General features: G+C 35.8%; 57 protein-coding genes and 3 pseudogenes (1 of these 60 only partly in view). 49 read left to right on the plus strand and 11 right to left on the minus strand.

What is annotated here, in order from left to right; genetic code table 11:
- The 9 genes from LCY76_RS23035 to LCY76_RS23075 all read left to right on the plus strand — a co-directional run.
- On the plus strand, positions 1 to 351 hold the end of the coding sequence (locus tag LCY76_RS23035) for a hypothetical protein (RefSeq protein ID WP_248254831.1). Its footprint begins 588 nt before the window's first position; the window shows 351 of its 939 coding nt (coding positions 589-939); its start codon lies off the left edge, out of view; it ends in the stop codon at positions 349 to 351.
- Positions 352 to 360: 9 nt separating this feature from the next.
- Positions 361 to 1,491 carry an aminopeptidase gene (locus LCY76_RS23040; RefSeq protein ID WP_248254832.1) on the plus strand — a complete coding sequence of 377 codons (1,131 nt, stop codon included), beginning with the start codon at positions 361 to 363 and terminating at the stop codon, positions 1,489 to 1,491.
- Between the two features lie 119 nt (positions 1,492 to 1,610).
- The gene (locus LCY76_RS23045; RefSeq protein WP_248254833.1) at positions 1,611 to 2,591 is read left to right on the plus strand and encodes a hypothetical protein; all 981 of its coding nucleotides are present in this window, start codon (positions 1,611 to 1,613) and stop codon (positions 2,589 to 2,591) included.
- Positions 2,591 to 4,339 (plus strand): ABC transporter ATP-binding protein, encoded by a 1,749-nt coding sequence (locus LCY76_RS23050; protein WP_248254834.1) that lies wholly within the window; start codon positions 2,591 to 2,593, stop codon positions 4,337 to 4,339. Before LCY76_RS23045 ends, LCY76_RS23050 begins: the two co-directional genes overlap by 1 nt.
- Positions 4,332 to 4,511: a hypothetical protein gene (locus LCY76_RS23055; protein ID WP_248254835.1), complete on the plus strand. Its 180-nt coding sequence runs from the start codon at positions 4,332 to 4,334 to the stop codon at positions 4,509 to 4,511. Before LCY76_RS23050 ends, LCY76_RS23055 begins: the two co-directional genes overlap by 8 nt.
- A 20-nt stretch (positions 4,512 to 4,531) precedes the next feature.
- A complete protein-coding gene (locus LCY76_RS23060) occupies positions 4,532 to 6,253 on the plus strand; it encodes an ABC transporter ATP-binding protein (RefSeq protein ID WP_248254836.1) in 1,722 nt (573 codons plus the stop codon).
- Between the two features lies 1 nt (position 6,254).
- A complete protein-coding gene (locus LCY76_RS23065) occupies positions 6,255 to 7,883 on the plus strand; it encodes a carbamoyltransferase family protein (RefSeq protein ID WP_248254837.1) in 1,629 nt (542 codons plus the stop codon).
- Positions 7,880 to 9,814, plus strand: a complete 1,935-nt coding sequence (locus tag LCY76_RS23070; RefSeq protein ID WP_248254838.1) for a carbamoyltransferase C-terminal domain-containing protein — start codon at positions 7,880 to 7,882, stop codon at positions 9,812 to 9,814. The genes LCY76_RS23065 and LCY76_RS23070 overlap by 4 nt, the downstream gene beginning before the upstream one ends.
- Positions 9,811 to 11,388: a carbamoyltransferase N-terminal domain-containing protein gene (locus LCY76_RS23075; RefSeq protein WP_248254839.1), complete on the plus strand. Its 1,578-nt coding sequence runs from the start codon at positions 9,811 to 9,813 to the stop codon at positions 11,386 to 11,388. Before LCY76_RS23070 ends, LCY76_RS23075 begins: the two co-directional genes overlap by 4 nt.
- Before the next feature lie 40 nt (positions 11,389 to 11,428).
- Here LCY76_RS23075 and LCY76_RS23080 read toward each other — a convergent pair whose 3' ends face one another.
- The 5 genes from LCY76_RS23080 to LCY76_RS23100 all read right to left on the minus strand — a co-directional run bounded on the left by LCY76_RS23080 (position 11,429) and on the right by LCY76_RS23100 (position 16,276).
- Positions 11,429 to 12,235 carry a phytanoyl-CoA dioxygenase family protein gene (locus LCY76_RS23080; RefSeq protein ID WP_248254840.1) on the minus strand — a complete coding sequence of 269 codons (807 nt, stop codon included), beginning with the start codon at positions 12,233 to 12,235 and terminating at the stop codon, positions 11,429 to 11,431.
- On the minus strand, positions 12,232 to 13,047 hold the full coding sequence (locus LCY76_RS23085) for a phytanoyl-CoA dioxygenase family protein (protein ID WP_248254841.1): 816 nt from the start codon (positions 13,045 to 13,047) through the stop codon (positions 12,232 to 12,234). The genes LCY76_RS23080 and LCY76_RS23085 overlap by 4 nt, the downstream gene beginning before the upstream one ends.
- 5 nt (positions 13,048 to 13,052) lie before the next feature.
- Entirely contained in the window at positions 13,053 to 13,520 is a 468-nt protein-coding gene (locus LCY76_RS23090; RefSeq protein ID WP_248254842.1) for an adenylyltransferase/cytidyltransferase family protein, read from the minus strand.
- Between the two features lie 400 nt (positions 13,521 to 13,920).
- Positions 13,921 to 15,315, minus strand: a complete 1,395-nt coding sequence (locus LCY76_RS23095; RefSeq protein ID WP_248254843.1) for a glycosyltransferase family 9 protein — start codon at positions 15,313 to 15,315, stop codon at positions 13,921 to 13,923.
- Positions 15,290 to 16,276 carry a bifunctional heptose 7-phosphate kinase/heptose 1-phosphate adenyltransferase gene (locus tag LCY76_RS23100; RefSeq protein WP_248254844.1) on the minus strand — a complete coding sequence of 329 codons (987 nt, stop codon included), beginning with the start codon at positions 16,274 to 16,276 and terminating at the stop codon, positions 15,290 to 15,292. Before LCY76_RS23100 ends, LCY76_RS23095 begins: the two co-directional genes overlap by 26 nt.
- A 138-nt stretch (positions 16,277 to 16,414) precedes the next feature.
- Here LCY76_RS23100 and LCY76_RS23105 point away from each other — a divergent pair, with 138 nt between their 5' ends.
- The 4 genes and pseudogenes from LCY76_RS23105 (at position 16,415) to LCY76_RS23120 (ending at position 19,511) form a co-directional block, all read left to right on the plus strand.
- Positions 16,415 to 17,059: a D-sedoheptulose-7-phosphate isomerase gene (locus tag LCY76_RS23105; RefSeq protein WP_248254845.1), complete on the plus strand. Its 645-nt coding sequence runs from the start codon at positions 16,415 to 16,417 to the stop codon at positions 17,057 to 17,059.
- A 69-nt stretch (positions 17,060 to 17,128) separates the two neighbouring features.
- Positions 17,129 to 17,896 (plus strand): annotated as a pseudogene (locus LCY76_RS23110) (phytanoyl-CoA dioxygenase family protein).
- 9 nt (positions 17,897 to 17,905) lie between these two features.
- On the plus strand, positions 17,906 to 18,733 hold the full coding sequence (locus LCY76_RS23115; protein ID WP_248254846.1) for a phytanoyl-CoA dioxygenase family protein: 828 nt from the start codon (positions 17,906 to 17,908) through the stop codon (positions 18,731 to 18,733).
- Positions 18,734 to 18,758: 25 nt separating this feature from the next.
- A complete protein-coding gene (locus LCY76_RS23120; protein ID WP_248254847.1) occupies positions 18,759 to 19,511 on the plus strand; it encodes a phytanoyl-CoA dioxygenase family protein in 753 nt (250 codons plus the stop codon).
- 96 nt (positions 19,512 to 19,607) lie between these two features.
- On the opposite strand, the gene LCY76_RS23125 is transcribed toward LCY76_RS23120, so the two are convergent.
- Both LCY76_RS23125 and LCY76_RS23130 read right to left on the minus strand, forming a co-directional pair.
- Positions 19,608 to 20,663, minus strand: coding sequence for a hypothetical protein (locus LCY76_RS23125; RefSeq protein WP_248254848.1), 1,056 nt, complete (start codon positions 20,661 to 20,663; stop codon positions 19,608 to 19,610).
- Positions 20,664 to 20,667: 4 nt separating this feature from the next.
- Entirely contained in the window at positions 20,668 to 21,006 is a 339-nt protein-coding gene (locus LCY76_RS23130; protein ID WP_248254849.1) for a VOC family protein, read from the minus strand.
- 174 nt (positions 21,007 to 21,180) lie between these two features.
- On the opposite strand from LCY76_RS23130, the gene LCY76_RS23135 reads away from it, so the two are divergent.
- The 18 genes from LCY76_RS23135 (at position 21,181) to LCY76_RS23220 (ending at position 37,413) form a co-directional block, all read left to right on the plus strand.
- Complete coding sequence (locus LCY76_RS23135; protein WP_248254850.1) at positions 21,181 to 22,278, plus strand: aminoacyl--tRNA ligase-related protein; 1,098 nt, start codon at positions 21,181 to 21,183, stop codon at positions 22,276 to 22,278.
- A complete protein-coding gene (locus LCY76_RS23140) occupies positions 22,268 to 23,308 on the plus strand; it encodes a hypothetical protein (RefSeq protein WP_248254851.1) in 1,041 nt (346 codons plus the stop codon). Before LCY76_RS23135 ends, LCY76_RS23140 begins: the two co-directional genes overlap by 11 nt.
- A 63-nt stretch (positions 23,309 to 23,371) precedes the next feature.
- Positions 23,372 to 23,602, plus strand: a complete 231-nt coding sequence (locus LCY76_RS23145) for a phosphopantetheine-binding protein (protein ID WP_248254852.1) — start codon at positions 23,372 to 23,374, stop codon at positions 23,600 to 23,602.
- A 27-nt stretch (positions 23,603 to 23,629) separates the two neighbouring features.
- Positions 23,630 to 24,601 carry a hypothetical protein gene (locus tag LCY76_RS23150; protein ID WP_248254853.1) on the plus strand — a complete coding sequence of 324 codons (972 nt, stop codon included), beginning with the start codon at positions 23,630 to 23,632 and terminating at the stop codon, positions 24,599 to 24,601.
- Between the two features lie 3 nt (positions 24,602 to 24,604).
- Complete coding sequence (locus tag LCY76_RS23155; protein WP_248254854.1) at positions 24,605 to 25,705, plus strand: aminopeptidase; 1,101 nt, start codon at positions 24,605 to 24,607, stop codon at positions 25,703 to 25,705.
- Between the two features lie 28 nt (positions 25,706 to 25,733).
- Complete coding sequence (locus LCY76_RS23160) at positions 25,734 to 26,882, plus strand: glycosyltransferase (protein ID WP_248254855.1); 1,149 nt, start codon at positions 25,734 to 25,736, stop codon at positions 26,880 to 26,882.
- Between the two features lie 4 nt (positions 26,883 to 26,886).
- Positions 26,887 to 27,114 (plus strand): phosphopantetheine-binding protein, encoded by a 228-nt coding sequence (locus LCY76_RS23165; RefSeq protein ID WP_248254856.1) that lies wholly within the window; start codon positions 26,887 to 26,889, stop codon positions 27,112 to 27,114.
- A 14-nt stretch (positions 27,115 to 27,128) separates the two neighbouring features.
- Positions 27,129 to 27,950: a phytanoyl-CoA dioxygenase family protein gene (locus tag LCY76_RS23170; protein WP_248254857.1), complete on the plus strand. Its 822-nt coding sequence runs from the start codon at positions 27,129 to 27,131 to the stop codon at positions 27,948 to 27,950.
- Between the two features lie 14 nt (positions 27,951 to 27,964).
- The gene (locus LCY76_RS23175) at positions 27,965 to 29,116 is read left to right on the plus strand and encodes an acyl-CoA dehydrogenase family protein (RefSeq protein WP_248254858.1); all 1,152 of its coding nucleotides are present in this window, start codon (positions 27,965 to 27,967) and stop codon (positions 29,114 to 29,116) included.
- Positions 29,117 to 29,298: 182 nt separating this feature from the next.
- Complete coding sequence (locus LCY76_RS23180) at positions 29,299 to 30,759, plus strand: carbamoyltransferase family protein (protein WP_248254859.1); 1,461 nt, start codon at positions 29,299 to 29,301, stop codon at positions 30,757 to 30,759.
- Complete coding sequence (locus LCY76_RS23185; RefSeq protein WP_248254860.1) at positions 30,752 to 31,111, plus strand: VOC family protein; 360 nt, start codon at positions 30,752 to 30,754, stop codon at positions 31,109 to 31,111. Before LCY76_RS23180 ends, LCY76_RS23185 begins: the two co-directional genes overlap by 8 nt.
- A 321-nt stretch (positions 31,112 to 31,432) precedes the next feature.
- Positions 31,433 to 31,975: a hypothetical protein gene (locus LCY76_RS23190; RefSeq protein ID WP_248254861.1), complete on the plus strand. Its 543-nt coding sequence runs from the start codon at positions 31,433 to 31,435 to the stop codon at positions 31,973 to 31,975.
- A gap of 13 nt (positions 31,976 to 31,988) precedes the next feature.
- Positions 31,989 to 32,408 carry a hypothetical protein gene (locus LCY76_RS23195; RefSeq protein WP_248254862.1) on the plus strand — a complete coding sequence of 140 codons (420 nt, stop codon included), beginning with the start codon at positions 31,989 to 31,991 and terminating at the stop codon, positions 32,406 to 32,408.
- Positions 32,405 to 32,956, plus strand: coding sequence for a hypothetical protein (locus LCY76_RS23200; RefSeq protein WP_248254863.1), 552 nt, complete (start codon positions 32,405 to 32,407; stop codon positions 32,954 to 32,956). Before LCY76_RS23195 ends, LCY76_RS23200 begins: the two co-directional genes overlap by 4 nt.
- 14 nt (positions 32,957 to 32,970) lie before the next feature.
- The gene (galU, locus tag LCY76_RS23205) at positions 32,971 to 33,843 is read left to right on the plus strand and encodes a UTP--glucose-1-phosphate uridylyltransferase GalU (RefSeq protein WP_248254864.1); all 873 of its coding nucleotides are present in this window, start codon (positions 32,971 to 32,973) and stop codon (positions 33,841 to 33,843) included.
- Positions 33,844 to 34,469: 626 nt separating this feature from the next.
- Positions 34,470 to 35,324 carry an RnfABCDGE type electron transport complex subunit D gene (locus LCY76_RS23210; RefSeq protein WP_248254865.1) on the plus strand — a complete coding sequence of 285 codons (855 nt, stop codon included), beginning with the start codon at positions 34,470 to 34,472 and terminating at the stop codon, positions 35,322 to 35,324.
- A gap of 579 nt (positions 35,325 to 35,903) precedes the next feature.
- Positions 35,904 to 36,863, plus strand: a complete 960-nt coding sequence (locus LCY76_RS23215; RefSeq protein ID WP_248254866.1) for a sulfite exporter TauE/SafE family protein — start codon at positions 35,904 to 35,906, stop codon at positions 36,861 to 36,863.
- A 379-nt stretch (positions 36,864 to 37,242) separates the two neighbouring features.
- Positions 37,243 to 37,413, plus strand: a complete 171-nt coding sequence (locus LCY76_RS23220) for a DUF2187 family protein (protein ID WP_248254867.1) — start codon at positions 37,243 to 37,245, stop codon at positions 37,411 to 37,413.
- A 365-nt stretch (positions 37,414 to 37,778) separates the two neighbouring features.
- On the opposite strand, the gene LCY76_RS23225 is transcribed toward LCY76_RS23220, so the two are convergent.
- Positions 37,779 to 38,015, minus strand: coding sequence for a hypothetical protein (locus LCY76_RS23225; protein WP_248254868.1), 237 nt, complete (start codon positions 38,013 to 38,015; stop codon positions 37,779 to 37,781).
- A gap of 331 nt (positions 38,016 to 38,346) precedes the next feature.
- Between LCY76_RS23225 and LCY76_RS23230 the strand changes: the two genes are divergently transcribed.
- Positions 38,347 to 38,571, plus strand: a complete 225-nt coding sequence (locus LCY76_RS23230; protein WP_248254869.1) for a LexA family protein — start codon at positions 38,347 to 38,349, stop codon at positions 38,569 to 38,571.
- Positions 38,572 to 38,731: 160 nt separating this feature from the next.
- Here LCY76_RS23230 and LCY76_RS23235 read toward each other — a convergent pair whose 3' ends face one another.
- A complete protein-coding gene (locus tag LCY76_RS23235; RefSeq protein WP_248254870.1) occupies positions 38,732 to 39,292 on the minus strand; it encodes a GNAT family N-acetyltransferase in 561 nt (186 codons plus the stop codon).
- 236 nt (positions 39,293 to 39,528) lie between these two features.
- Here LCY76_RS23235 and LCY76_RS24235 point away from each other — a divergent pair.
- The 5 genes and pseudogenes from LCY76_RS24235 to LCY76_RS23260 all read left to right on the plus strand — a co-directional run.
- Positions 39,529 to 39,887 (plus strand): annotated as a pseudogene (locus LCY76_RS24235) (Tn3 family transposase); the annotation flags it as partial.
- A gap of 237 nt (positions 39,888 to 40,124) precedes the next feature.
- Positions 40,125 to 41,246: a tyrosine-type recombinase/integrase gene (locus LCY76_RS23245; RefSeq protein ID WP_248254871.1), complete on the plus strand. Its 1,122-nt coding sequence runs from the start codon at positions 40,125 to 40,127 to the stop codon at positions 41,244 to 41,246.
- Positions 41,247 to 41,570: 324 nt separating this feature from the next.
- A complete protein-coding gene (locus LCY76_RS23250; RefSeq protein WP_248254872.1) occupies positions 41,571 to 41,864 on the plus strand; it encodes a hypothetical protein in 294 nt (97 codons plus the stop codon).
- A 65-nt stretch (positions 41,865 to 41,929) separates the two neighbouring features.
- A complete protein-coding gene (locus LCY76_RS23255) occupies positions 41,930 to 42,211 on the plus strand; it encodes a hypothetical protein (protein ID WP_248254873.1) in 282 nt (93 codons plus the stop codon).
- A gap of 236 nt (positions 42,212 to 42,447) precedes the next feature.
- The gene (locus tag LCY76_RS23260; RefSeq protein WP_248254874.1) at positions 42,448 to 43,476 is read left to right on the plus strand and encodes a YaaC family protein; all 1,029 of its coding nucleotides are present in this window, start codon (positions 42,448 to 42,450) and stop codon (positions 43,474 to 43,476) included.
- A gap of 263 nt (positions 43,477 to 43,739) precedes the next feature.
- On the opposite strand, the pseudogene LCY76_RS24220 reads toward LCY76_RS23260, so the two are convergent.
- Positions 43,740 to 43,859, minus strand: a pseudogene (locus tag LCY76_RS24220) (hypothetical protein); the annotation flags it as partial.
- Between the two features lie 823 nt (positions 43,860 to 44,682).
- Between LCY76_RS24220 and LCY76_RS23265 the strand changes: the two are divergent.
- The 4 genes from LCY76_RS23265 to LCY76_RS23280 are packed head-to-tail and all read left to right on the plus strand — an operon-like array spanning position 44,683 to position 48,627.
- Entirely contained in the window at positions 44,683 to 45,309 is a 627-nt protein-coding gene (locus LCY76_RS23265) for a recombinase family protein (RefSeq protein WP_248254875.1), read from the plus strand.
- Between the two features lie 45 nt (positions 45,310 to 45,354).
- The gene (locus LCY76_RS23270) at positions 45,355 to 47,427 is read left to right on the plus strand and encodes an HsdM family class I SAM-dependent methyltransferase (RefSeq protein WP_248254876.1); all 2,073 of its coding nucleotides are present in this window, start codon (positions 45,355 to 45,357) and stop codon (positions 47,425 to 47,427) included.
- Complete coding sequence (locus LCY76_RS23275; protein ID WP_248254877.1) at positions 47,417 to 48,022, plus strand: restriction endonuclease subunit S domain-containing protein; 606 nt, start codon at positions 47,417 to 47,419, stop codon at positions 48,020 to 48,022. Before LCY76_RS23270 ends, LCY76_RS23275 begins: the two co-directional genes overlap by 11 nt.
- A 35-nt stretch (positions 48,023 to 48,057) precedes the next feature.
- Positions 48,058 to 48,627: a hypothetical protein gene (locus LCY76_RS23280; protein ID WP_248254878.1), complete on the plus strand. Its 570-nt coding sequence runs from the start codon at positions 48,058 to 48,060 to the stop codon at positions 48,625 to 48,627.
- A gap of 484 nt (positions 48,628 to 49,111) precedes the next feature.
- On the opposite strand, the gene LCY76_RS23285 is transcribed toward LCY76_RS23280, so the two are convergent.
- Complete coding sequence (locus LCY76_RS23285) at positions 49,112 to 50,761, minus strand: ATP-dependent nuclease (RefSeq protein WP_248254879.1); 1,650 nt, start codon at positions 50,759 to 50,761, stop codon at positions 49,112 to 49,114.
- Between the two features lie 890 nt (positions 50,762 to 51,651).
- Between LCY76_RS23285 and mntA the strand changes: the two genes are divergently transcribed.
- The 8 genes from mntA (at position 51,652) to LCY76_RS23325 (ending at position 57,634) form a co-directional block, all read left to right on the plus strand.
- Positions 51,652 to 52,056, plus strand: coding sequence for a type VII toxin-antitoxin system MntA family adenylyltransferase antitoxin (gene mntA, locus LCY76_RS23290; RefSeq protein WP_248254880.1), 405 nt, complete (start codon positions 51,652 to 51,654; stop codon positions 52,054 to 52,056).
- Entirely contained in the window at positions 52,046 to 52,438 is a 393-nt protein-coding gene (gene hepT, locus LCY76_RS23295; protein ID WP_248254881.1) for a type VII toxin-antitoxin system HepT family RNase toxin, read from the plus strand. The genes mntA and hepT overlap by 11 nt, the downstream gene beginning before the upstream one ends.
- 18 nt (positions 52,439 to 52,456) lie before the next feature.
- Positions 52,457 to 52,630, plus strand: coding sequence for a hypothetical protein (locus LCY76_RS23300; RefSeq protein ID WP_248254882.1), 174 nt, complete (start codon positions 52,457 to 52,459; stop codon positions 52,628 to 52,630).
- Between the two features lie 72 nt (positions 52,631 to 52,702).
- Complete coding sequence (gene xerS, locus LCY76_RS23305; protein ID WP_419715002.1) at positions 52,703 to 53,818, plus strand: tyrosine recombinase XerS; 1,116 nt, start codon at positions 52,703 to 52,705, stop codon at positions 53,816 to 53,818.
- A gap of 881 nt (positions 53,819 to 54,699) precedes the next feature.
- The gene (locus LCY76_RS23310) at positions 54,700 to 55,479 is read left to right on the plus strand and encodes a peptide arginase family protein (RefSeq protein ID WP_248254883.1); all 780 of its coding nucleotides are present in this window, start codon (positions 54,700 to 54,702) and stop codon (positions 55,477 to 55,479) included.
- A 305-nt stretch (positions 55,480 to 55,784) separates the two neighbouring features.
- Positions 55,785 to 56,546, plus strand: a complete 762-nt coding sequence (locus tag LCY76_RS23315; protein ID WP_248254884.1) for a hypothetical protein — start codon at positions 55,785 to 55,787, stop codon at positions 56,544 to 56,546.
- A 408-nt stretch (positions 56,547 to 56,954) separates the two neighbouring features.
- Positions 56,955 to 57,191 carry a site-specific integrase gene (locus tag LCY76_RS23320; protein ID WP_248254885.1) on the plus strand — a complete coding sequence of 79 codons (237 nt, stop codon included), beginning with the start codon at positions 56,955 to 56,957 and terminating at the stop codon, positions 57,189 to 57,191.
- Positions 57,192 to 57,415: 224 nt separating this feature from the next.
- Positions 57,416 to 57,634, plus strand: a complete 219-nt coding sequence (locus LCY76_RS23325) for a tyrosine-type recombinase/integrase (RefSeq protein ID WP_248254886.1) — start codon at positions 57,416 to 57,418, stop codon at positions 57,632 to 57,634.
- Positions 57,635 to 57,671: the final 37 nt, after the last annotated feature.

The raw sequence follows: 57,671 nt of genomic DNA on the forward strand, positions 1-57,671 counted from the left end.
CAACATTTGGACACGTTTGAGGATTCCCACAGACTCCATAACCATCTATTTGAATTCTTGGTTTCAAAAGAGGAAGTTGATTTTATAGATACTTTACAACAATTAAGTGCCGCCTATACACTTCTTTCTGGTTCTAGAGAGATGTTTTCAAAGTTTGCGAAGTTTATTGATATGGACAAAGTGATTGTGGAAACAGCCGTAGCATCTTCGGATGCCTCGAACCAAATCCGAAATACCTTAAATAAAGCCATCCTTCGTAGAAGACTAAAAAATGAAATGCTTTCGGAAAAGGTACGAGAACTTGTTCAGATTGAACAGCATTTAGTTTCTCTACTGAAAGCAGGGAGGTGAGTTCGATTGTTGTCAACACAAGAATTATCTTTCATTGCGAAAAGAGTGGTGCATCATTCCCTTGAGATCCAAAAAGGTGAAAAGGTTCTGATTGATGTAGAAGGGGATGCTGAGGAGTTTAGCAATCAATTAATCAAAGAAGTTTATCATGCAGGAGCTTCTCCCTATTTAAAGAGTACTCGCATTTCAAACTTGAAAAAACTCATTATCGGTGCAACTAAGGAGAGTCTCACACTTTGGTTACATCAGGAACAATATAGAGCAGAGGGTATGGATGCCTATATCGGTTTAAAGGCAGAAGAAAATATTTATGAATTTAATGATCTCCCTAGAGATCAACACCAGCTTTACCAAAAATATTTCTCACAGAAATTACAATTGGACTATCTAGGGAAAAACAAATGGATTTTGATGCGCTATCCCACAAAAGGGATGGCTCAGCTTGCGAAACTGGGATCCGAAGAGCTTAAAGCAATCTTTTACAAATCATGTGCAATGGATTACAAAAAGCTCTCAGAAGACGTTAAACCGTTGGAGACAAGGTTAAGTAAAACTAAAACAGTAATGATCTCCTCACCTGGTACTGATTTGACGTTTTCCATCCAGCACATCGACTCATTCATGTGTGATGGGAGATACAATTTACCAGACGGCGAGATTTTTACAGCCCCAATCCGGGACTCGGTTAATGGTACGATCCACTTCAATTGCCCAACCTATTTTCAAGGCCATGTCATTGAGGATGTAAGGTTCGAATTTGTAGATGGAAAAATCGTTTCGTATGACGGAAATGACCGAGACCTACTAAAGAGTATTTTAGAAACAGATGACGGTGCTTCTTATATTGGAGAATTTGGTATCGGACTCAATCCCTTTATCACTAAACCGATGAATAATATTTTGTTTGATGAAAAAATGAGTGGAAGCATCCATCTTGCGATTGGTCAAGCCTTTCCTATGGCGGATAATGGCAACGAATCAGCTATCCACCTAGACTTTGTTTTGAATCAACAATCTTCCTATGGAGGAGGATCCTTGTATTTCGACGAGGAGCTTATAAGGAAGGACGGCCTGTTCGTGCCGAAAGATCTAGAAAATTTGAATGGAGTAGAATATCAGAACGGTAGGCTGAGAGTTTAAGAGGAAACATTCATTGGTTTTTAACCGTAATATCGTTTTGAGAGACATTCAGCAGTTGATATCACTTATGTCATACAAAAACAGTGTATGAAAATTAAGTTTGTAGAGGGAGAGGTTAAATGGGAATCTTTTTAGAATTAAATGATCCTGTCATCACATCCAAAAGTGATCATGCTTTCACTTTGTCCATGTTGCATGATACACATGCACAGAATTGGTTTCTATCAAGCAGCTTGCAGCTGGTCGGTAATACAAAGAGCCAGTTGCTAGATTTTTTTCAGTTCCACAATTTGAACAAGCTTACCACCCCTTTCTTCAATGTACAGGGAATTCAGTTTCCTTCGACTTCAAACATCGACAAAATCATCATTGATGCGCTTAAAAACAAGAGTTATGTACGATTATATCTGGATCAATATTATCTCCAATACCAAAACCTTTATTTCCGTTCATATAAGACCAACGATACGCTTATCTATGGGTATGATGATGACACAAAATTGTTTCATTACTTGGCAGTCAATAAGAATGGTTTGTTTGAGAAAAAGACAATTACGTCCTTCCATCTTACAACGGCTTTGGCTTTCGCAAATCCGACAGAAGCCGAAAGAAAAAAAGTCTATTTCTATCAACTCGCTCAATCTCCTCCTGAAGAAAAAACTGCTATTCAACAGCAGATCATTTCCTATTTGAATGATTACGTGAACTCCTATGATTCATTTAAACACTTTGAAGCGGATAGAGATGATTCTCTTGTATTCGGTATGGACATCTATCAACTGCTACTCGATCACTTGAATTCCGTCAAACAGGTCGAAAGGGAGCTAGCAATTACAAATTTCCAATTATTATCTGAACATAAATTGGTTCTCTTAAAAATGGTTCGTTTATTAGCGTCAATGACGAACGTACCACGTGGTGTACTCCCAGTCCTAGAGCAACTACATCAAAAAGCAGCGGTTTTAAAGAATTCCGTTTTAAGATACATGTGGATGAAGGAAGAGAAAGCCTTTTTGAAATTAAACACTAAATTACATGAGATCAAAGACATGGAGAAAGCAGCCCTAGTGGGCCTGTTGGACTCAGTTAGGATGAGTTGATGGAACTTATAAAGATTTATAAGCATTACTTAACCAAAAGAACCCTCTTGTACAGTTTGGCCTTTGTTTTTCTTCTCGCATCGGAAATTCTAAATGTCATTCCTCCCAAAATTATTGGAAACCTCATTGATGAAATCGAAAAGCATCATCTCACCCGTCAAGGCCTTTTTCAAGGTGTACTTCCTCTCTTTGGCATTGCTCTGCTGCATTATATTGTGATCTATATTTGGTCTTCTAGCTTATTTGGGGGAGAGTTCTTTATCCAGAAAGTATTACGGCAAAGCCTTTTTTCTCGTACACTGAACTATCTACCGTTAAAAAACAAGCGTTCAGGGAATACCATGACACTCATGAACACAGATATTTCCAATATCGGAGTGGCGTATGGTTTTGGAATTTTAAGTTTTATGAGTACGGTGATTGGTTTTGGGGTTGTTCTTTTTACAATGAGTACGTTTGTTAGTTGGAAGTTAACACTTGCCTCCCTTGTTCCAATGCCATTCATCATATATTTTGTCAAGAAACTTGGGGAGATGACTCACAGGAAAACGGTTGATTTTCAGTCAAAGGAAAGTGCATTAAACGCTGATTTATCTGTTTTTCTTGAAGGGATCCGACTGATCAGGATTTATAGTCTTGAGCACGTATATAAAAAGAAAATTAATGACGCTAACCGAAGATGGAAAGAGGCAGGTATTGACTTTAATAAAACAGCAAAGCTGTATCAGCCCATGGTCACAACGCTTCTTCGGACTAGCTATGCCATTGCCATTGGATATGGGGCTTATTTGATCTCGGTAGATGAATTGACAATCGGTCAACTTATTGCCTTTACGATGTATATCAATCTTTTAAATTGGCCCGTGACAGCATTTGGTGACTTCATTAATCTTTTTCAACAAGGAAATGCCAGTGCCTCTCGCTTTAATCGAGAACTGTCCTCTCCACCAAGAAAAAAACAAGATCAAAAGATGAAGTCAGTTGATTCCATTAGTTTCGAAAAATTCAATTTGAAAATTGACGGAATAACCAGGTTGGAAAACATTGATCTATATGTAAACAAAGGCGAAACCATTGCAGTTGTGGGGAAGACAGGCAGTGGGAAATCATCATTATTACAGTACATCGCTGGCGAACTAAAAGGCGGGGAAGGAAAATCCTTGTTATCGAACGTTGCTGTCGAAACTCTTTCCCAAAAGGAATTGTCCGCCGTTGTCTCCTATTGTCCTCAACACCCGGCTAATCTTTCAAAGAACATTTTACAAAATGTAAAGTTGGGAAATCCTGAGGCAACTGAAGAGCAAGTATCTGAGGTCTTATCTATTTCAGCTCTTGATGAAGAACTTAAGAAGTCCAACCTTTCAGTGGAGTCTGTTATTGGCGGTAATGGAAAAAACCTCTCTGGTGGTCAGCATCAAAAACTATCCCTCGCTCGAGCTATTTTGAAAGAATGCGACCTTCTTTTACTTGATGATGTTTTTTCCTCAATGGATGCTGAAAATTCTTTAAGGATCTTTACCAATCTCATGAATGCGAGAAAGGGAACAACGATCATCTTTGCTACAAATAACTTGGAACAGGCTTCTGTTGCAGATCGAATTGTTGTTTTGATGGACGGAAAGATAGTTGAAAGTGGAAGCCATCAGAGCCTAATGGAGGCAGAGAAGTGGTATGCAAAACAGTACAGCAAATCCAAACAGTTAACCATATTGAACTTGGAAGAGGGAAGGGAAAACCAACATGATTGAATACTTCAAATTTAAAGATGGAATTCGTATAGTTACTAAAATTGAACATGATTCTACAGTTCGTTTAAAAGCAAGGCAGGAGAGATTAGAGAAACAAGGTATTACTGATGATTCAGCAGTAATCACACAAAGTCTTATTGAATGGGAATCTGCTGTAAATGTTCAGAAATAACACCTTGAAGGGAGGGTAACATGAAAGACAAGACACTTAACCGGTTGCTCCATTACATCCTTTTATATAAACAACCCTTTCTTATTAGTAATGGGTTGTTAATTCTTGCAGTGGGCGCTGATTTGTTCGTTCCATATATGGTAAAAGTTCTATTGGATGGGTTTACCACTCTTGGATTTAATCCGGAATTGTTTATGAGAATCGTCATCTTTTTGCTTTTGATCACAGGCTCGGGGATCCTTAATTACGGTCATGATTATTTCTTTTCAAACTACATCTTTCATGTGGTTGAAAAAATAAGAAATGATTTTATTCACTTCTTGGATAGGCTTCCAAAATCATTCTACGACAAGAGCCCTACAGGCGACCTTATAAATAAGACTATGAATGAAATAAAGAACATTAAAGATTTGTATCATAACTTCCTTGGCGGGTTTGTTGTTAGTGTTCTTCAATTACTCGGCATTTACAGTGTATTGTTTTTCATAAATCCTTTTTTTGCATCAATGGCACTATCGGTTCCGATTGTTTTTTTGGTGCTTAATTATCTTATTAATGCACCCGTCAATCATTATGTAAAAACAATTCAATCTCAATTGAACCAATTGAATGTAATGATGGTTGATATGCTTAAAAACCTTTCGATCATCCGATTGAATTCCGCTGAAAAACATCTTGAAAAAGAATACTCACAAACCAACAACCATGTTTACCAAAACATGCTTAAAAGGATGCATATTTTACATCTGACGGATGTTAACTTTAACGGTTTATTTCAAGGAGTTTTGATTGCTGGAGTTTTACTGTTTTTTGGCGGAAAGATTCTCGATGGACAGTACACAGTTGGCGTGGTCTATCTCTTAATTGATTATTCTAGGCGTATTTTTAATATTTTTAGAGGGATCAACTCACAATGGGTCCAGTCATTAACGTCCTTAGAATCTGCTAGACGTGTTTTTTCAGTATATGAAAACAATGAAGTTGAATATGAGGTTCCAATGTCTCAAAAAAGGGATTTCAAGGGGGACATACAATTTCGAAATGCTAGCTTTAGCTACGAGGGGCGTCCGGTCATTCAGCAATTCAACCTATCTATTGAGCGTGGTAAGACATTAGCCATTGTTGGAAAAACAGGAACAGGAAAAAGTACGTTGATCAATCTATTATTAGGGTTTTACCCTCTAGATGAGGGAGAGATCTTGATTGATCAATCCAATATCGATGATGTGAACAAAAGGGTCTTGAGAAGCCAAATTGCTTATGTGGACCAACATAGCTACGAATTTGAAATCGAGTATTTAAATGAGTTAACGAGCGAACAATTAGATCAGTTGCAAGGAATTGTCTCCAACTTAGGGTTTGTAAGCCTTGCTGAAACTATCGGAGGGCATCGAGTACAAGAGGTCCATGGCTTATCCATCGGAGAAAAACAACTTCTCACCATCGCTTTGGCTTTGCTCAAAGATGTAAATATTATCATTTTAGATGAAGCGACATCAAGTCAGGATCTGGAAACCGAAAAGAAAATAGTCGACCTCTTTACTAACCATTTCCATAACAAGACTGTTATCATGGTGACGCATCGGTTAGCAACGATAAAAGAAGCAGATAAAATCATCGTTTTAAACAATGGACAAATCCGCGAGATGGGAACCTATTCAGAATTGATGGAGAAACAAGGGGATTTTTTCCACCTTTCTACAATACAAGCGAAGAAACTAGAATTAGATAAGGAGGCATAGGATGAACATCTTAGGTTTAGGTGGCTCTATTCATGATTTTTCAGCTTGTCTAACATCCGGTGGGGAAATATTGCATTACATCGAAGAAGAGCGATTACTGAAGATCAAACATGCACTGAATATTGGACGTAAAATGGTTATTAATAAAGCTGCAGAATATTGCTTGATGGAGAGTAGCCTTAAGGAATCTGATTTGGATGCAATTGTCACGACTGATATTGTGGAGCCTGCTTACTATTCCCGCTACTCACATCATGATATAAAAATTATCAATCATCATCTTTCCCATGCCGCTTCCTCTTTCTATCCATCTCCCTTTCATGATGCTGCTATCTTAGTTGTCGATGGTAGAGGAAGTTCCATTGGGGAAGATGCTAAAGAGACCATCTCCTTTTATTATGGTGATGGAAATCAAATTCAAGAACTGAAAAAAAGCACAGGCACAGAACATAACGATCTCATTACAAATTCATTAGGTTGTTTTTACGAAGAAGTGACCAAAGCCATTGGATTTGAGTTTCTTCAGGATGGGAAGACAATGGGTCTTGCCCCATATGGTTCGGATAAATACGTTGATAAGTTCCGGGACTTTTTTGACATGGATGATCAGGGTAGGTTTATACAGACCGTACCCCAACTTCATAGCTTACGGGAGTTTATCATAGAAGAGATTCACACTTCTTTAGACCCTGAGCAGTGTAAGGCAAACCTTGCTTTTGCCGTACAACACCACACGGAAGAGTGCCTAATAAATGCATGCCTACATCTTTATCATCTAACAAAGTCGAAAAACCTCTGTCTATCAGGAGGGGTGGCATTGAACAGTGTTGCAAACCATAAAATTGCACAGCATACCCCTTTCGAGAACATTTACATTTTCCCCGCTGCTGGTGACGCCGGGACGGCTATTGGGTGTGCATTGTATGGATATTATGCGTTATATGACAACCCTCGAATCGTTAAGGAATCCGCCACCTTGTGCACCCCATATCTCGGCAAAGAATATCCGCAAGAGGCAATAAAAAAAGCCATTGACCAGCACGCAGATGAGTTGATCATTCAAAAACCTATCGATCTTAATGACTATGTATCGAGCCTATTAGCAGATGGTAAGATTATAGGTTGGTTTCAAGGTAGGTCAGAAGCTGGACCAAGATCGCTCGGGAACCGCAGTATCCTCGCGGATCCAAGAAAACATGATATGAAGGACACGATCAATAGACGTATCAAGCACCGCGAATCGTTTCGCCCTTTCGCTCCGGCCATTCTTGAAGAACATGCTCAAGCTTATTTCTCCTTACAGTGCCTCTCTCCATACATGCTTTTTGTTGCAGATATAATACCTTCTAAACGAAATCAAATTCCTGCAGTTACTCATGTTGATGGTACGGGTCGGCTACAAACCGTATCAAAACCAATGAATCCTATCTTTCATTCATTACTCGAAAGTTTCTATCATAAAACCGGTGTCCCCATTCTACTGAATACTTCCTTTAATGACAATGGACAACCCATCATTGAATCCCCTATGGATGCTGTTGTAACGTTTCTTAAATTGGATCTAGATTATCTTGTTGTTGGGGATTACGTACTAGCCAAACCAGATCGGAGTAAAGAGGTGGAACTATGAAAAACGGATACTATTTATCAACGTACCTACATATCGATCCACTTGACCATCTTCTTAACAAAATCGTTAGGCATGATCAGAACCTAGCGTTGTTTAAAAAAAACAATGAACGTATCGAGCTAATTAGATTTTGGGAGTTGGAAAGGATTTCAGGAATTAAAGAGCATCATCAATCATTCGCTAGTTTGGAACAAGCCTATGATACGATCAACCTTTTATTGTTGCCCCTTGGCCTTTGTTTAGATGATATTGAGGAGATTTGGGGAACTCCTGGCTTGGATACAACGAATGACTATCATTCACTGAGCGATTATCCGAATTTGTCGTACCACAGCATTTCACATTTGTTTTCTTCCATACTTCTTGATCCCGATAAATATCATGAGGAGAAAATAATTGGATTTGCTGTAGATGGTGGACCAGATGGTGTTGTAGACGTTACTGAACGGATCAAAAAGCCGTACTATGCAGGATGCTTTGTTCATAATGGGAAAATTGAGTTGTTTCCAGTTGAATCTCCAGGCCTTTTATGGGGTTGGGCCATGTTCTACTTTGGGATGAAGGAAGGAACGTTAATGGCGCTTGCTTCCGCAAGTAACAGTAGGGCCTATATCAATTATGAACATCACATACCCATCTATGATGGTAAAGGGTATTTTGGTAAAGAAAATTATTTCGAATCGATCTATAAACAAATAGCCGCGTTCACACCAGCCGATGAAGGGGTTTTGTTCAACTATTTTGATCCGCGTTTCACGGAAGAAGAAAATAAAATCAGTATGTTGATGAAAATCATTCAAGAGGCCTCCTTTACAATCATGAACTTGAATATTGACCGAGCGATTGAACAGTTTGATTTTAATCCCCAGGATGTTCATTTATCCATGTCTGGCGGCTTTACATTGAATTGTCCTACAAACAGTTATTTGATGAAAAAATATGGATTTAAAAGCTTTATCGCTCCTCCATGTGTCGGGGACAGTGGATTATCGCTTGGTATGGGGTTATATGCCTTTTATAAGAAGATGGGAAGATTTTCATTTTCAATGAATCATCCGTTCTTTGGGGAAAACGATCCGATCGATCTGAATATCCTCATGAAAAATTACGAACCGTACATCGAGAACATAACACCACTCGACGTTGACGAAGTAATAGAAGATATCACTGCGGACCCTGTTGTGTGGTTTAATGGGCATACGGAAATTGGACCAAGAGCACTTGGAAACCGTTCCATCATTAGTGACCCTCGCTCCTTACGTATGAAAGATCGCTTGAACGAAATCAAGCAGCGGGAATGGTGGAGACCTGTTGCACCGATGGTACTCGATAAACTGGCTGATCAATGGTTTAAGGATTACTATCCTTCTCCTTTAATGCTCCATACATTTACCATCAAACCCGAAAAAGTGAAGGAAATTCCTGCGGTAGCTCACTTAGATGCCTCAGCTCGGGTGCAATCTATCTCTAAAGACCAGAATCCACTTATGTATGAGTTGATTAAACATTTTCATAAAAAAACGGGGGTGCCCATTCTTTGCAACACCTCTTTAAATGACAAGGGAGAGCCCATTATCAATAAAGCAGAGGAAGCCATCAACTTTTGCCTGCGAAAGGGATTGAACTTACTTTATATAAACGGTTACCGGGTTTCACTCAAAAATCATCACGACTTCCCCGAACGTGGACCTAAAAGGAGAAGGTTAGAAATTGATTGTTTTTCAGAGGTCGAGAAGAAAGAACTTTGGGGTCAAGTGAATCCCCACAAAATCCCCCTCAAGCTGTTGGATTACTATCGTGAGCCTTTAGAACATGTTCGTTTTCTCTATCAATATGACATAACAAATGAAGAAGATGCAAAACAGATGATGAATGATATTCGTCCGTTAATGAAGCATTCTATGTTTACACTCAAAGGAGGAGGACATTGAATATTTTAGCTCTAGGTGGCTCCATCCATGATTTTTCAGCTTGCATCCTGTCCAAGGGAAAAATCACAGTGGCCATCGAAGAAGAAAGACTGACGAAAAAAAAATACGCTGTGCATAATCGTTCGACGTTTAGATGCAAAGCAGCTGAGTATTGTCTATCAGCCTTAGACATGTCCATAGAAAATATTGACGCTGTTGTTGGAAATGACCTTATTGAATCAGATTATTATATGAAGTATGCAAATCAGATTAAGTTATACAACCATCATCTGACCCACGCGGCTTCTACCTATTATACATCACCTTATCACGAGGCAGCTGTCCTCGTGATAGATGGACGAGGTAGTTATATCATTGAAGATGAACGGATTCGAGAAACCATTAGCATGTATCAAGCGGATTCAGATGGACTAGATTGTATCAAAAAAAATCTGGGACAAGAGACAGATGAATTTAGCATCGTTACGAATTCCATCGGAATGTTTCTACAGTATGTAACTGTAGGAATAGGTTATTCCCAAATGAATGAAACAAAAATGATCAAGCTAAGTCATGGGGGTACAGGTAGATTCGTACAGGATTTTAATAATTTTTACACGTTACAAGAAGGCCAGTTCCTCCAAGGCTTTAAAGAATTAGAGGCGTTAAAGCGTTATGTGGACGTAAAACTGCAAGAAGCGGGAGATGCCAAAACCAAACTACAGGTTAAAAAGGATCTTGCATTTGCTGCCCAATATCATCTAGAACGGATTGTTGTGCACCTTTGCCATTGGCTCTACCAAATGACAAAAAAGCCGAACCTTTGTCTAGCAGGTGGTATCTTTGAAAATGTCCAACTTTTAATGAAAATTAAAAATGACACCCCATTTCAAAACATCTATACTCCATCCTTCATGGGAGATGCAGGAACCAGTATTGGAGCGGCCTTACTCCACTATCATAATACGATAAAATGGACAAAGAAGAGACCGGATATACAGGTGTTGGGCAAGTGCTATCCAACCGAAGAGCTCGTCAATCACCTTAGTCAACAGCAATTTCACATATACACAAAAAAAGAACTCGCAACAGTTACTGCCCAGCTATTAACGCGCGGTTACTTGATCGGTATTTTTACAGGAAAAAGTGAATTTGGCAGGTATCCCTATGGCCATCGGAATATAGTGGGTGATGCAAGAAAGGTAGAGCTTAAGGAAAAACTACAAAGAACCAAAAACAGGGAAACCTTTGAACCATTCAGCATATTAAAAATGGAGCAATTTAAACAGGCCTGTTCCTCCTTTTTGATCAATCTTTGTTACTTAGAAGAACCAGATCATTTTCCCCTAGTGGTCAATGAAGACGGATCTACTTATTGCCTACCCGTGAATAAGAACCCTTCCTTTATGTCGCAATTACTCGAGGAATACCATGCGATTAGCAACATTCCATTTCTACTTAATACACCATTGAAAAAATCAGATCATACCTTAATCGAGACACCAGAGGAAGCTATTGAATTCTTTCTTTCAACCGATTTAGACGCGTTAGTCTTAGATGACCATCTTATTGTGAAATATAGCAGCAGTCCTTAAAAGGAAAACAACCCACCATAATTGGTGGGTTGTTTTTCTATCAATCTATGTTTCGATCATAGATTAACGGATTTAACCATGTATCGGCAAACTCTTCTTCATACCTTTGAGGGAAATAAGTTTTCAAGTGACTTTGGCGGGCTTCATTGGTTCCTGGGGCGACGATCTTCGCTGGATCGGCATAATAGGTGATCGTCATTACTTCACGGTCTATAGCCAAAGGATTCCCATTAGCGCTATGAAGGATCCATCCATCATGAAACGTGGCATCCCCAGCATTCAGCTTCCCATAGTTTTCGATGTTCAAAATTTCCTTCAGAGCCTTTTTTAGCGTAATCTCTTTATAATTGTGGCTCCCTGATACAAATGACAACGAACCTAAGGTCTCAGGAATGTCGACAAGAGGCATCCACATGGTGATTTTTTTATCCGGATCCAATTCAATCATGTAATTGTTGTCTTGGTGCCAGGGAGTAGGCCCACCACCGGCTTCCTTAAAAAAAGACTGATCTAGATACAATCTTACCCGATCAACTTTTAAAAGGTCAGCAGCAATTTTTCCGAACCGTTTCGCTGTGACGAACTTTTTAATCGCTTTGTTTTTCTGCCATAAATTTATCGTTTGGAGAAAGGCTTGTCCAAAGGTATCACGTTCTTTTAATGGCCTAACCTCTTGGTTATATTGGTTGACGGTTTGTTTTATGAGTGGCCGATAAAAATCAAGCGCTTGTCGATTAACTAGGTTTTCTAACTTTATATGCCCCTTTTTCTGGAAGGTGCTTATTTGTTGGGATGTAACTGGATAGGGACGGGTTAGATCGAATGAAGAGGTGGATAATTCGCTCATTCCACGTGTTTTCCTTCCTTGGAGTAAAGAACCGGTGTCAATTCACTTTCAGCTTTATCTCCAGGTTTACGTCCTGGAAAGAGTCGTCTTAAATGATAATTTCTTGCTTCTTTTGCTTTGTTTTCTTCCGGCTCTACAATTGTAAGGTTGTCTGCGATGTAGATTATGGTTAGTACTTCTCTGTAATTTTCAGTTGGGTTTCCAGCTGCATAATGCAAAGTGAGGCCCGAATGAAAGGTTGCATCTCCAGCTTCCATTGCACCATAAGAGGCAAGAGGATATCCTTTTCGAGCTGCAAGGAGAACATCCTCTGTTGCTAGTTCATGTGATCTCGAAACAAAGCCCATTGACCCAACTTCTTCCGGAATATGATTTAATGCCATCCACATGGTGATGGTTTTGTCTGGGTGGATGGGGAGCATATATGCACTATCGGTGTGCCATGGAATGGCACCTCCTCCTGGAGGTAAGAAAATAGAAGAGTCGTGATAGAGTCGGATACCATCCACACCCATAAGATCAGCGGCGATCTTTGCAAAACGCTTTGCAAAAGTCAGTCTTTTAATTTTTTGATTTACCTCCCACATATTCATAATCGTAGGAAATGCCTTTTCTACCCCATAGTATTTTCGATCTTCTTCCGGGACATTTTCCAAAGCGTAACCGAAAACATGATCTTTAATAACAGGCCGGTATTCGTTGATTTCATTCTTCTTCATGACCTGAGGAAGAAAGATATGACCATCCCTTTGATATTGATTGATTTGATCCTCGCTTAAAGAGTACTCCGTATTTAAGTTTATAGGTTCCATAACTATCACCTCTCATAGATTTTTTTTAACTGTGTTGAAGAGTATAATTTTTTTTCTCCAATTAACTTGATGTCGGCGCCAACATCCTTTGCAGCTTGTTGTTCGGGAAACGTTTTTCCTTGATAATCGATACCTTTGACAAAAAAATGAGGTTTAATGATCTGGATTGCTCGAACCAGGGTCAGATCGGGGATAACGAGTAGATGGTCCACACATTCGAGACTAGAAAGAAACGCTACACGTTCCTTTAACGGAAATAGGGGGCGTTTACCTTTAATAGATTGAATTGAGTCATCGCTATTGATACCGACAATAAGAATGTCCCCAAGGTCTTTGGCGCCATGGAGATATTCTAGATGTCCAGGATGAAATAAATCAAAACATCCTCCAGCAAGAATAATGGTTTTATCACTTCTCTTGTAGTGGTTCACATATTGTAGGAGATTTTTTTCTTGCAACCGTTTTGATCTCATCTTCGCACCTCGACGTCGATATCTAATTGCGAAAGTAAATGGAAAATTAATTCGCGGAGTGGCATGCGATGAGGGTTAAAGATAAATCGAAGTGGAGAAAATTGGAGGTTCGTAAAACGATGCTGAAAAAACTTTACTTTCTCATGAACTATAACGGCGAGAATTTTAGTATGTGAAGCGTATACCTTTTCGGCACTTTTATAAGAATAAGTATCCGTGAGAATAGAGGATGGGCTTATTAGAACAATGGGGAGGGTTGTCTCCATTTCCACTAGTTCTGGACCAACTGCTTCACAATAAACATCCTCGATTCCTAATAATCTTAATTCAGCGTTTATCTTTCTTTCATACCATTCACTTAGTTCTTGATTTTTCGTTTTGTTTAATAAAAATATCGTATTCACTTTGAAGAACCACCTACCTTTTCTACTCCCACCATTTTTTGAGTCTGTTGTATGGTGATACGTTCTGGGGTTAATCGAATATCTTTTTTGAGAATCTGCATCATTCTATGGAAGATGAGGGTGGATGGAATATCTTTTGCATCGCCTGAATCTGTATAGACACTATAATTATTACTAGCGGGTCGATAACTGACATAAGGGTTCGATCCACTGGCAAGGGGGGTCCCGCCTCCCCATATCGTGAGGGAGGGTGTACCTACCACACCAGCGATGTGCCCACAAACACTATCTATTCCCACTAAGATATCCAATTGTTTTATGAGTGCAAATAACTGTGAGACGGATAACGAACTTAAATCGACCACACTTTGTGGAAGCCCTTTTTGAGGCGTTAGATTAATAACAATCAGAGATTTCTGTTCACATTCTTTTATAAAATCAGATATATTCTTTTGGTCCCAGCACCTTTGTGGGTCTTGTGTATGGAACTGAATTCCAATCAAGGGTTTTGAATGCTGTTTTAATTTCTCTACTTTTAATTGTATTGCTTCTGGCAAAGGAGGGAGGTCTATTTCTTCCATTTGGTGGCTAACAGGTTCAGACAAGCCCAGTGAACGTGAGACCATATCGACAAGATGTAGGTGAGGGGGATTGTCCAGTCTCGTATTTAGAAAATAGACATTTTCATATATATTACATTTTGTAATGGCTTCATATATAAAGAAACTATCAAAATGGACATAGACCCGGCAGTTAGGAAACAAATCATTTAGAAGACGGAGTGGGCCCCCTCTTGTAATTAGGTCTATTTTGTAATTCTTTTGATGAGTTTGGATAAAGTGCTTTATCTGACTATAGACTGCTGCTACATCACCGTGTCCAAAAAACCAGTCCAACAGTATCGCGATTCGCTTTTTCTTAGGTTGATAGTTATACATGAAATCATGGTTTTCATGGATGAAGAACGGATAGATATAATCTTTGGAATGGAGGAGTGAATAGGAGAGAAAGTTTTGGGAATTATGTATCCGATTTAAGATAGAATCATTAACAAGAAAAGGCTCTATTTTAGGATGAATAGCGACAAGCAAAGTCAATGGGTTACCATATTGAATGGGGGAGGAAGATACATCAGTCACCTGTTTTTCAAAGAGACCCTGTATGGTTTGTGAGGACATATCGTCGTTTAAATAAATAACCTCGGCGTACGGAAACATCTCAGAGAGGGAAACCCTCTGGTTCCCTTTAAAAGCAACAATAGAATGGGTGTATGCTTCAATGTTCGGTATAACGCTATTTACATTCTCTTGTTCAAGAAGGAAGATGAACAGTTTTTCCCGTTGTTTAAGTAATTGTCTATTCTGCTTAACTTTCTCTTTGAATAAATCCATAATTGTCACCACCTGCCTTTAATTCATGTAAGTACTGATGTATCTCTGATTTTGTAACCGTGGAAGTATATTTTTTTGAAACGGAGATGGATGCTGCTACATTCGCCATCACGAATGATTTAAATAAACTAGTACTTTGAACCATAGAGGCAATAAATGCGGCTAAAAAGGAATCACCAGCTCCAATACTACTGACAACTTTTTTTGATAAGCTCGGCAGATGATAACTACCATGTTCATTTACGATAATAGATCCGGATTGATCCCCTTTTAGGAGTAAATAGGTAAATTCATGAGTTTTAAGAACTTCCTTGGCTTTCAACACAGCTTCTTTGATAGTAGAAGCATTTATACCGGTCAAAGCGTTGAACTCTTCTAGATTAGGGCTTAATACAGTTGCCATGTTATATACGTTCAAATTCCTATTGGCTGATGGATCGACGAATACTTGGATATTATTATTGATGGCTTCTTTAATGATTGATTTTAAGATTGAATCGCTGTATGTTCCCTTATTCAAGTCCGCTATCACAAGATAACCAATTTGACTTCGAAGTGATACGAATAAATTAAGCAATTGCGCTTCTTCCTCTAAAAGTAGCGGCTCATAAACTTCCTCGTCTATCCTTATAACCATCTCCTCTTCAGAAATAAACCGTGATTTAAGTGGTGTAAGAACTGAAGGCTTTTTAACAATATGGTTATGGATAGCGGGATTCAGCCATTTCTGTAGTAAGTCCCCGTACATATCCGCTCCTGTCACCCCAAAAAGATGAACGTCAACCCCCAAGGCGCTTAGGTTATTAGCTACATTTGCTGCATTCCCTGGTATATACTTCTTTTCTTGAATGGTTAGTTTCTGGATCCCCTCATTGTTAGAAAATTGTTTATGACATTCTGCATAACAATCTAAGACAATATCTCCCAAAACAAATACGCTTTTTTTTAGCTCAGTTTCCAAATGAATCACCCGCATTTTAATTTAATGTAATTATAGTATATGGGCTACGAAAATGGTCTGCATAACTTGTGCAAGCTTCATATATTAAGCCGAGCCACCTAGTACCTTTCCAAGTGAAACTATGGATAAGGAGGCATTATGAAAAAAGATACCTATTTAGAAGAATTAATGCTCAATTATCCTGAACTGAACGTATGTAAAAGCTCTATTGTAAAAGCATACGAATTACTAGTGAATGGTTATAAATGCGGACGGAAAATCCTGATTTGTGGAAATGGGGGGAGTAGTTCAGATGCTGATCATTTCACAGCGGAACTAATGAAGTCTTTCCGAGTAAAAAGACCGCTTCCAACGCTTTTGAAACAACGTTTCATGAAATTAGGTAATAGAGGTACATTTTTATCGAATCACCTTGAAAGAGCGATTCCCGTAATCTCGTTATCTGCTAATACATCGACCATGACAGCAGTCTCCAATGACATGGGTTATGAGTTCGCTTTTGCACAACAAGTCGTTGGATATGGTAAAGAAGGGGATGTGTTGATTGCAATTACCACCTCAGGTAAATCCAACAATGTTACTAATGCTATCTTTACAGCAAAAGCTTTGGGGATGAAGGTGATCTGTTTTACAGGGGGCACCCAAAGCTTTATTGGTGATAATTTTTGCGATGTTATCATACGTGCGCCTTCTGTAGAAACCTTTAGGATTCAGGAATTCCATCTCCCGATCTACCATTCATTATGTTCAATGGTAGAAAACGAGATTGTAAAAGAAAATTAAATAGAGAAGCCGAGAAAGAAAAGATGGAATTAGATAAGCTGAAATTATCAATATAAAGGCGAGGGTGTAATGGACATAGAACAGCATAAACACGAATACTGTACACAGGGATTTACAGTCGTCAAAGGACTTTATACTAAAGATGAAGTGGAAATCTTACGAAAAGAATACAAAGATATTTGGCTAAAAAAATTGGCAGATGGAGAAATCGTCCAAGACCAAAGTAAACCTCTAGTCAGCTTATATCCCCGTCAGAAGGATCTCCATTTTGAGAACGAAAAAATTAGTAACTTTGCATTGAATGAAAAGGCATTGAATGTCCTTATGGAACTTATAGAAGAGGATGTGGACCTTATTTCCACTAACTATTACTATAAGCCACCTGGCATGGAAGGTATGCCTTTTCATCAGGATAATTTCGGTATAGGGGTTGCCCCAGGTACTTGTCATGCTATTTGGACCTGCTTAGACCCGGCAGATGAGAAGAATGGAGGAATGAGATTTGTTCCAACCACACATCAGCTGGAACTTTTGATTCCCAAGAAAGTCTATGATGAGAATGCGGATACATTCGCCGGGTACGTCTAATCTCTAGAGGTTCCAGAAGGCTACGACATTCTCCCTATTAAAACCGAGCCAGGAGACGCCGTAATTTACCATGGTCATGTCATTCATGATTCTATGCCGAACGAATCAGAAACAACCTTTCGTAACTCAATCATTTGCCATTACGCAGGTGTAGGTACAAAAAAGATCACATTGAATTTTAATAAGTTGATAACAAGAAAGGGCGAAAAAATCAGAAAACGTCCGAATTTTTCTAGTCTGAAAAAATAGGAGAATACTATGACTGAAATGAATCAGCAGTTAAAGCAAAGATTTGATGAAAAAGGCTATGTTGTTGTTAAAAACGTTTTTGATTCAAATGAGATCCAATCCATCATACGTGCATTTGAGGGAGAATGGCTCAAACTTGTGCAAAGAGGCGAGATTTTGGTCCGCGATACGCGTCCGTTGGAAAGCTTATATCCTCGAATGAGAGATTATCATCGTAAAAACCCGACCATTATGGAACACACCCTTAAAGGTGAACTATTTGACCTAATGAAAACGATTATAGGAGAAGAAGCACTCGTGATCTCTACAAGTTATTATTTTAAGAGTCCTACCACTCGTGCACTTCCTCTTCATCAAGACAATTATGCATTTGGGGTATCCCCAGGAACAACTTATGCCGCTTGGATTTCTTTAGATTTTACAAATGAACAGAATGGGGGACTCCAGTTCGTCCCCGGAACGCAAACAAGCTCATTAAGCTTCCCAGATGCAGACCCATCCAATGTAAAGAACTACTTTTCGGATACTGGACAAGAATTGGCTGTTGAAGAAGGTCAAATAGAATATGTAGAAACTGAACCAGGCGATGTCGTGATTTTTAATGGGAATATCATCCATGGTTCGACTGAAAACACCACAAATTATCAATTCAGGCGTTGCCTTCTCACTCATTACACTGGCGAGAGTGTAGAACGACTCGCGCTGAATTTTAATAAGTTAATCGACCGAAACGGACAAAAAGTTCGACGTAGACTAAATAAAGATACCAAAATTACTCAAAAACAAAAATCTGTTTTCTCTATAAAAGAGGCAGGTTACTTTGATTCATGGAAGTAAAGTTTAATTAGAGAGGTACTCCCTTATGATAAATAATCATAATTTTAGAGACCGTGATGTGGACTTATACCAACTCAATGGACATCGGTTGATTAAAAAGTTAATAGATCAAGAAGCGATACATCAACTGCGGGTTGAAGTCCATAACGTGGTCAATGCAATAGAAAAGGACCATTTATCCCGTTATAAACGGGATGATTTTGGTGAGAATTTTTTAGAAGTAACGAACCTTTGGACCCACTCTTTACACATCAAGAAATTTGTTACCTCCAAAAGGTTGGCTGATATTGCAGCAAGGTTACTAGGGGTTCCATCTGTAAGGCTCCATTATGATTGCATTTTCTTTAAAGAAGCTAATGGAAATGCAACTCCGTGGCATCAAGACCAGGTAAGTTGGCCCCTAGATACCAATAAAACGATTACAGCTTGGATCCCTTTACATGACATCCCATCAAGTGTTGGATCTTTAAACTTTATGAGCAGGTCACACGCTTATCAGGAAACCAATATAAGAACAGCTATACGTCATGGTTTCGAGGAGGTTAATTATGGGGCTCTTGAGGTAGGTGATGTTACATTTCATAATGGATGGACGCTTCATAGCGCCAATGCCAACGTCCTTTCACATCGAAGGGAAGCATTTGCTATAACTTATTATGAGGATGGAGCAAGAGTCATTGATCTTCCCAAAGATAAGTACCATTCCTCCTTTTATCAGTTTTTTCCTGGAATAGAGGTTGGCAAGCAAGCCAATAGTAAACTGAATCCTCTGTTGTAAAAATACATTTCCCTACTTAATCCTTGAGAGGGAATTTTTTTTTGCTAAAAAAGACCTGCTGCTATGATAGCAACATGGTCTTTTTCCAATCGGTCTTTAACTATTTTCGGGCTGATTTCTGTCGAGTAAATGATAAGCACGATGACTATAATGCAAGTCTTCATGGAATCTCAGTTCCAATTCATATGTGTTTTGAATCAATTGAATGATCGGAAGTACGTTATTCACGGACACCTTATTTCTTAGGACATCGAGGTTATAGCGATTGTAGGCTAACTCCCATTGTTGGATGATTTTGAGTAAGGTTTCAATCAGAGTGGAATAAGGATTTCCATAGGTGTGATGAAGTTCCTGTAAAAGATCCCTTAAAAAATATCGGCTCCATCTCAAGTCAAAAAGACATTTCGACACAACTTCTAATGTAGAAGGGGACGCACTGACCGATTCTTCCAAATCTTTTATTAACTGTGCCGTACAACTTCTCCCATAATAATAAGTGCCTTCCTCTTTATTTAAGATATCTCCTTTTAAGAACTCATAAGAAATCGTTTTTAGCGTATTAAAGTACAATATGGGCGTTTGTTGTGGGAGGGTCTGATTGGTATTGACTTCAACAATACCAAACGATCCTTGGAAAAAGTCGCTATTTTCCTTCGTTGCCCCTTCCCAGAACTTTTCAAAATTTTGAAGGGGAACTTTGCCGTTATATTTATGTGGTACTGGATCAAAAACATAAGTATTGGAAGAATCCATCCCATATACAGACAGAAAATGACCCCCAAACTTCTTTAGGTAGTCTTTTGAATGAGGTAAATGGTAGGTAGTGCCTATGCAGATGATAGGTTCTTTCATTCCCTTAAGTGAATGAAGGAGATAACGGCTGGCACTTGAAAAGGCGTCGAAATAGCGGCTAGCCAAAGTGAAAAATTTCCCTTTGTATCCTAGCTGATTTGCGTACCATATTTCCATATCCATTGTATGTAGTTCCTGATCTTTTAAGTATACAGGCAATGCGACTAAATCCAGATTTAATAAGAGGGTATAAGAAACATTCAAGTTTCTAGATTTCAGCGTTTCACTGATTAATGGAAAATCACAAGGGATATAGTAAGGGACATCGGAAGGAAAAGTACGATCTGTTAATTTAAACAAGTTATCACCTCTGTTCAAACAGTAATAAATTGTTTTCGTCTATGTCCTTATACAGGTAACAATGCCCGACGTCTGGGATATCAATGTCAAGGATGGTATCTTTCGGGCCTCTTAAGGTTTCGTATTTTTGGTGTAAATTTGGTATCACCAACACACTGAGTTTTTGATTCGAATCAGCCTTCTTTGTAACGAGGTTTACAAACTGCTTACCGTTAATAGTTAGGATGGCTTTTTCATTGGGTTTGTAAGTAATTAATTCAAATCCCAATTTTTTGTGGTACCAGATTATTGATTTTTCAAGTTGAGAAACTGGTACAGTTTGATGATCGTATTCGATTACCATCGAAAGTCCTCCTCTTGTTCTGATGTCAATTCTATTATGAGAAATGTCTGAATGATGCTCTCGGCTTTTTAAGCGGACTTTAAAATCAGGCTCTTTTTTTTGCCTTTTTTGGCAGAGTATTTTTAATTCACTCTTTATATAATGGATGCAAATCTCCAAGAAGAGGTGGGTTAGATGTATATTAGATACCCTGCAAATAAAATTAAGCAAATCGACATCTCAGAGCTAATTGACCAGATCTATTATTTAGATCCAGATGTAAAGAAGGTAGGAACTGAAAGAGGATACTTGACTATTCAATACGAAGGAATCAATGAGAGGATTTTCTTAAAACAATTAGAGACACTCCTGAACAATAGGGAACGGACTATAAAAAAAATAAGGTTAGTTGATAACCTTATCCATCCTATTGTCGAAAATGAACGGTCTCAAGCAGTAAATAAAGAAAGTATTTTCAAGTTGCATGAATGTATTAAGAAAATGCTTGATGAAATCAGTGAGAAATTTAATGGTACTCCAACAAGATATCCGGCTCTTATGGACAGTGATTTAATGCAAAGAAGCAAATATGCATTCCATTTTCCACAAAATGTTTATCGTATTGCTCAAATTAGGCATCAAAAAGAGCACTTAGATCAATACCGATTCAACATGGAAAAGGGTCTCAAAGTGGAAGAGCTATATGAGGTGAATTCATACTTTCTTCGACCTTGCCTTTGTTATTTTGCTTATGATGAAAGAAAAGATCAGAGATTAGACAGTGATCTTGAAGTGATCCATAGTTATGGCTCGTGTTTTCGCCATGAACATGATAGGAAAATCAGTGCTCATCGTTCCCGTGATTTCACCATGTATGAAATTATTTATCTTGGGAGTAAGGAGAAGGTAGAAAGCCTAAGGAAAGAATTAATACAAGAAGTCTGGGAACTGTTCAATCGAATTGGCTTAAGAGGATATATTGAGACGGCAAATGACCCTTTCTTTATAAAAAATGACCGCAATCGGATTGCCTTTCAACGGGCCGCAGAAATGAAGTATGAATTAATCTTTTCACCAAATGAAGAACTCAGCTTTTCAATCGGTTCTTTCAATCTGGTAGGAGAGGTGTTGACAGAATCCTTCGGAATTAAAGGTGAATTGGGAGAAAATGTCCATTCAGGATGTACAGCTTTCGGCATAGATCGATGGGTTGAAGCCATTTTATATACCTTCGGTGATAAGATGGAAAATTGGCCTACCTACCTTAGGGAGAGGATGGCTGATGGAAAGTAAATCCCTTGCTGTTCATAAAAATCCGGGGTTGTCTACAGAATGTTACCACAATTGCAGGCTAAGTATTCTTATGGGTCAAGATAGATTATGGCCTTGGATATATAGTCACTTTACGAATTTAAAAATTTTAATAGAAAATCCTTTGCAGTTTCCCATGGTTCGATTTGAAGAACATCTTGAAATTTATTCAGAAATATTGGTCGAACAACCCTTAAAGAAAGTGTCTTCTTGGGTTGATTCAATAAAGAAGAACATAGAGAATGATCGGTACACGCTTCTTTTTTTGAATTGGAGACATATAAAAGACTCAACGTATTTTAATGGAACTGAAGATATTATTCATGAGGCACTCCTTTATGGGTTCAACGAAAATGAGAAGGTGTTCCTCGGTCTTGGATTTGATGTAAATGGGAAGACCTTTGGAGAATTTAAATTGCCGTATAGTGAGTGTGACCAATATATCGAGAACATTTTAGAGGAGCATCTTCATCATAAACGCTGGTTCGCCTATTATGGATTCCCCATCTGCACCCTACATTTGAACCCTTCCTATCAACCGCTATTTAATACAACCACTCTTTTCTTTGCGCTGGATCGTTCTAAGGCAATTTCAAAAGACGTTACAGCCAAGGGGGCATTTGCCAATGGTTACTATGTTCCCTATTTCCTATCTTTATATTTTCAAAAGCTCGAGCAAGGCTTTTTCCTTCCAGATTCAGAATCTACCTTGTGGAACATTAATATTTACAAAATGATCCAACATAAAAAATTCAATATCGATATGATGAATTTTATCGCAAAAGAATATCCAAACCATAAAGTGATCAAACGATTAATTGACTTCCATACTAATTCTAAAAAAGAACTACTGAAGTTGAGAAGTTTATCTCTTAAATACCAAACAAACAAGAAGAGTGACATTCTTCGGGATATTAGTGACGGGTTTTTGAAAATATATGAAATCGAAAAACGGATCAATGCCATGTTTAAAGATTATTTAGTTAGACAAAAAGTGGATAAGTTTAGCTGAGAATACTCTGAATGCCACACCTATAATGAAAATGAAATTAAATGAAGAGAGGAAATGAAAAGGATGTCAAATAACGAACAAATTATTATGAATTGTTTAAAAAAGGTCCTACACAATGTGGAGTTTGATCATGACAGCAATCTCTTGGAATTGGGTATTGATTCTATGACCTTTATTCGTCTAGTGGTAGAAATAGAAGATGAGTTTGATATTGAAATCGAAGATGAAGAAATCGTGCTCCAAAACTTCGAATCGATTCAGAGTATTGTCAAATTGGTTGAACGAAACTTATAAAATTGGTAGTGAAAGGAAGTTTGTTTGATGTACTCAAAATCGATACAAGACTTTCTAACGAAACCCAAGGTGGTGGATTGGAGGTTCCCGGATAAAGATGGCTTTTGTGAAAGAACGCTCGACTGCAAACAGTTGGCTGTTAAAGAAGTTCTACGATGGCGTGAAGAAAAAAATCTCCTTCCTATCTTCCTAAATCCCTTCGATTGTTCCCACCAGAATCTTCAACTGAGGAGATCCGAACCTAATTTTAATCTTGGCTGGTCATTGCAAACAAAGCATTCGATTCCAAAGGATAAGATCATTCCAGAAATTCAAAGGTATATAAGCATGAATGGCTATTGCTTGCTTTTTTACAGATCGTTTGAGACAACGTATTCCAGCTATTACAAAACTCATGATATTGTTCACTGGTCTCTGATTGTTAACGTGGATGAAGAGAAGCTCACCCTCATTGATGAAGCAGGACATCCTAGTTACTTTCAAGGTCATATGGGACAAGTAGGTTATGATGACTTCCGGTCCAACTGGATATGTGACTCAAACTTCGGGATAGGACAAGTTATTAAAAATGAGTTGGCGAGCACTGATTGGAATTCGGTTTGTTTTGAATTGATGAGATCGTCTGTCAAAAACATGACGACTCTGGGTGGTCTTGAGAACTTGAAGGAGTTCGTAGCCACATTACAAGGAACGAGCGCATCTACAATTGTTGAATACATTGAGACACTGGAATTTGATATTCATTATTTCCGTAGGCTGCGAGAACTTTGGCTTTTGGCAGTAAATCGTGGAAGTATTCCAAAGCCGTATGTCAACCCGCTCTGGGTTGAAGAGTTGTTTTATTTATGCAAATGTTGGTCTCTCATTATGGGTGTTCTGATGAAGTGGAAAAGACAGCCTTCGAAGGATTATAAGAAAAAACTTGTGGATTATGTCACTCAAACCTATAAAAATGAAGAAAGGTTCTTTTTGGCTATGAAGCAATCACTAGGAGTGTAAGAATTGCAGAATGTTGCTCATACGGCTGTCCATAAGTCTTTACAAGTCAAGCCTGGAGACAAGATCTATATTTATAGTATCGGTTGTTCAAACTTAGTAGACGAGATTATACAAAAGGTTCAGGAAGTAGGAGCCACTGTTTACTTGAATGAATATTCGATATCCAACTGGAAAACATTAGTGCAATTTAGTACGGCGAGAACCTATCGAGGTTTGCTAAAAAAAGAATTACGTTTCCTCCAGGAGATGGATGGATTCATCGGGCTTACCATGGATGAAAACCTTTATGAATTAGAAGATTTTTCAGCAGAAAGCATCAAAATCTATTATAAATACTTTTATGAACCTCTCTTACTTACTGCCCAGACCCTTTCAAAATGGTTGTTGCTACATCCACCTTCATCTGCGCTCTCCCAATTAAGCTGTCAATCGCTTGATCAACTCAACCAGGTATTTGTTGATGCTGTTGGGCTATTGGAACATAGCAGCTATCAACCTCTTTTCAAAAAGATGATGGACATGATAAGGGATACCGATCAAGTCCATATCCTAACGCCATCAACGGACTTACTCTTTTCAATTAAAGGAATCCCTCCATCAATGTGTATGGGAACCCACAACCTACCAGGTGGGGAGGTGTTTACGGCCCCCATTCCTTCATCGGTCAATGGTTATATTACCTTTAATATTCCATTTCACTCGTTTGGCGTGGCATTTGAAACCATTCAACTTTTTTATTCCAATGGATCACTCGATCATTATGTAACCAGTGATGATAACCGATTCAAACAAATTCTTCAATCCGATTCCGGTGCCAGTACATTCGGTGAATTTGGGATCGGGCTTAATCCTTTTATCGTAAGGCCTGTATACACCTCTGCGTATGATGAAAAGATGGCAGGAACCATCCACCTAGCTCTTGGGCAATCGTATGAATCCTCCTATAACGGAAACGACTCTACTGTACATATGGATCTTGTCCTTTCTTTGTTAAAAGGAGACGGAGGAGGATGCCTTTTTTTTGATGAGGAACTCATTATTAAAGATGGTAAGATTGTTCATTCACATCTAAGAAGTTTGGTGCCACTCATTAACAAACGTTAGTTCATTTTTGGAAGGCAGGTGGCTATGATTGGCCAACATTTTAATTAGCACCCAACGCTTGTTAGGTCATTTACTGCCAGGTATTAAGCTCGGAAAGGTATTAAAGGAAAAGGGACACCAAGTGGTAATGCTTGGTCATAGCAGTAATCATAAAATGATCTGCGAAGCAGGGTTAGAATTTATTGAAATAGGATGGGATAAGGTACCCAACCTTTACTTGTACGAATTTTATTCAGAAATTATATCGCAAATCGGAAACAAAAAGTTTGATCTATTCATTTGTGATTCAACGCAAAGTCCACCAGTTTATGTAGCAGAGAAAATGAAAGTACCTTGGGTTAGCTTCCAGACAACGATCCCTTTACCAGAAGCATTTATGCCTGGAAGGGAAAGGGTAAACAGAAGACTTAGAGATGAGTATACAAATCATTTGAATACGCTTAGGCGTAAAATCGGCTTGCCTCTACTGGACAGTGAGTCATACCGAACGAGAGGTGATTTGGTCGGACTATCAAGTCAACTGCACTTGATCATGGTTTATCCCGAATTGATTGATGAGAAGATCGCCGCTTATTTCCCTCCCAATAGTTATGTTGTTGGTAACATCAACTATCAAAAAAACACGCTATCACCTGATATCAAAAGAACTCTTGCGACTCGTAAAACCAAAATTCTTGTTTGTACTTCCTCTATTCCAAGGTTGGAATATCGAGAAACCATGAACCGTTATATCGAAACCGTCATTGATCTATTTGCTGATCATGCGGAAGTTCAACTCCTTATATCAGACACCCAAGAGTGGTGGGAGGAAGAGCTACCCCTAAATGTAAATTGGATTCAGGAAACTCCTATTCATGACCAGCTCATCCCTTTCGTTGATCTTGTCATTACACATGGGGGCTGCGGTACCCTGCAGAATATTATAAAAAGCGGTAAGCCAATGGTGATCATTCCGTTGGGAGGCGATCATGAGGTTTTAGGAGATAAATGTCGAAGGTTAGGAGTTGCAGAACTCATCTTTCCTCAGGATTTGACCCCTACTAGACTAGCTCAAGGTATAGAAGGAGCGATTGAAAATGCAAAATCAAGTCGATCGTTGGCATTAATGGAACAAACCAATCGTTACCAACCAGAAGTTCGAAGTGCTGAACTGATTGAAGACATTATATTGAGGTGAAAAAATGAGTATTGACCAATTTTTAGATTTAGTATCAGAGATTGTAGAGAAGGAAGAATTGGAACTAGACCAGTCGTTTGAGGAACTGGGGTTAGATTCAACCAATGTTATCGAACTGCTTATCGAATTCGAGATGGAATACGATGTGGACATTCTAGATGACAATTTAAATTTAGATGATATCCATACACTTAAGGATGCTTACGATTACTTATCTAATTTAATTGACTAATTGGGAGGAGTTCTATGCCATTCTTAACAAATGAAGATCGTAAATTTTTTGAAGAGGAAGGATATTTTATCATCCGAAACGTCTACGATCAATTAGAAGTACAAAAGATAAATGATTTATATCAGAAACTTTGGATTGATAAAGTTAAAAACGGTCTTATTCGCCAAGATCCTAAATTTCCTATGGAAAGTTTATTCCCTACCTTACACGAAATACAGCGTGAAAACGAAGAATTGAAGACGTTTATGCTTGAAGAAAGAAATTTTGCGATTGCTGAAGAAATTCTTGGGAGTGAGCCGCTTCTTATTGGGACGACTTGTTTTTTCAAGGCTCCCCAGACCAAAGCTCTTCCTTTTCATCAGGATAACGTAGACAACGGCTGTATACCTGACCGAAATGTCGCCCTTTGGGTTAGTTTAGATGGAAGTGATCCATCAAACGGCAGTCTATGTTTTATCCCTCGCTCTCATAAGAATGGGCTCTTCTCAATAAACCTTCCAGCTACTCATCCCTATGGTGTACTTTCAACGAATGTTACAGGTGAGACGGGGATTGAAACTGAAGTCGTTCACATTGAAACAGATCCAGGTGATGTCGTGATCTTTGATGGTAATACCATTCATGGATCGAACTCTAATAGCACTGACACTCGATTTAGACGATCATTTGCTATGCATTTTACAACCAAAACCGTCGAAAAAGTTTTTGCGAATTTCACCCACCTATACAATAAAAGTGGGGAAGTGGAACAAAGACCGGTTAACAAAAAACATGGGAAAATAAGAAGTCTCCTACTTCCACCGCGAATAATGGAAGAAGGGGATAAGATCTATTAACTAGGGGATTATCTATGAAAAATAGTGAAATGCAGGAAAAGTTAAATCATCTTAAGACATTTGATGAAAAAGACATCCAAGGAAAGATTCAATATTTAATTGATTATGACTTCCATCTTCTTACATTGAATTCGGATATTACACCACAGAAATTATTTTATTTTATCAGTACACTGTCTTCCATCTGTCACAATACGGCACTTTGTCTCGCTATGCACTTATACACGGTTTGGGGAATCCGACTCTTCAGCACCCGAAATGCGTTCACCGATCATTGTTTAGAACAAATAAAAGATCAAAAGAAATTGTTTGCCTCCTTGAATGAGCCCTCCCTTCATTTTATCCATTCTAAAAACTTTAAAGAAAAAGATTATAGCATTACTGCTACGCCAGTAGAAGATGGTTATGTGGTAAACGGAATAAAGCGGTTCGTGTCCATGGAGCCGCTCGTTAATTATTTGCCTGTTTACTGCAGGATTAAAAACTATCAAGGTAATGATTATGGAATTATAACCATCATCATACCCAAGGAAACAGATGGAGTTAAAGTCAATCGGGATTGGGATTCCATTTCCATGGGCCCTTCTGAAAGCAACAGTGTATGTTTTGAAAATGTTTTTGTCCCTAAAGAAAATGTTATTCTAAATTCTGAGGTCTTTGTTAAGGAAACAGACGTATTAGGTTTGTTCTTCCGACTTGCGATATCTAGCGTTTATGTTGGGATAGGTGATAGTGCGTTACAATATGTGTCTCAGAAAATAAAATCTCAACGGATTCCCCACCATGACAAACCACTTGCTTTTTTCCCGGGTGCTCAGTTCAATGTCGCGGAAATGTTGATTCTAAATGAAACTGCAAAATCTCAAATTTTAGAATTATGCCGTTCAATTGAAGGATACCTCTACAGCCCTAGATCATATGCAACCATGAAAGAACTGAAAAAGAAAAGCCTTATCACGAAGGAATATACGACTATATCCACCATAAAACTGGTTGAATATGCCTTGAAGACGGTTGGGGTTGGAGGCTTATCATCACGAAGTCCCTTAGCGAAATTATACCAAGATGTTGTGGCGGGTCCATTTCATCCCCCACAAAAAGATGTGCTCTATGAAATTATTGCAAAGGATTTCCTCGGAATATTACCTTATAAAAGTAGATGGTAGGTGTGACTATGAAAATTTTAGGCCTTGGCGGTTCTGGACATAATTTTTCAGCCTGTATCGTCGAAGATGGAAATGTTGTCTATGCGGTAGAAGAAGAGCGATTGAATCGAGTTAAATATTCCTTGTTTACCCCTGATGATTCCAAAGTAAAACTCGCGAGGAATTATGCGGCAAAGTACTGTTTGGAAAACGCAGGGTATACCATTTCTGATATCGATTATGTTGCCACCAACGACCTCATTGACCCTCGTTATGTCACTAAATATCAATATAATCTTCAAACATACAATCATCACCTCACCCATGCCTCAAGTGTTTTCTTTACCTCTCCATTTTCTGAAGCAGCAATTATGGTTATAGATGGAAGCGGAAGTGAATTTGGTATTTCCCAGTACGAGACCATCAGTTTCTTTTATGCAGATGGAAATAAGCTAAACAAATTTTTCATTCATAAAGGAAACAAAAGCAAAAAGTACCTCAATGAATTTTTACCGAATAATTCCCTTGGTGGATTTTATCGCGCAGTAACAGAAGCAATTGGGTTCCATTTTTTGGAGGATGGGAAGACGATGGGTCTTTCTTCATACGGTTCCGATCGGTATATTGAAGATTTTCATAAGTTTTATACCTATAGTAAACATAAGGGTTTTTTACAATCAGATCAGGATATTCAGAATTTAAAAATGTTTATTCAAGATGAAATATCTCTTTCAAAGGATTCATTTAAAACGAAAGCAGACTTTGCCCGAGCGGTGCAGTATCATACTGAAGAACTCCTTATTCAATTAGCTTTCAGCATTTATGAAAAGACAAAAAGTAAACATTTATGTATTTCAGGAGGAGTTGCTTTAAACAGCGTTGCCAACTCTCGGATACTGAAAGAGACCCCGTTCGAGAAGGTTTATGTTTTTCCAGCATCGTCCGATGCAGGATGCGCAATAGGAAGCGCCTTATATTTGTATTATGTCCAGCTCCAAAATCCATGGAGTCCCAAAGAAGAGCCATTCTCCCCTTATCTAGGAGCGGAGTATGATCCGGCATCTATTGAAAAAACGTTAGAAGAATATAAGGAACAACTTTGTTACCGTATTTCCGAAAACATTTTTGAAGATACGGCAGCACTTCTAGAAGAAGGAAATATCATTGGATGGTATCAAGGAAGGTCTGAAATTGGTCCAAGGGCCCTTGGAAACAGAAGTGTCATTGCTGATCCTAGAAAAGTAGAGACCAGACAGCGCATCAATCAGTCGATCAAACGAAGAGAATTTTTTAGGCCACTTGCGCCGGCAATCATGGAAGAATACCAAAAAGATTATTTTGTGAACCCTGTTTCATCCCACCATATGTTATATGTAAATGAAATACAACCAGACAAAGCTTGTGAAATGGGAGCAGTTAGTCATATAGATGGTACAGCAAGAGTTCAAACTGTAACCCGAACAAGTAATCCAACTTTTTATACATTGCTCGAGCATTTTAAAAGCCTTACTGATGTTCCCCTTCTTTTAAATACTTCTTTTAATGGAAGTGGAGAGCCAATCGTAGAAACTCCGAAGGATGCGATAAAGAGTTTTATCCATTTAGGTTTAGATGTCCTAGTCATGGATAACTTCATTATAGAAAGAAGGAGATTTAGTGTTTAACCAACCGTTTGATAATCATGTTTGTTGCTTATTTCTACATTTTGATGATTTGTCTAGAGCCAGTGATTGGTATGAGGAAATGCTCGGTTTCTCCATACGAAAAAAAGATTTATCTAAAGGATTTGTCGAATTACAAATGCATGGAGTCAACCTAACTTTGCTTACTTGGAGATCTAAAGAACGGATAAAACCCAAGCATCCCGTTTTCACTTTTTATAGTTTAGATATAGAAGAGTCTTTTAGAAAACTAAAGGAGAAAGGAATCAAGGTATACGATTTCAGCAATGCCGGTTCCGTGTCGGGCTTTTTATTTGAAGATGTAGAACAAAATATACTTATGGTTTGCAGTTAACGTAGCAACAAAACCCTATCAAAAAATCACGAATTTTTTTACGATATACGTATGGAACGTGTTGGTACTAGAAAGGGGGGATATTATGCCAGTGAAAACGACTGCCTAATAAACTCTAATGCTTGGATTTCTTCAAAATCCCCGGTCATGAGTAGTTCTTACTTGTGTTATTTCCCCTCTCTTCCTCTCTTTGATTTGACTATCGCCTATACAAACTTACAGCACTTCCATAATCTTTATCTCAACCTCTTTTCAAGAGGTTGAGAATCTTTTTTCTTCATACTCTACTTTTATTTGAACTGAAAGCTGGGTGACCTTGGTTTGTATAAACCATTAAATATTACAACATATCTAAATAATCTAGGCTCTACGTATAAAGAGGAATATATAAACGGGAAGTTAACGGTATCTGGATCCTCCTTCCCAGCGGAATATATTCCATATGATAAAGAATTTTTTTATAATAATGTGCCTTTTCAGTTTTTTCTTACACCGAATGGAGACAACATCGAACTTGAAGGACAAGCTTTGCAATTTCCAGCGATAGAGGTGAAAACCATTCACTTTATCGGAGTTTCGAACAACGGTGACTTCAGTGAGAAAATCAGCTTTATGGATAAAGATCAACTAAAATTCACAAGCACGCTTTCTTTCACAGATTGGATTGAACCCCTTCCACGATTTAAAGAAAACGAACCTGTCATCCATTTCCCGTGGATCCATACGGAAGTGGGGGTTAACAAAAATATTGCTTCTAGTTTATGGTATCAGAGAATCGATTTAAATAAAAAAACGAAAGTAAACAAGATTGTATTGGAAGACAACCCTTCCATGCATATTTTTAGTATTACTTTTGAGTATTGAAGAGGTGTAGAAGTTGATAAATCCACCTAGGATAATTAAAGACAATTCTTTGTCATGTTTCCAATTAGCCATTACCTCCCTTGCTGAACAACAAGGCGTTCATATGGATGATATGTGGTATCAAGCAGGTTTTTACTTTGAGGATCATGGCGACAAAGGTTTTTTCATGGATTCCAGGTACAAACCAATAGAAGATCAAATATTAAATTGTTACTTTGTTGAGTATGAATTTCAAAATGTAGAAGAATGTATGAACCAAGTCAATGATTATTTAGAACAAGGGAGATCTCTTGCAGTAACCGTCGATAATTATGAGTTGAAGCATTCCAATGGCTTTCATATTTACCATCATGAACATCTTCTTGAAATCAATAAGCGCAATGGCGACACCTATTTTGTAACAGACCATTTTTTCATTATCAAGGTGAAATGACAAAAGAAGAGATTGTGTCCGGTATAAGCTCGTATTTAGAACAGTTTAATACCTTGAAAATTAATTTATGTTTCCTTAAAAAAAACACAGTAGACTATTCTACACATGATTTGATTCAAATTATACAGGAAACTTGTAAAATAATGAGTGGTGAAAAACTATTTAACGCATCATTACGTGGAAAACTAGGTGTTAATGCGTTTCCATCACTGACAAACAAATTTTTAAAATTTGTCAATGGAGATGGACAAGATAACGAGGAGATAGATGCATGGTACAACGCTTTTAGAGAGGTTGGAAATTCACGATACAATTTTTTTCGATTGCTGCAACGTTATTACCCAACACTTGACTTTTCTTATATTACTAGTGCTTCTCAAAACTGGATTTCCTTAGGTAATATTATACTTAAAGCTAAACATCTTAACTCGTGGAAAGAGATGAATGAACGAATAATTAAAAGATTTAGAAGAACTCTTTCTCAAGAAGAGGAAAATATAAATCACTTGCGTAACTTGTTAGATTCTCTAAGTAGCTATAAAGAGTAGAGGGGGATATCTCCTTGAAGGTACGTAAAGCCATCATCCCAATAGCTGGACTAGGAACCCGGTTTTTGCCTGCTACCAAGGCCCAACCTAAAGCGATGTTTCCAATTGTTGATAAACCTGCAATACAGTATGTAGTAGAAGAGGCTGTTGCATCTGGAATAGAAGAAATTTTTATTATTATTAACCCGTCTGACAGAGCAATTCAAAACCACTTTAATAGATCGTATGAACTTGAAGAAATCCTTGAACTACGTAATAAAATTGAGTTAAGGAATGCAGTTAAGAAATTGTCAAGCTTGGCAAAAATTAAATTCCTTATACAAAAACACCCAAAAGGTTTAGGTGATGCGATTAGCTGCGCTAGGCCTTTTATTAAAGAAGACGAACCCTTTGCAGTCTTGCTAGGGGATGATATTGTTAGGTCACAAATTCCTTGCTTAACACAATTAATCCAAGTATACGAATCTCATCGATCTCCTGTTATTGGGGTGTTACCCGTAAAGGATAAAGATATCTCAAAATACGGGATTATACATCCTAAAAATGATAATAAAGGTAGAATCATCCCCATTAAAACCCTTGTTGAGAAACCCGCACTTCATCATGCTCCCTCTCGATATGCCATAATAGGAAGATACATTTTATTACCTCAGATCTTTGCTCTCATTGAAAAAACCCCCCCAGATAAAAAAAACCAAGAAATTCAACTTACAGATGCATTAATCCAGTTAAATAAAGTTCAAAGTATACTCGCATATAAATTCCAAGGAAAAAGATATGATGTAGGGGATAGGATAGGGTTCCTTGAAGCAAATATTGATTTTGCGCTTCAAAGAGAAGACCTCAATGAAAGACTAACTGCATTATTAAGGAATAAAAGCCTATAAGTACTTACGAGTCTATTTATCTACTGTTATATTACACACTGTATGCCTAATCGATTATGATTGATTCCCTATTACAACGGAAAACAATTAGGAGATTCGGTCAACATAAGGACCTATCTAACGATACTAAGGCACTCACTTTTTTTACAGGAGACATCTGATTCAGGGGGATAAATAAAAATAAAGAAGGGGAACGAAATGTGCAAACAAAAATGCCAGTACCCGTGTAATAAGTGTAGTGGACTACAGACAAAAAACATAGATAAAGAAAAAGAATCTACCGTTCAATTGCTACTCCATCAATTTAGCTCCTATCCGCATCGATACCCTTTTACAGGCGTGCCCTGGTTATCCCCTCACTATTCAAATAGATGTAAATTATCCAAGTCCTCTCCTAAGTAGGGATGTTGATTAAGTACATCGAGATTTGTCAGAACCCTTAAAATTCTATCCTCACTTTTCAGTCTTCAAAGGTCAAGCCCTTACTTACAAGGTATGGTAAATATGGTTGTGTAGAATTTTTTGTTCCTGTTTTGCTTTCTTGTTTAAGTAAACAACAAAACACGAGAATGGATATTTGATTTACTATAAATTCACAATATAGCATACGTAAAGGACCGTGAAGAATGGATAAAGATACTATAAAAACAAACAGTCACACACCTCAAAAATTAATTACTTCTTGGAACGATTATAAAGTTGATCCAAGATATTTTTTATTATTATTTCTAGCATCGTTTGTTACAGCTGGGCAGATTTATTTAGGTTTTTTCCAAACGTTGGACGCCATGATTGTTTCAGTTGCCTGTACTACAATTACCGAATTATTATTGGTCAAATTCCTATATAAAAAATGGAAGTTCCCCTTAAGTGCCATAATTTCAGGCCTAGGAATAAGTTTATTACTAAGCTCATATGCCCTTTGGCCATATGCACTTGCTTCATTTCTTGCCATGTTCTTTAAATTTTTTATCCGTTTTCAAGGTGGACATGTATTTAATCCTAACAATCTAGCATTAGTCATTATATTGTTTTTTTTACCAGAGTTCGCGGTTAGCACACCAAAGCAATGGACAAACGGATTAGGTGTCATGATAACTATCTTAATCTTGGGTCTATTCGTAACCTATTTAGCAAATCGACTTGATACCGTACTTTCTTTCTTATTTGGTTTTTTTATATTTGGACTAATAAGACATTTCTTTTTCGAAGAACCCCTCTGGTCTGCAATTGGACCTATTATGGGTGCCTCTCTACAGCTATTTAGTTTCTATATGATTACTGATCCGAAAACCACACCAAAATCTAGGAAAGCGAGAATTATCTTTGCTATATTGGTCGCTTTTGTTGACGCAATTTTTAGAAACTCCAGTATACCTAATTCACAATTCTACGCGAGTTTTATAATCAGTTTGCTGTTCACTGTTCCATATCGATATTACACCAAACAAAACACGTCTTTATTGAAATCACATAACTAAGCGTAAGAGTGAAGGAATAGCTATGGAAATAGAAGGGGGGTGAGAAAATGTGCAAACAGGAGTGCCAGTGTAAATGTAGCCGGAGCTGTGGCAAGCTGAGAGAAGAGAACGACAAGCACAAGCAAAAGAAAGAAGAAGTTCAAGATCTAGCTTGCCAATTTACCCATCATTCCAATCCACTTCCGTTTTCTAGAGTGCCATGGAACCTTCCTCACTATTTTAAGTAAATATTGAAATTTTTGACTTTTTAGGACGAAGATTAAAGCATTCACCTATATGTTTAGTCAAGTTTCAAGTTTCTATTGTTAATAGATTTATTGATATTCACATTGATTACTTCGGATATGTCCCCGCATTAAAGATCTCTCTTTTAATTAAATTCAAATAACCTAACAAAAACCTATATTTAATTTCTACATTTCTTTAACCAAAATGTTTATTAGAAAAAGTAATTCGTGGATTATAGATACCAAGAAGGGAGTGTTTTTTTGTGCATATTAAAAAACCTTGCCCTACTGGATTTAATATCATTTAGCAAGAATTTATTGTTGTAATTATTATTGAGTGGAGGAAAAAGAATTGAGTTTTAAAACTGAAAAAGTTTCAAATCACATATATTTAACAATTCAGTCACTGTACACTTTACGTCGCCGAATTATTTGGACCATACTTGCAATGGCAGTGGGTATATTAATAGCTGGGTTCTGGAATTACAACTTTGTTGACGGTTTTGGACGTGATATTGTAGCCAAAAACATGGTAGGTGATACAAATCAAGTGGCTGGATCTTTTAGGGAAAGAGGGTTTGGATTTGGTGTGTTGTTTGCCTTTGCAGCGGGACTTGCTGCAACGTTTACTGCTTGTAACTGTGTAACGTTCTCCATGCTTCCTTCCCTCGCTTGCTCCACAGATCGTACCTCTACTCGAAAAACAGCACTCAAAGCACTGGGTATTTTTAGTTTAGGTGTGCTAGTGGTTACCGCAGCTTATGGTTTTTACACGGGATCCATGGGATCTGATACAGTTCAAGCTTACAATGGACGAGAAACCCGTCTTTCTCAGGCAACCGTAACCTTTACTCTTCTCGGTCTTTTTATGGTCGTGTGGGGTGCCATTTCTTTTGGATTCTTAAATCGGCTGATCTTGAGAATCCCTTTACATGTCAGGGGCTTATTCGGTAATCCATTAACCAAAGCTGGCCTAATGGGTATACAAGTAGGGTTATTTACCGTTGGTCGCCCATTTGGTGTATTTCGTGATTTCTTGGCCTATGCTGCATCAACACGTAATCCACTATATGGAGCCTTTGTCATGAGTATTCAGGGCATTGGGCAAATAACGATTATGGTGATTTTATTCCTAATTATCTTATCGTTGTTTGGAAAGCGTTTAGCTCGATGGTCAAACGATAAACCTCATCATGCGGAGTTAATTAGTACAACCGCTCTTTTTTTAGGAGGGGCCTACTTTATTTTTTATTGGGGCTTTGCTGTTCCTTTTGGGGTAGGTCGCTGGGGTGAATGGTTCGGGTGGTACTGATTCATTAATAGTGAAAAAAATGATTTTAAAAGCAAACACACACATTTGTAAACAAGTGTGTGTTTGTTTTTTGTTTATATTTTTATTTTAATACCTTCTGTATTCGATAAAGTGGGGTGACTCGACCTTTTCCATCAGTTGTTTCAATGTGGTTATCAATAACTATTTCATTAACTACTCACCATCTATAGTCTTTAAAACATCATTATTTTGGTTGTTATACCCGACAGTAGCTACTCATTTTTTCATATAATTTCACGTACCGTAATTGCAAAGAGGTTTAGAAAATATGGAAAAACTTTTTAGACCACCAGGATAAGTTTTTGCTATCTTTGTTGTGGGTAAATATTATTTAAACTACATTAAAGGAGAATACATCATGGTAGTAGCAAATCAAGGTGATCTGGTAGAATACAATGGGTTAACAGGCAGAGTAGTAGCTACCTATACTAACACAGCGGTAATTGACTTTAAGGAATTCAATGAAATTGATCCAGAGAAGGAAAAACAAGTTATTCGTCACACCGATTACAAAATACATAAGAAGTAAACATCCAATGTGGGTGCCTTTTTTGAATAATAAAAGGGAAATCCACACTTTTGTATGGATAATAAAAGGAGTCAGTAACATTTTGCCGAATCATTTTCAAAATATCTTGATTTAGAATATGTTAATGAAGTCATTGATAACAATCTCAAACTACTCGAAAAGAAATAAAGCCCCTGGATCATTCATCGCTAAATTGATTGAAGAGAGCACCTAATCTTTAGGTGCTTTTACTTTGAGCTATGAAAACAGCATTTATTAATTGTCTTTGAAGGGATATTTAACTTCGTATCCGTAGTCCTAACCCACGGTAGACCACATCTATCTCAACACCATTTCCAAACAGCGAGGACAAAAATAACACCGACCTATTTTTTTATCTTCGAAATAACTCCAATCTCGATAAGATCAATGAGTTTTATTACGTAACATTCGTTTTGTATGTAATCAACGATCCTAATCTCATCCTTTTCTAGATCAAAGAAATGAATCATACCTATAAGTAGATGAGGAGTTCCAAAATGTATGTGTTCAATCAATAAATCAGAGCTCTCGGCCGTTACCTCACAAATAATTTCTTTAACAGAGGTATCACTTACAATCATTTATCATCCCTCCTTCAAGTTCATTATATACGAATGTTTGTTCCTGAAATAGTGGAAATGCAAACAAATGTTCGTTATAATTGTAATAGGAAAAGGAAGGTGTTAATGATGGAAGGCTTTCTAAAAAAGTGCCAGGAAACTAAACAAGCAGTTGAAATTATGTATATTTCTAATAAAGGATCCATTACTCAACGAACTATTTCTATTTATGAAGTTGGCAAGTCTTCCTTCAAGGCGTACTGTCACCTTAGAAAGACAACAAGAATCTTTAAGACAGAAAACATTCTGTCTGTAAATTATAAAAAAGCATTACATCAAAGGAGAGAGATCATTGCATAAGTTAACACCAAGGCAGCAGATCATCTTGGAAGCCATTAAGTTATTTGTAGCAAAACATCATTATTCACCGACAGTCCGGGAAATCGGTGATATAGTCGGATCAACTTCTTCCATTACGGTAGCAGGTTATCTGGAGAGGTTAAAGAAAAAAGGTCTTGTTACTTGGGAAGAGGGTAGGCCAAGAAGCTTAAAGATAATAGTAAAAGAACCCGCCTAAACAGACGGGTTTATTTGTGTCGATTTTGTTTGCTTATGGTAGATTGTTCCGATTAATTAATTCACTAAAAACTTGATTTTATACCGTTTTCCTTCTATTAAAATGTGGTTTGAGGACGATCATTAATCAAATTCGTTTTAAAAAGGGGAAATGCTCAATTTCAAACGAATAGAGCCATTAATATTAAATCTTGATAGCCGTCACCCAATTTTACACCCTTTGCTTTTCTACCCTCTACAAAAAAGCCTAGATTTTTATATAACTGGATTGCACCTAAATTATCTTCCATTACCTCAAGACAAACTTTTTCAATTTTACTGTTATTTTTAGCCCAATTGATTAACGTTTCTAGAAGAGCTCTTCCAATACCATAATTTCGATATTCAGGTAGTATGGTCATCGCAAAAGACCCTTGATGTCTAATTTTTTCTTTGTTTCCGTTCTTAAAATCTATTGCACCGACTAACTTATCGTCAACTTCAGCAATAAACTGTACATAATTTGGATTTTCATGATAAGCTTTTAACGTTTTTTGAATAGCATCAACACTCATCTTTTTTACATCCTCAACCGTACTTAGCATGTATGGAGCGTTTATTAAAGCTTTTGAAGCAGAATTTAGCATTCTTTCTGCATCCTGTTCTTTAGCTTCTCTAATTATTACTGTTTTTCCATCCTTAGATTTATAAGTAAAAACATTAGTTGATAATATATTACACACACCCTTTCGGAATATAATTAATCGGTTTTTTTAACTATTCCACAATTCTTAAATAAGGGAAAGTCGTATCACCTTTTTCTGCAATCGTTCTCCTTTAACTTAATAACAATTATTTCAAATATTTGTAATTTTCACAAGAATTTATACCGTTTATATGGCCCGATTGCGGAATAGAGTAACTAGAGCTTTTTACTTTACTACTTTTTTTAAAGTAGTATTTGTTATTCAATTGCTGTAACAAATACGACCCTACCTACCAAGCCCTTTCTGAGCTGGGAAAAGTCATTAAAACCATTTTCTGATGGGATTATTTGGGCTCGGAAGATATTCGGAGAGAAATTTCAACAAATAGATTAGAAGATCAGTAGATTGCGGTCCCTCCATCTATTGCAAAACTGTCTCGTGTATATTAACAAACTCATGATTCAATCCGTTTTATCGAAAAAAAAATGGCTGGATATGATGACATCTGAAGATTTGAGGGTGTTAAGTCCGCTTATCTATTGCCATGTAAATCCTTATGACATTTTTTTAATTAGATATGATGGAACGAATTCCAATAGAAGGAAGTCAATCAGATATAATAGGTAGTTAATAATATTGTTTGAGTAAATTCGACTGAAAACAGAGATACCGTGTGCTTGAGAAACGCGCTGAGTTAAAATTAAGTAATGATTTATGAATAACTACCTTTGTAAATGCAACCCACGAAATGACATACATATGATAAAAATTCTAAGGGTAAAGATAATTAGAGATTATCTTTACTATCGATACATTTATTAACAAATGATATACTTAGTAGACAAAGAAGTGGAAAAGAGGAATTCGAATGGATTTAGTAACCTCTATTACGAACGTTACAAACAAAAAGTATTTAACTAATCTAAAAGAATCACTTCAGGAGAAAAACCTTCTCGATGAGAACCGGAACTTAAATCTTGGTCAAAGCAGGGAAGAGGATTTTCTGGAATGGTTCTTTGCTTTAAAGATCTTTAAAGAGGGAAGGAGCTTTTCTCCACATACAATAAAAGCCTATCGATCGGATGCTAAAACGCTCCTCACGTTTATGCTTGAACATAGGCTGTCTTTTCGCGATCTCGGCTTTCCGGAAGTTAAGACGTACAACAACTACATAAAAACAAACTATGCGAACAAGACCGCTATTCGAAAACTGGACTTCTTTCGCCGGCTTTTGGAGTTTGGGTATGAGACGCAATTTTATAAGGTGCTGCTTTCAACATGGGTTGTGAAACCACCTGCGAAAAAGGGCCACTATATAATAGAAGAAACTCGTCAAGATCAGCCACAAACCCGCTTTCAATTAAGGGAGTTGACCCAGGAAGATGCAGAGTTATTAATCTCTTATTTTCCGAAAATCGTGAAGACGGATACGTACCGAATGTACTTGCAGACTCGGAATTTACTTATAGGCTATTTCTTATATACAACAGGATTACGTGCCAGTGAATTACTTAGTTTAAACTGGGGGAGTTTTAGGAAGAACCGCAGAGGAAACTTATTGGTTGATGTGATTGGAAAAGGGAATAAACCAAGGACTATTCCGATAAAGAAGGAAACCAAGGATTTGTTGTTTAGCTATCGGGAACTATTACATGAATCAACGGATCTTAATATGCAGGATACCAGTCCTTTATTTTATTCGCTATATTATAAGGAAGAAAATCGTTTCGAGAAGAAGCGTTTGACCTACCCAGCATTATATAAAATTGTAAAGTCTGCAGTTAAATTAGCAGCTCAAAATACAGCCATTAGTCCTCACTGGTTTCGGCATACTTTCGTGACGGTCATGTTGGAGAATGATGTGCCACTTGTAGTGGTAAAAGATTGGGCTGGTCATTCTGATATCTCCACGACTAATTTGTATTTAGAACGGATCAACCAAGACAACATGGAAGTACATCTAGAGAAGGTAACAATATTTAATAACTAACAATTAAAAATAAGTTTAAGTTTAACATTACAGCAACTAGACACGACTCTTTAAATGTCCTTAAGGATTCGGTTCGACCCCGACCACCGGTTCTTAACAACAGAAGCTGTCATCGCAGATAAGCCTGAATAAAATGCTGGCGGCGCTGGCATGCCTGACATGGGCGGAATGATGTAATAACTGCTCGTTCACATCAGTGGTGAATGAGCAATGGTTAATACATTTTTCACCTAAAGTGAGAACTAGTCACGTAAATAATTAGTTGTTTCCGAAACAAGTAAAGAATATGATTATATCCTTTAAAAGGGCGGCGTACTTGACCCTTTGGGTTTAATTGCAACACTATCGTATACAGAAGCATCTATTAATTGGTCGACTAATAAGAAAGAAGGACATGGGTTTCCAGATTTTATGTACTTTTTTGAGTTAGGCGATATATCAAAACAAAATATTTTAAATGGTCAAACGACAAAACGGAGACAAATTAAAGAACCATTGCTAGCAACAGGGTTTAGAAACCCACTCAGTGAAGAGGGCTGCGAAGAGGATTACAATGGTACTTTCTATGACGAGGGCAAACACTATACACACACCAAGTGGGTTTCTATGTATTCATGAAGTGCATGACAAATTCTAATTTGGGCGTTGTAGCATTTTACATATATTCCTTGTTAAAGGCACGAATGGGGACGGATACTTTTGTAAGTATTTTGCTAGAAGGTATTACAAAATATAGTGGAATCCTTTTATCAACAAGGGATAAATATTTGAAGCAATTAAAAGGATTTAACATTATTGGCAGTATCCCTGAAGATTTTTGCTTAGATCGTACGAATTCAAGTACATATTGGATAAAAGAATCAAGTGATTGGTTAACGATACCAAATTACAATTTCCCAAAAAGAAAAGTATACGATGTGTCAACTCATATTGATTATACTGCATCTGGTATGGAAGCAACATAAAAGTAATAATTTCTAAAAAGTATGATATTTGGTGTAAATTAATATAAATTCCACTAAAAAAAAGAACGAATATCTAATATAATTACATAGTTTCACAGTTATATTAATTTACCTCGTTTTTCATACCTTTTAAAATTTATTAATATAATAAGTGTTTCTGTTTTTCCCCATACATATAAATTTAAAGTTTTTGTATAAAATAAAATTAAAAATAAAAAAACAGAGGTGTTGCAAAAATGTTAGGTTTGTCCTATATAGGAATGTATGAGAATTATAGTAAAATCCAATCTGATAATCCATTGAGAGATATTTGGGATATGATTTTGAAAAATAGTGATATTAACTTTCTTTCCCAACGTTGGGAGGAGAAAGATATGGACAGTTATACATATGTTTCAACTTCAATTACTCAAGCTTATGAATATTTTAGAGCCAGTAAGGTATCATCATTAAAGACTAGACCACTACTTTTATATTATTCTTTTTTAAATCTTACCAAAGCTATATTATTTTTAAAGAGTAATAAAAAACCTACTAATTATCATGGATTATGCAAAGAAAAAATCGAAAAAAAGATTGAAAAAAGTGAGGACTTTTTACTTTTTTCTGCTGAAGTTAATAATGGAGTTTTCTATCAATTGGGAGAACTAATTGGTACTCAACCAGCAATAAAAACTATTTTTACTTTGGAAGATTTGTTTAACAACATAGTTGAACTTTCTGCTGTTTTTTCTGAGTATTTCAATAAAAACCATAATTTTATTTGTCCGAAGGTGGATGGATATTCAAATGGAGTATTAAAACTTACTTTTAATAAAGAAGTATTAAGTGTTAATGAAATTACAAAAACAAATCTAGAAGAAACTTTTATTAAAGAATTTTCATTGGAAGAGGATGAGCAAAATATTATATTTTATAACAAATTAAATAAACAAGGTGAAGAATATAATATTTTTCATAAACAGGCAACTGAGATTCTTGAAAAATATTTTTCCTTTAGTGTTTATGACGATAAAAGGTATTACTTTAATTGTAATAATTCTACTAAAATTAATGGAGCATTAGCATGTTATGGGATAATGTATTTATTATCAAGTATAGTAAGATATAAGCCAGAGCATATTTATAAACTATTGGATGATAAGACTATATCAATAAATTGGTTTTTAGGAAAAATTTGTGATACTTTAGAGAGAATATATCCTAATATGATGTTAAATATCCTTTTTGAGGAAAAAATAAAATTTTCTTCTAGTGATTTTTAGGAATACCTGTTTGGTTTAACTTTTTTTGTTCAATTTATTATTTCTAGTGGTTAAAATTCGATTTTTATTTTTGGATATAAAAAAGGTAAGAGAATCAAAAAAAGTAAAAGGTTTTCTAAGTTTGACAAAAACCAAAAAATCTATAGATTACTTCTATGGCATTTTTGGTTTACTTCTTTAATTTTTGCTATAAGTTCTTTAGACAAAATAAACTTACTATCCTCTAACATTCCTATAAATTCACCTTCAAAATAATACTCACCTTAATAAAGTGGGTTATTTAATATCCAACATATTCTCGAATTACTCAGTTTTGTTTTTCCGTTTCTTGATTTTAAATTATTCTCCAACATACCTTTTTGAATTTTATTATAGCTATAACCTTTTAAATACCTACTTTCAAATACATATTATCTCAAATTTTTCAATGATTAACTCTCCGTTTTCAACCCTATAACCATAAGGGACCTTCCCTGCTGACCAATTTCCTGCTGTAGCTTTTATCTTTCTGATCTTTTGTGAAAGATGTGATGTTGCTAATCTTTTATCATTATGGTGAACAAGAGCTTGGCACTCGCTACAAAGAACAGTAATATTCGTAACTCTTTATTTATACCTATCACAGTTTTGGCATAAATTAGGTAAATATTCTATGAATTTTTTTCTCATGTTATAAAAATTTTGTCTGTCCATTACGATAAGAAATCCTCCTTCCTTAATTAGTTTATTAACGTATTATCAAGTTATGGAGTGTTATAGAGTTCTACTTTAACTCAAATTAAAAGCTCCAAAAGAGTTAGAATTAAATATAGCGGTACTGAGAAAATAATTTGAAAGATGCCTTTAAAGCAGGCATCTTTTTTGTTGTTCTTTATTTTATCTGAAGATTTAGTCTCTTATCCCCACAATCATGTTAATTATCTATCACATGTGAAAGTAGCAAAAACAAGTCAATAGACAGGATTCCTCGTGTGAACTCTAAAAACCTTCAAGAAATAGATGGGTGATTATTCACTAATTCTTTTAACATATCATTACAAATTTTAAAGATTATAAAGGTATACCTTTAAGGTTAGTAGTTAAATAAATGTAGAAACGTTTGTAAAATATGCTAACAAAGTATATAAACGTTTACAAATGATTATATACATTTATAAACCGTTTAGTTATAATTATTATAGATAACTAAAAGGAGCGTCTTAAGAGATGAGCCAAAAAATATTTGGTTATATAAGAGTATCTAGTAAAGACCAAAATGAAGCTAGGCAACTAAAAGAAATTCAGGAAATGGGTGTAAAAGATAGGGACATTTTTATTGATAAGGAAAGTGGAAAAGACTTTTATAGAAGTCAATACCAAAAATTAAAACATTGTTTGCGTGAAGGTGATTTACTTTATGTAAAATCCATTGACCGTTTTGGAAGAAACTCAAGAGAGATAAAGAAAGAGTGGGAAGAGATTACACAAGTTATTAGAGCGGATATAAAGGTTTTAGATATGCCCTTGTTAGATACAACGCAACACAAAGATAGATTAGGAACCTTTGTGAGTGATTTAGTCTTGCAGGTTTTAGCTTTCGTGAGTGAACGAGAACGGGAGAATTTTCTCCAACGACAAGCTGAAGGGATAGCTATTGCAAAAGCAAAAGGAAAGCATCTAGGTAGGCCAAAATCAAATTTAACCACTTTAAACAAAGAGCAATTGAAAACATTAAAAAACAATTATCCTAAATGGATAAAAAAGGAAATAAAATCAGTAGATTTTATGAAAATGTTAAGTCTAAAAAAAAATACCTTTTATAAAATTATAAAACAATATAAGCTCCACAAGTAAAAGAAGAATTTTAAATTACTATTTTCAATAGTGAAGGTGATATAAATGGTAAAAAGAAAAAAACAAGAGCCACTTAATGTTAGTAGATTCATTAAAGAACTACTTGTCGATGAATTAGGGTTTCCGTTTAAGCAAATTGTTAATGATATCTCATTTGAAAAATATACAGGTATAAAAAGGCCTGATATTTTAATATCTGAGGTTGAATACGATTTAGAATTACAAAATAATGATGAATTTATTCAAAATCTTATTGCCTATGCAGAAGCAAAACATGATTGTGCTGTTGATAGTAGAGATTGGAAGGACGCTTACAATCAAGGTTTACTAAAAGCACAGAAAGAAGCTTTAGATATTCCCTTTTTTATTGTAACCAATTTTTTAGTTACTCATTTTTATAATACACAAAACGGTGAGAGAATCTCTTTAAATGGCATCCCAATCGCAGACTTTCAAAATATGGATGTACTTCGTTTAATTAGAAAAAAATTGGATGAAAACCCCGATTTAAACAATATTCAAACTAATGTAGATACCCAACAAGCGATTTCTGAGGCATCGTTCAATAATAAACTATGGGAACTTGCTGGAATATATAGAGATATAAATTTTAAAAATATTACTGAAAAAATTGATTTTACTATTGGTTTTATAGCACTTAAATTTTATGAAGAAAAAGTTGAAATGGAGAACAAGAAAAATAAGACTAAGGACTACTGGTCGGATATTCAATCTTACATACAAAAACCAGATACTTTTACAACGGCATTAGGCGGTTACATACAAAGATTACAAAATGAAACCGATTTTGGTGAATTTAAAAGCTTAATGAATATAGTTAGAGAGAAATTAAATGCCCTTGATGGCATAACTCAAGAACAAATAATAGAAATTTATACCATTATTGAAGGAATGGGAAGATTGCATGGATGTGGTTTTGATTTATTCGGCTCAGTTTATGAAAAATTTGCATCCAATAAGGAAAAAGGAGATTTTGGTGAATTTTTTACAAGACGAAATTACACTCATGTGTTAACAAAGTTATTATTAAAAGATGAAAAATATTTTAATGCGCAAAGACCCTTTATTATCGGGGATTTTGCATGTGGAACAGGTGGTTTTCTAACCGAGGCTTTTAAAATATTACAAAGTAAATACAAAAATCCTATGACAGGTAAATTAGAACCCAGAGTTGAAGAGTTTTTAAAGTCGCAATGTATTTACGGTTATGATGTAAAAGAGGAGAATGTATCGAGAACTAAATTAAATATGTTTTTAGTTGGAGATGGACACACGCATATTATTAGGAAGGATACTTTAAGAGAAGAGTTAACTGGGAACAGTTGGGATTATGTACTTATGAATCCTCCGTATGGAAATGGAAGTACAAAGGCGGAGACATCATCTATAACTACAAATAGATATGAATTGGCGTTCTTGGCCAAAATAGTTAAATCTTTAAAAATTGGTGGTAAAGCATGTGTAATAGTGCCTGATGGTTTCTTTGAGAATCCTTCTATTATGGCATTTAGGAAAGAAATAATGAGTTTATGCACAATCAATGCGGTTATTTCATTACCTAAACACGCATTCGCTCCATATACCAAAGAGAAAACTTATGCTTTATTCATTGAGAAGAGAAGTCAGGAAGAATCCCCTCTCCAAACAGAAGATATTTGGATGTATATCATTGATAATGATGGGTATGCAAATTCAGATAAACGATTTGAAACAAATTTAAAAGATGCTGATAACAAATGGTTGCATAACGAGATTAAAGGATATATAGATAATCATGGTAATGAAAAAGTCAGCATTTTAGAAGAAAGATGGCTTAAGTATGATGATTCATCTTCAGGGGGAACTGAATTTATTAACGAAAAAGGAGAGACAATAACAAAGAGAAAATCTGGATTTGTTATGGTCTCTAATATAAATGAAGAAAATTATTATAATTTGTTACCTGAATTTTATTTAAGGCCTTATGAACCCAAATATATTACTTTAAAAGAATTAGATAGAGAAATAGAGACAATTGAGGGGATTTTAAAAGATATCTCAAAATTAACAGTGGATGATATAAAGAATAAGTTGGGCGTTGAGAATGATGAAGGTTAAGTTTCAGGCTTATGATGTCCCCATTAAAGACATTTTTGAATACATGTCAGGTTTAAATGGTTTGTACAACGATGTTATTTATAAGGAGATAGATATTTTTAACAAAAAAGAAAAATATAAAGTGTTATCTTCAGCTATAAAAAAGGAAAATCAACTGGGGTATATGCCTGATGCTAAAATTAACAATAAAAAAATACCTAAATTTAAAGATAAAGAGGGTATTCTTATTGCAAGGAAAGGAAAAGCTGGAACATTTACTTTTTTAAAACCAGGTAAATATACTCTAACTGAAGTGGCATACGTTATTTATAAAAGAGCAGATGCTAAATATAATATTTTATTAGAATGGTTTTACTATGCCCAACAAAAGTTAGCATATGACAATGCCTCTAATTCAGATAACGGTACATTTAGTATAGAAAGGTTTATGAACGAAAAGATTGATATCCCAGATGTCAGTTACCAACAGTTAATAATTAATGGGCATAAGAAATTAAATGTCGAAGACAAGAAATTAGAATTATTAATAAACAAAGTGGATTCCTTCTCAGAAAGATTTATTGAATTTAAATCACATGATGAAAAATTGAATTAAATTCGATTATTGATTATATAAGTCGAAACGATATATTGACTGAAGAAACTATTTATCGCAATGCTCCAAAACATAAAGATAACCAAACTATTACTGTTTTAGGAGGTTCAACCGAAAACCCGATTGTTGGAAAAATCAAAAAGGCCAAAACTGTTTTAGATTATAAAAATAAAACAGAAAAAAAGATTCATATAATTGATGGTCACCCGATATTAAACATTGTTCGAAAAGGTAAGGCTGGAACTCTTACTTTTTTTGACAAAGGGCGATATGCAACAAATTCAGATGCATTTATTTTGTTTTTAAAAGATAACCAAGAAGTTCTTAGAGATTTGAATATAATGGATAACGATGATAAAGTATACTACCTAAAATTTTTAAAATTGCTATTACAGCCAGTTTTCTATAGTCAAGCTTCTACTTCTGATAATAGTACTATATCTATAACAAATTTAATTAATTTAGAAATTCCTAAAATAAAGCTCAATAAAGAAATTAAGGATATAGTTGATAGCATAAACAAGATAGAAAATTACCGTATGAAGATTAGCATACTAAGGGAAAAAATACAACAAGAATATGAAAAAAGTATTATCCCTGATTAGGAATTTCCTTAACCGGGGTACTTTTAACCAATTATGAATGCTTAGAGCCATATTTTGATGACCACTTTATAATAATGGTATAAGTATTATTAAGAGAAGTAGTCTATACACAATAGAAAAGAATTTACGTGACTTTTTGTTATAAATGGTTTTCTTTCCTAACAATAGAAGCTGTCATCGCAGATAAGCTTGAATAAAATGCTGGCGGCGCTGGCATGCCTGACATGGGCGGCATGATGTAAGGAAGGCATAAAAATAAGGTTTTTAGAGTTAATTGCGTTTTTTGTCCGCAAAAAAGTCAGCGGAATACGAACGAGTTTTAGAGATCTTTTTACAGATGTTATTTGTAAAAAGATCTTTTTTTAATCGCTTTTCTTATAGTAAGAATTGTATCTGAAGGAATATCAACACTTGGGCTTAATTATTTAACAAAAAAATTGAAGCGTTTTAACATATTTTAAAAAACTTCAACAGAATTTACTTCTTATTTATCTGACCACTTTGCTATCTTTTCAATAAATCCCCATACATCTCCATTAAAGGGTTTTACATAATCTGTATCGTCAGGATTACTACCCATTTTTTCAAAAATAGACATCAACCAGGCAGGTCCATGACCAGCAACACCAAAGTTTTTAAGCCAAGATTCGAGTTCACCATTGGGTATAATAAAAATACCATAACTAGCTAATTGATCAAATAGATTTTGACATGCGGCCTTTTCATCTTCTTCTAACAGTTGAATACCGCCATCCCTCTTCATATTCCTTCCGGTATTTTGAAAGTATTGCTTTACGTCATTACGAAGAATATTTAAAGGTTCAATAAGGGTAGATGGAACGTGTGCTGATCTGAGCAAGTTTGCCCAAACTTGTCCACCTTCTTTTACAACATCAATGTCTACTATAGCAGCAGTTCTTATTCCGAGATTACGCAATGGACCTAGAATACGATATATAGTCTGCTTATTTTGTGCATTTAGGAATAAGCAACTATTTAGTCCCTTATTACCAAAAGAAATCAATCTCTCATTGATTTCTTGGTAGAATGCTCGGTCAGCATCTGATTCAGTAATTATTACCGTGTCGTGAAAAAGAGAACTTAGAACTCCAGTTGATCTTAATAAAGGATCCTTCATTAGACTGGTCAAATCAGAGGAAGGCAGTAATTTAGCCGATGATACACCGTCTTGATATGTTAATCTAATAATGTTTACTTCTTTTCCTGATTGAATGCATCCCATAATAAAATCTGAGCTATGTGTGGCAGCAACAAGTGTAGCGTTCCTTTCAGGAGCGAGTTGTGCCAATCTTAAACCTAATTTCCTAGCTAATGGTGGATGAAGAAAAGCTTCAGGTTCATCTATTAGGATAATTTTCGAATCCCCACTAAACACAGATGTAACAATTCCTGTAAAAGCTTTTATACCATCACTTAAATCTTTAATATCCATCGCTTCATTGTGAAATTTTCTTGCTCTAAAGTCTAGAGCTTGTTCTTCACTTTTATCGACTGGGGGGTTATCCGATAATTTGATTCGCAGAGTCAACATACTTGTTGGATCAATAACAAAATATTTACCAAAAGCATCAGCTATGATTTCTCTAATCTTTAATCTTGATTCATCGTTAATGAATAAAGCCATTAATATATTGGACGGAGAGGCACCTAAATCACCGCCTTCTTGAGGAGAAGTTAAATTAAACCTTGTGCTCCCATCTAATCTTAATAAAAACATTCCATGATAATGCTGAAGCAAGTATTGATAGTGACTTTTGTCTCCACTTAATGCGTTTTCAATTAAATGTTTATTTATATGAAGTGGCTCTATTTTTCCATCAACTGTTCTTTTCATTAGGTATACATAACCCGGATTTGAAACATAACGTGAGTCATTCATTTTAAAATACTCATAGTAATTATTTAACTCTTCTGGAGTAGGCATTTTAAGATCAATATTTTCAAGTAATTTAAAATCTTGACTTATATTATTAAAATAACTTTCAATCTCTCTTAAAATAAGACTTTTACCGGAATTGTTGGGACCAACAAAAATAGTGATTTTGTCCCCTTCAATAGGTAATGTTAATTGGCTAGTAGATTGACCATGCTTTACATAAATAGTTTCTATCAACTTTTTGATCCTCCAAAAAAAGTAAATTTATATTACATACAGCATTATAAAGTGAAATTAGAGTTTTGAGAAGATTTCTTAATTTTTTATTTTTAAAATGGGAAAATTGTTATTGCCTTAATAAAAGTATATTCAACAATAAGGACCCTTTTATAAAAAGACGAGACTTGAAGGAAGACTAATTTTAATTTGGTGGAAACAAGAAACTGATGAGGCTAAAAAATTGTTAGAAGAAATAAAAAAAAGGTAATTTTAGTAACTTTAAATGGAATGTTGAAATAAAAATAATATAACATTTTAGTTGAGTGAATGAAGGTTTAACACCTAAAAGTGAGAATATTATACAAGTTCGCTTTACTTTAAAGATTAATTTTTATAGTGTAAAAAGAGCATTCATCGTTAATGCTTTTTTACATTTATAAGTGAAAAAGAGATATGAATAACGAAAGTTAATATACATATACATATTCATATTCATGATGAGTACATACCTGCAGGTGAAACAGGTGAAAATCAAATAAAAAAAAAGGGAAGATCAAAGAAAACAAATAACTCTGTGGTTGCATGAGTTAATAAATTCTTTAATAGAAAGCGAAGTAGATTTTGTAATAAATGATTTAAAACATATTTTTGTAGCCAATGATTATGCTAAGGAACTTTATGATTTTCAAAAGGAGAAAGGTTTGAAACAAGGGTATACAAAAAATGAAATAAGCGAAGGTCATCCTATGGTCCATAGGGAACGAAGTCTAAGCATCGAGGGGATAGAGGTGAGAATTTTGACTCGGTTCACATTTAAACTTTTCGTAAAATACTAATTTTACGAATAATATGACATAGGAATAAATGTTTGGTATAATGAAGTCATAAATATTAGGGAGTGTTTGTAAATGAAACCAGATATGTTTCAAACCATCCAGGATTTCCTAATAGCAAAAATTGATCCAACATTTATCATTATCTTTGGATCCTATGCGAAAGACTCTGTACATAAAGAAAGCGATATTGATATTGCTTTCCATTCACAAAAGAAATTTACTACATATGAAATTTTTGAATTCTCACAAGAACTGGCATCCTTACTCAAAGTAGATGTCGATTTAGTGGATATAAATGCAGCATCAACTGTTTTTAAGGCTCAGATTTACACAACTGGTCAGTTAATTTATTGTGTTGATGATAACGTTTTTAAGAACTTACAAATGACTGCTCTAAGCATGTACGCTAAGCTAAATGAAGAACGTAAAAACATACTAAAGAAAATTGATGAAAGCGGGTCAATTTATGAAAAATGACGTTATTCTAAACAAGATTAGTGTAATTGAACGCTGTATAAATAGGATTCATCAGGTTTATGAAAATGATCCTGAAAACCTTAAGGACTTTACCAAGCAAGACTCCATGATCCTTAATGTACAACGAGCGTGTGAAGCCTCAATCGACTTGGCCATGCATATAATTGCAGATAAACGTCTAGGACTTCCGCAATCAAGTAGAGATGCGTTTGATATGCTACAAGAGCATGCAATTATTGAGGAAAATCTAGCTAAGCGATTAAAAGCAATGGTTGGGTTTAGAAATATAGCTGTTCATGATTATCAGTCCATAAACATTGAGATCTTAGAAAAACACCTTGGTGATTTTAAAGAGTTTACAAGACAAATACTTCAATACTAACGATCAGGAGGTTTTAATATGAACTATAAAATTAGAGTGTTTCAAGTAAATACTAATATTGAGGCCTTTACTATTGATACAATTTTTAAAGGTGAAGAAGTTGCTGAACAGGCAATCGCAGATCTAGAAACTCTCTATCCTAACCAATACGAATATGTCAAAGTGCCTGTTTCAACAGTAAGTAAAGCATAATTTAATTATGTAAACAATATTTCGTAAAAATTGAATTATACGCAAACTTAAACTATAAAAAATGAAAGGGTTTTGACTTTGGCTAATACAAGACAACATCATGTACATGAACAAAAATTAGAACAACTGGTCAAGCTTATGCCCTTCTATGTTGCAGAATATGTCGATGATAAGCTCAGTAACCGATCCCCCTCCACCCTTTTAAACTATGTATTAGACTATAAATTGTTCTTTGAGTGGCTTATGGCTGAAGGCATTTCAAATAGTAAAGATATTAAAGATATATCACTAACTGATTTGGAAAATCTTAAGTTAGAGGATGCTCGTTCCTTCATCAAATTTTTAGAGCGCAGAAACATTCCCGTAAATAAACATGAAACAAAAAAAGCTGAAAAGGTTTCAATCAACCGGAAGATTTCAGCCCTCCGCTCCCTCTTCAAGTATTTGACTACGCAAACGGAAAATGAAGAAGGTGAACCTTATTTTTACCGCAACGTTATGTTAAAAATCGAAGTGAATAAGGTTAAAGAAACCCTTGGGTCACGAGCAGCAAGAATTTCAACTCAAATTTTCCACAACGATGATGATACTATCTTCCTCGATTATGTAAAGAATTTGTATGAGAAGGATTTAACTCCTCGTCGGTTAGCATATTTCCAGAGAGACAAAGAGCGAGATCTTGCTATACTGTCCCTTTTTCTCGGTAGCGGTATCCGAGTAAATGAGTTATCTAATTTAAGGATTCGTGATTTGGATTTTGATGATAATCGGATACATGTCCTCAGAAAAGGGGGGAAAAAGGATATTGTAGCCGTTGCCCCTCCCTCAATGAATGATCTAAAAACATACTTACTCGTTCGAACCGCCCGTTATAACGCGAATAATGATGGATACGACTACGTTTTTCTCACTAAAATTCATGGACAGGCTTCTCCCCTTTCAAATCGTGCTATTGAAGCACTAGTTAAGAAATATACAAAAGCGTTTACCACAAATAAAGCTATGTCTCCACATAAATTGAGGCATACATATGGTACTCATTTGATGGCCCAAGAGGGTGATATCCATTTACTAATGACCCAACTCGGCCATAGCTCTACTACAACTGCGGCTCTATATAGCAATCCAGAGCATGAAAAGGCAAAAAAAGCTGCGGAGCTTTTGGGCCAAAGAAGGAACCTAAGGTAGTTATCGCTTTTAGGTGATTATATATTTTTCAAAAAGGCGATGAAGGCAACAATTTGTTTGCCTTCATCGTTTTTTACGAATGTCCCCTTCTCTACTTAAATCATTTAGCAGAACAAGGAATAATAATCCTTCTTTACATCACTTAAGTTGATTTTTTTCTTAGATTTCTGTATTTAAAGCTATTCATTTTTGAACTCTTATAGGCTAGCCTTTCTCTACTTTGATTTATTTGTCAGAAAGCTTCTTCTTTTTTAACCTCTTCACAAACTCCTTCATGTTTGTTTTATATAATGACTTCATAAAAGAATGCTTAAACTCACCGATATATAATAAGGGGAATAGTTATGAAAACATGCAATATGAAAGACTGTGTTAACGAAGCGACTTCAAGTAATCTTTGCTACATGGCACTATAAACGCTGGGCAAGACATAGAGGCCTAACAATATTAAAAATTATAAAATACGATTAGTGTCAGACTGAAGGTTGCGATAAACTACATTTGTGCAAAGGGTTAAGTGAGAGACATTACCGCAGAATGAAAAAATAGAGCATAACTGAAGAAAACAAGGCGCTTTTCAAAGGTTTATTGTTTCTACCACATAAATTTGGCTTCTTTATTCTTTTACTGAAACAAAACCCGAATAATGGCCCTTATTTTATATCTATAGTACATTGACATAACTGTTTCGGTCGTTCAAGGGATGTTTACTTATTTAATGTCCTAGGCTAACCATCTTACCTTACTAGACAAGATGGTTTTTAATGAATCTGGCCAGAGCTTTTTTATTTCAGTTCTATATATTTGCATTAAATCTTAATTTAAATGAGGGTTTTTGTTAAATAGTTAAAAATTTTTCAAACAAGCAATAGAGGTGGAAAATGAATAAATATGACCGTAATTCTGACTGGAAAATTCACATTCCTGAAAAAAATATGTATATAATGAAAGATCACTCTTGGGCTTTTATTGCTTGGGAACTTGAAAGAATAAAAGGTTCTATTCGTCCTGATGCGGTACTTCTTCATTTAGATTATCACCTTGACGACGTAGCTGATGGTCTATTTGTTGATGGTATTATGACAGCTAAATCAGAGGATGATTTATTCAAGTTAATTCGTACAAGAGAAGAGTTAAATAGCGGAAATATGACAACTTCAAAAATATGTATCGATAACTTCATATGGCCATCATTTGCAAGAGGTACGGTTGGTTCAATGTTTACTGTGGCTCCCCAGCAACAACAAGATCTTGCGACATGGATGTTAAGTGATGATGACGGTTCATACCAACGTGAAGATATCGAAAATAATAAACAGGAAATATTAGGTTTTATATCCGAACAAAAATTCAAATCTGTTTACCGATCGTATAATATTGAGCAATTTAAGGAAAGTCATTTAGACACCTTTATAAAATGTTCTGAAGATAAGAGTAAAATATTAGACATTGATTTAGATTATTTTAACAAATCTCAGAATCTATTTGCACCTGATTTAATGCCAGAAAAAGAAATTCGATCAATATTGCATGACGTTATGAAAATGTGCAAATGGGATTTAGTTACAGTTGCTCTTTCACCTATTTATTGTGGTGGAGATGAAAAGGCGGAGTATCTTTTGAAAATATTTGCAGATGTCACAGAACTTGAAAGGATTTAGTATTTGTCACAGTTATCTTTTGATGACTTTTTTATAGAAAAAAAGAAAGAACCCTTACATAATATCTCCCCTCCTTCCTCTCCACTAGAAGTTGCTATAGTAGCTCTTGTGGAATCAGGTATACCTAGCGTAAGAAGGTTTAAGAATAAATAACGAGCGGTATTCAATTAGTAAGCCCAAGACTTACTATGATGTTTGTTCCTATTTAGATAAACTAGTTAAACAAGAAAATTGATGTTTGTTGAGGATAAGGATAAAAATGATCGAATATATAAAGTTAAATAAAAATAACAGGGGTCTATGATATGAAAGAAATTTTTAATACTATTGCTTTATTTTTATCATTAGCAGGACTAATATATTTTGCAATCGGAGGAAATGATTATATAACAATTCTAATTGCGACCACAATCATCTTAATAAGATTATTTATAATGAATTGGAAATGGAATCGGTCTACTCTTATTTTTGGTTTAATTATTGCAGTGGTTTTTCTGTATGGATTATTTTCTTTTTTTTACGATCATCCATGGATTAAAAAATTCATACTTGAAAATCATTGGTATGATTACATAATAATTTCGGGGTTTCTGATTGCAGCTATTGATACCTTACTTTCAACTGCTAATATTTACCTCGATGCCGGAATAACCAAAGCTAAGGGAGGGAGCGTTAGTAAGAGATCATTATTCTCTTTCTTTTTCACTTCTGTTTTAATTATTTTAATAATAGTTTTACTTAGTACAGTTACCATTGCAAAATCTGTACAATTAATAGATGTTAAATATAACTCTAAATTAACTAGTACTGAGGTTAGTAGTATAATATCTGCTATTCAAAAGGATGAAAATATGTCTATTATGAATAGGCATCATCTTGAACAAAAATTAAAATCTATTAATAAGACGAGTGATATTGACCTCTTCATACTCTGTGTTTCATTAATTTTGCCCGGAATGATATTGGTAAACTGGACTAATAAGTTTCATAAGAAATATATAAAGAAATGGTTCTGCAAGTATCGCTTGCTTTACTTGTATATCTTTAAAAATAAAAATAATATATAGGAATAAGTATTCGTAAAATTTTTTAATGAATATCGACAATAATCGACATAATTGATAGAGCTAAAACTACCTTAAAGGAAGGTTGGTTATAGTGGCAGCATCCAGAGAAATTAGAATATTTGAGCAACGATTAGAAAACCATTTTCAACAAATGCCCGAGTTTGTACTGGAGTACATCCATGCAAAAAAGCGTTCTAAATAATCCTCTTCTACCCTCCTCGCCTATGTTCATAAAATTTTTTAAGTTTCTGACATGGCTGAAACAGGAAGGTATTTCTAGAGTAACTGAGATCAGGCATACCCCAATGAATGTTCTTGAGAAGCTTAGTAAAAAAAACGCTGAATTTTATAAGGAATATCTCCAGAAAGAAATCATTAATACTGATGAAATTAAGAGAAAGCTGCTGAATGGCAGATACAGTGGCCAGAAATTTAAACTCGATTAAGTCTTTATATCATTACCTTACAACTGAAACGGAAGACGAAGAAACCGGTGAATGCTATTTTTACCGCAATGTATTTAAAAAGATCAAATTAGATAAAAAAGAAGAGACAGATTCAAGGAGAGCAAGTAAAATTCATTCTCTAACGCTTAATGAAGGCGAAATTACCGATTTTGTAGAGTTTCTTAAAACTGAGTATTAGCATATCGTTACCAAACTAAAGACATCAGGGGGTTTATCCATGATAATGAGCGGAATATTGCGACCATTAATCTCATGTTGGGTAGCGGTATCCGAGTAAGTGAGCTGCTGGAATAACTCTAGGGATATTAATTTTCAAAAGAATGAATTGGATGTAATCCGTAAAGGGGATAAGCGGATACTGTAAACGTCCTCCCTACTTTGTCCATACGAGCTATTCAAAATATGGTAAAGAAATATACTGAGGCTTATTTTTCTAGAGATTCATTTACAGCCGGTAAAGCATTAACTCCACCTAAACTTAGTCATAGCTTTGCAAATGACTGGATTAAGGATGGTGGAAAACTTATCTTATTACGTGATCAGCTTGGCCATAATTCCATTGAAACGACACAACAATATACTAACTTATCTTTAAAAGAACGAGAAAAAGTAATGAGTTGAGGAATCTAGACAAAACACAGATAGATAATAGTGAACT

The organism is Fictibacillus marinisediminis (genome assembly GCF_023149135.1).
GTDB classification, from domain to species: domain Bacteria; phylum Bacillota; class Bacilli; order Bacillales; family Fictibacillaceae; genus Fictibacillus_C; species Fictibacillus_C marinisediminis.

What these genes read in the sequence shown, in the direction of transcription:
- LCY76_RS23045 (WP_248254833.1), top strand. Translation starts at nt 1,611, where the DNA reads ATGGGAATCTTTTTAGAATTAAATGATCCTGTCATCACATCCAAAAGT.
- LCY76_RS23050 (WP_248254834.1), top strand. Translation starts at nt 2,591, where the DNA reads ATGGAACTTATAAAGATTTATAAGCATTACTTAACCAAAAGAACCCTC.
- LCY76_RS23055 (WP_248254835.1), top strand. Translation starts at nt 4,332, where the DNA reads ATGATTGAATACTTCAAATTTAAAGATGGAATTCGTATAGTTACTAAA.
- LCY76_RS23060 (WP_248254836.1), top strand. Translation starts at nt 4,532, where the DNA reads ATGAAAGACAAGACACTTAACCGGTTGCTCCATTACATCCTTTTATAT.
- LCY76_RS23065 (WP_248254837.1), top strand. Translation starts at nt 6,255, where the DNA reads ATGAACATCTTAGGTTTAGGTGGCTCTATTCATGATTTTTCAGCTTGT.
- LCY76_RS23070 (WP_248254838.1), top strand. Translation starts at nt 7,880, where the DNA reads ATGAAAAACGGATACTATTTATCAACGTACCTACATATCGATCCACTT.
- LCY76_RS23080 (WP_248254840.1), bottom strand. Translation starts at nt 12,235, where the DNA reads ATGAGCGAATTATCCACCTCTTCATTCGATCTAACCCGTCCCTATCCA.
- LCY76_RS23085 (WP_248254841.1), bottom strand. Translation starts at nt 13,047, where the DNA reads ATGGAACCTATAAACTTAAATACGGAGTACTCTTTAAGCGAGGATCAA.
- LCY76_RS23090 (WP_248254842.1), bottom strand. Translation starts at nt 13,520, where the DNA reads ATGAGATCAAAACGGTTGCAAGAAAAAAATCTCCTACAATATGTGAAC.
- LCY76_RS23095 (WP_248254843.1), bottom strand. Translation starts at nt 15,315, where the DNA reads ATGGATTTATTCAAAGAGAAAGTTAAGCAGAATAGACAATTACTTAAA.
- LCY76_RS23105 (WP_248254845.1), top strand. Translation starts at nt 16,415, where the DNA reads ATGAAAAAAGATACCTATTTAGAAGAATTAATGCTCAATTATCCTGAA.
- LCY76_RS23115 (WP_248254846.1), top strand. Translation starts at nt 17,906, where the DNA reads ATGACTGAAATGAATCAGCAGTTAAAGCAAAGATTTGATGAAAAAGGC.
- LCY76_RS23120 (WP_248254847.1), top strand. Translation starts at nt 18,759, where the DNA reads ATGATAAATAATCATAATTTTAGAGACCGTGATGTGGACTTATACCAA.
- LCY76_RS23130 (WP_248254849.1), bottom strand. Translation starts at nt 21,006, where the DNA reads ATGGTAATCGAATACGATCATCAAACTGTACCAGTTTCTCAACTTGAA.
- LCY76_RS23135 (WP_248254850.1), top strand. Translation starts at nt 21,181, where the DNA reads ATGTATATTAGATACCCTGCAAATAAAATTAAGCAAATCGACATCTCA.
- LCY76_RS23140 (WP_248254851.1), top strand. Translation starts at nt 22,268, where the DNA reads ATGGAAAGTAAATCCCTTGCTGTTCATAAAAATCCGGGGTTGTCTACA.
- LCY76_RS23145 (WP_248254852.1), top strand. Translation starts at nt 23,372, where the DNA reads ATGTCAAATAACGAACAAATTATTATGAATTGTTTAAAAAAGGTCCTA.
- LCY76_RS23150 (WP_248254853.1), top strand. Translation starts at nt 23,630, where the DNA reads ATGTACTCAAAATCGATACAAGACTTTCTAACGAAACCCAAGGTGGTG.
- LCY76_RS23165 (WP_248254856.1), top strand. Translation starts at nt 26,887, where the DNA reads ATGAGTATTGACCAATTTTTAGATTTAGTATCAGAGATTGTAGAGAAG.
- LCY76_RS23170 (WP_248254857.1), top strand. Translation starts at nt 27,129, where the DNA reads ATGCCATTCTTAACAAATGAAGATCGTAAATTTTTTGAAGAGGAAGGA.
- LCY76_RS23175 (WP_248254858.1), top strand. Translation starts at nt 27,965, where the DNA reads ATGAAAAATAGTGAAATGCAGGAAAAGTTAAATCATCTTAAGACATTT.
- LCY76_RS23200 (WP_248254863.1), top strand. Translation starts at nt 32,405, where the DNA reads ATGACAAAAGAAGAGATTGTGTCCGGTATAAGCTCGTATTTAGAACAG.
- LCY76_RS23210 (WP_248254865.1), top strand. Translation starts at nt 34,470, where the DNA reads ATGGATAAAGATACTATAAAAACAAACAGTCACACACCTCAAAAATTA.
- LCY76_RS23220 (WP_248254867.1), top strand. Translation starts at nt 37,243, where the DNA reads ATGGTAGTAGCAAATCAAGGTGATCTGGTAGAATACAATGGGTTAACA.
- LCY76_RS23225 (WP_248254868.1), bottom strand. Translation starts at nt 38,015, where the DNA reads ATGATTGTAAGTGATACCTCTGTTAAAGAAATTATTTGTGAGGTAACG.
- LCY76_RS23245 (WP_248254871.1), top strand. Translation starts at nt 40,125, where the DNA reads ATGGATTTAGTAACCTCTATTACGAACGTTACAAACAAAAAGTATTTA.
- LCY76_RS23255 (WP_248254873.1), top strand. Translation starts at nt 41,930, where the DNA reads ATGGGGACGGATACTTTTGTAAGTATTTTGCTAGAAGGTATTACAAAA.
- LCY76_RS23260 (WP_248254874.1), top strand. Translation starts at nt 42,448, where the DNA reads ATGTTAGGTTTGTCCTATATAGGAATGTATGAGAATTATAGTAAAATC.
- LCY76_RS23265 (WP_248254875.1), top strand. Translation starts at nt 44,683, where the DNA reads ATGAGCCAAAAAATATTTGGTTATATAAGAGTATCTAGTAAAGACCAA.
- LCY76_RS23270 (WP_248254876.1), top strand. Translation starts at nt 45,355, where the DNA reads ATGGTAAAAAGAAAAAAACAAGAGCCACTTAATGTTAGTAGATTCATT.
- LCY76_RS23275 (WP_248254877.1), top strand. Translation starts at nt 47,417, where the DNA reads ATGAAGGTTAAGTTTCAGGCTTATGATGTCCCCATTAAAGACATTTTT.
- mntA (WP_248254880.1), top strand. Translation starts at nt 51,652, where the DNA reads ATGAAACCAGATATGTTTCAAACCATCCAGGATTTCCTAATAGCAAAA.
- hepT (WP_248254881.1), top strand. Translation starts at nt 52,046, where the DNA reads ATGAAAAATGACGTTATTCTAAACAAGATTAGTGTAATTGAACGCTGT.
- LCY76_RS23300 (WP_248254882.1), top strand. Translation starts at nt 52,457, where the DNA reads ATGAACTATAAAATTAGAGTGTTTCAAGTAAATACTAATATTGAGGCC.
- LCY76_RS23310 (WP_248254883.1), top strand. Translation starts at nt 54,700, where the DNA reads ATGAATAAATATGACCGTAATTCTGACTGGAAAATTCACATTCCTGAA.
- LCY76_RS23315 (WP_248254884.1), top strand. Translation starts at nt 55,785, where the DNA reads ATGAAAGAAATTTTTAATACTATTGCTTTATTTTTATCATTAGCAGGA.
- LCY76_RS23320 (WP_248254885.1), top strand. Translation starts at nt 56,955, where the DNA reads ATGGCAGATACAGTGGCCAGAAATTTAAACTCGATTAAGTCTTTATAT.
- LCY76_RS23325 (WP_248254886.1), top strand. Translation starts at nt 57,416, where the DNA reads ATGGTAAAGAAATATACTGAGGCTTATTTTTCTAGAGATTCATTTACA.